At 61.1% G+C, this 56,385-nt stretch carries 51 protein-coding genes and 1 pseudogene (2 of these 52 only partly in view); 28 read left to right on the top strand and 24 right to left on the bottom strand.

Annotation, left to right across the window (positions count from 1 at the left end; all coding sequences use genetic code 11):
• The 6 genes from ACLH0J_RS27050 to ACLH0J_RS27025 all read right to left on the bottom strand — a co-directional run.
• Positions 1-90, bottom strand: partial view of a DUF2282 domain-containing protein gene (locus tag ACLH0J_RS27050; protein WP_411389831.1) — the start only. 216 nt of this gene lie to the left of the window's left edge; only the first 90 of its 306 coding nucleotides appear in the window; it begins with the start codon at positions 88-90; the stop codon falls past the left edge of the window.
• Positions 91-273: 183 nt separating this feature from the next.
• On the bottom strand, positions 274-975 hold the full coding sequence (locus ACLH0J_RS27045; RefSeq protein WP_010563576.1) for an ABC transporter ATP-binding protein: 702 nt from the start codon (positions 973-975) through the stop codon (positions 274-276).
• Between the two features lies 1 nt (position 976).
• Positions 977-1,744 (bottom strand): high-affinity branched-chain amino acid ABC transporter ATP-binding protein LivG, encoded by a 768-nt coding sequence (livG, locus tag ACLH0J_RS27040; protein ID WP_411389830.1) that lies wholly within the window; start codon positions 1,742-1,744, stop codon positions 977-979.
• The gene (locus tag ACLH0J_RS27035) at positions 1,741-2,994 is read right to left on the bottom strand and encodes a high-affinity branched-chain amino acid ABC transporter permease LivM (RefSeq protein WP_411389829.1); all 1,254 of its coding nucleotides are present in this window, start codon (positions 2,992-2,994) and stop codon (positions 1,741-1,743) included. The genes livG and ACLH0J_RS27035 overlap by 4 nt, the downstream gene beginning before the upstream one ends.
• Positions 2,991-3,914 (bottom strand): high-affinity branched-chain amino acid ABC transporter permease LivH, encoded by a 924-nt coding sequence (gene livH / locus ACLH0J_RS27030; protein WP_058425229.1) that lies wholly within the window; start codon positions 3,912-3,914, stop codon positions 2,991-2,993. Before livH ends, ACLH0J_RS27035 begins: the two co-directional genes overlap by 4 nt.
• Positions 3,915-4,140: 226 nt before the next feature.
• Positions 4,141-5,268: a branched-chain amino acid ABC transporter substrate-binding protein gene (locus ACLH0J_RS27025; RefSeq protein WP_411389828.1), complete on the bottom strand. Its 1,128-nt coding sequence runs from the start codon at positions 5,266-5,268 to the stop codon at positions 4,141-4,143.
• A 341-nt stretch (positions 5,269-5,609) separates the two neighbouring features.
• Here ACLH0J_RS27025 and ACLH0J_RS27020 point away from each other — a divergent pair, with 341 nt between their 5' ends.
• Positions 5,610-5,912: a DUF2288 domain-containing protein gene (locus ACLH0J_RS27020; protein WP_411389827.1), complete on the top strand. Its 303-nt coding sequence runs from the start codon at positions 5,610-5,612 to the stop codon at positions 5,910-5,912.
• A gap of 2,009 nt (positions 5,913-7,921) precedes the next feature.
• Positions 7,922-8,140: a DUF5954 family protein gene (locus tag ACLH0J_RS27015; RefSeq protein WP_411392899.1), complete on the top strand. Its 219-nt coding sequence runs from the start codon at positions 7,922-7,924 to the stop codon at positions 8,138-8,140.
• A 497-nt stretch (positions 8,141-8,637) separates the two neighbouring features.
• Here the strand turns inward: ACLH0J_RS27015 and ACLH0J_RS27010 are convergent, their stop codons facing one another.
• Entirely contained in the window at positions 8,638-9,006 is a 369-nt protein-coding gene (locus ACLH0J_RS27010; protein ID WP_411389826.1) for a YkgJ family cysteine cluster protein, read from the bottom strand.
• Positions 9,007-9,259: 253 nt separating this feature from the next.
• Here ACLH0J_RS27010 and ACLH0J_RS27005 point away from each other — a divergent pair, with 253 nt between their 5' ends.
• Positions 9,260-10,606, top strand: a complete 1,347-nt coding sequence (locus ACLH0J_RS27005; RefSeq protein ID WP_411389825.1) for a spinster family MFS transporter — start codon at positions 9,260-9,262, stop codon at positions 10,604-10,606.
• Between the two features lie 61 nt (positions 10,607-10,667).
• Here ACLH0J_RS27005 and rapA read toward each other — a convergent pair whose 3' ends face one another.
• Positions 10,668-13,514 (bottom strand): RNA polymerase-associated protein RapA, encoded by a 2,847-nt coding sequence (gene rapA, locus ACLH0J_RS27000; RefSeq protein ID WP_411389824.1) that lies wholly within the window; start codon positions 13,512-13,514, stop codon positions 10,668-10,670.
• Between the two features lie 218 nt (positions 13,515-13,732).
• Between rapA and ACLH0J_RS26995 the strand changes: the two genes are divergently transcribed.
• The 3 genes from ACLH0J_RS26995 (at position 13,733) to ccoM (ending at position 14,680) form a co-directional block, all read left to right on the top strand.
• Positions 13,733-14,074 (top strand): aspartate-semialdehyde dehydrogenase, encoded by a 342-nt coding sequence (locus tag ACLH0J_RS26995; RefSeq protein ID WP_411389823.1) that lies wholly within the window; start codon positions 13,733-13,735, stop codon positions 14,072-14,074.
• A 187-nt stretch (positions 14,075-14,261) separates the two neighbouring features.
• Positions 14,262-14,420, top strand: coding sequence for a hypothetical protein (locus tag ACLH0J_RS26990; protein WP_321142861.1), 159 nt, complete (start codon positions 14,262-14,264; stop codon positions 14,418-14,420).
• A gap of 143 nt (positions 14,421-14,563) precedes the next feature.
• Positions 14,564-14,680 (top strand): cytochrome c oxidase subunit CcoM, encoded by a 117-nt coding sequence (ccoM, locus tag ACLH0J_RS26985; protein WP_010563588.1) that lies wholly within the window; start codon positions 14,564-14,566, stop codon positions 14,678-14,680.
• A 156-nt stretch (positions 14,681-14,836) separates the two neighbouring features.
• On the opposite strand, the gene ACLH0J_RS26980 is transcribed toward ccoM, so the two are convergent.
• A complete protein-coding gene (locus tag ACLH0J_RS26980; RefSeq protein ID WP_411389822.1) occupies positions 14,837-16,312 on the bottom strand; it encodes an inorganic phosphate transporter in 1,476 nt (491 codons plus the stop codon).
• 313 nt (positions 16,313-16,625) lie between these two features.
• Positions 16,626-16,826, bottom strand: a complete 201-nt coding sequence (locus ACLH0J_RS26975; RefSeq protein ID WP_010563590.1) for a hypothetical protein — start codon at positions 16,824-16,826, stop codon at positions 16,626-16,628.
• A gap of 564 nt (positions 16,827-17,390) precedes the next feature.
• Between ACLH0J_RS26975 and pcaR the strand changes: the two genes are divergently transcribed.
• The 11 genes and pseudogenes from pcaR (at position 17,391) to pcaC (ending at position 27,981) form a co-directional block, all read left to right on the top strand.
• Positions 17,391-18,233, top strand: a complete 843-nt coding sequence (gene pcaR, locus ACLH0J_RS26970) for a pca regulon transcriptional regulator PcaR (RefSeq protein ID WP_012722667.1) — start codon at positions 17,391-17,393, stop codon at positions 18,231-18,233.
• A gap of 141 nt (positions 18,234-18,374) precedes the next feature.
• Positions 18,375-19,715: an MFS transporter gene (locus ACLH0J_RS26965; protein ID WP_411389821.1), complete on the top strand. Its 1,341-nt coding sequence runs from the start codon at positions 18,375-18,377 to the stop codon at positions 19,713-19,715.
• 146 nt (positions 19,716-19,861) lie between these two features.
• Positions 19,862-20,719 (top strand): CoA transferase subunit A, encoded by an 858-nt coding sequence (locus ACLH0J_RS26960; protein WP_411389820.1) that lies wholly within the window; start codon positions 19,862-19,864, stop codon positions 20,717-20,719.
• Positions 20,719-21,498, top strand: a complete 780-nt coding sequence (locus ACLH0J_RS26955; protein WP_411389819.1) for a CoA-transferase subunit beta — start codon at positions 20,719-20,721, stop codon at positions 21,496-21,498. Before ACLH0J_RS26960 ends, ACLH0J_RS26955 begins: the two co-directional genes overlap by 1 nt.
• Positions 21,495-22,699 (top strand): annotated as a pseudogene (gene pcaF, locus ACLH0J_RS26950) (3-oxoadipyl-CoA thiolase). Before ACLH0J_RS26955 ends, pcaF begins: the two are co-directional and overlap by 4 nt.
• Positions 22,700-22,716: 17 nt before the next feature.
• A complete protein-coding gene (gene pcaH / locus ACLH0J_RS26945; RefSeq protein ID WP_411389818.1) occupies positions 22,717-23,421 on the top strand; it encodes a protocatechuate 3,4-dioxygenase subunit beta in 705 nt (234 codons plus the stop codon).
• 1 nt (position 23,422) lies between these two features.
• Positions 23,423-23,989 (top strand): protocatechuate 3,4-dioxygenase subunit alpha, encoded by a 567-nt coding sequence (gene pcaG / locus ACLH0J_RS26940; RefSeq protein WP_411389817.1) that lies wholly within the window; start codon positions 23,423-23,425, stop codon positions 23,987-23,989.
• Positions 23,990-24,105: 116 nt separating this feature from the next.
• Entirely contained in the window at positions 24,106-25,401 is a 1,296-nt protein-coding gene (locus ACLH0J_RS26935; protein WP_411389816.1) for an MFS family transporter, read from the top strand.
• A 10-nt stretch (positions 25,402-25,411) separates the two neighbouring features.
• Entirely contained in the window at positions 25,412-26,776 is a 1,365-nt protein-coding gene (locus ACLH0J_RS26930; protein ID WP_411389815.1) for a 3-carboxy-cis,cis-muconate cycloisomerase, read from the top strand.
• Between the two features lie 10 nt (positions 26,777-26,786).
• Positions 26,787-27,578: a 3-oxoadipate enol-lactonase gene (gene pcaD, locus ACLH0J_RS26925; protein WP_411389814.1), complete on the top strand. Its 792-nt coding sequence runs from the start codon at positions 26,787-26,789 to the stop codon at positions 27,576-27,578.
• A gap of 10 nt (positions 27,579-27,588) precedes the next feature.
• Positions 27,589-27,981 carry a 4-carboxymuconolactone decarboxylase gene (gene pcaC / locus ACLH0J_RS26920; RefSeq protein WP_411389813.1) on the top strand — a complete coding sequence of 131 codons (393 nt, stop codon included), beginning with the start codon at positions 27,589-27,591 and terminating at the stop codon, positions 27,979-27,981.
• A 22-nt stretch (positions 27,982-28,003) separates the two neighbouring features.
• On the opposite strand, the gene ACLH0J_RS26915 is transcribed toward pcaC, so the two are convergent.
• The 3 genes from ACLH0J_RS26915 to ACLH0J_RS26905 all read right to left on the bottom strand — a co-directional run bounded on the left by ACLH0J_RS26915 (position 28,004) and on the right by ACLH0J_RS26905 (position 32,052).
• Positions 28,004-29,608, bottom strand: a complete 1,605-nt coding sequence (locus tag ACLH0J_RS26915) for a M91 family zinc metallopeptidase (protein WP_411389812.1) — start codon at positions 29,606-29,608, stop codon at positions 28,004-28,006.
• A 208-nt stretch (positions 29,609-29,816) separates the two neighbouring features.
• On the bottom strand, positions 29,817-30,716 hold the full coding sequence (locus ACLH0J_RS26910; protein ID WP_411389811.1) for a polysaccharide deacetylase family protein: 900 nt from the start codon (positions 30,714-30,716) through the stop codon (positions 29,817-29,819).
• 85 nt (positions 30,717-30,801) lie between these two features.
• Positions 30,802-32,052, bottom strand: coding sequence for an OprD family porin (locus ACLH0J_RS26905; RefSeq protein ID WP_411389810.1), 1,251 nt, complete (start codon positions 32,050-32,052; stop codon positions 30,802-30,804).
• Between the two features lie 310 nt (positions 32,053-32,362).
• Between ACLH0J_RS26905 and ACLH0J_RS26900 the strand changes: the two genes are divergently transcribed.
• Positions 32,363-32,749, top strand: a complete 387-nt coding sequence (locus tag ACLH0J_RS26900) for a hypothetical protein (RefSeq protein ID WP_411389809.1) — start codon at positions 32,363-32,365, stop codon at positions 32,747-32,749.
• 77 nt (positions 32,750-32,826) lie between these two features.
• On the opposite strand, the gene adeC is transcribed toward ACLH0J_RS26900, so the two are convergent.
• Genes adeC through ACLH0J_RS26885 form a run of 3 tightly spaced genes read right to left on the bottom strand, consistent with a single transcriptional unit; the run spans position 32,827 to position 38,594 of the window.
• A complete protein-coding gene (gene adeC, locus ACLH0J_RS26895) occupies positions 32,827-34,284 on the bottom strand; it encodes an AdeC/AdeK/OprM family multidrug efflux complex outer membrane factor (protein WP_411389808.1) in 1,458 nt (485 codons plus the stop codon).
• On the bottom strand, positions 34,281-37,442 hold the full coding sequence (locus tag ACLH0J_RS26890; RefSeq protein ID WP_411389807.1) for an efflux RND transporter permease subunit: 3,162 nt from the start codon (positions 37,440-37,442) through the stop codon (positions 34,281-34,283). Before ACLH0J_RS26890 ends, adeC begins: the two co-directional genes overlap by 4 nt.
• Positions 37,443-37,445: 3 nt before the next feature.
• Positions 37,446-38,594 (bottom strand): efflux RND transporter periplasmic adaptor subunit, encoded by a 1,149-nt coding sequence (locus tag ACLH0J_RS26885; protein ID WP_411389806.1) that lies wholly within the window; start codon positions 38,592-38,594, stop codon positions 37,446-37,448.
• Positions 38,595-38,880: 286 nt separating this feature from the next.
• On the opposite strand from ACLH0J_RS26885, the gene ACLH0J_RS26880 reads away from it, so the two are divergent.
• A complete protein-coding gene (locus ACLH0J_RS26880; RefSeq protein WP_411389805.1) occupies positions 38,881-39,513 on the top strand; it encodes a TetR family transcriptional regulator in 633 nt (210 codons plus the stop codon).
• A gap of 234 nt (positions 39,514-39,747) precedes the next feature.
• Here the strand turns inward: ACLH0J_RS26880 and ACLH0J_RS26875 are convergent, their stop codons facing one another.
• The 3 genes from ACLH0J_RS26875 to ACLH0J_RS26865 are packed head-to-tail and all read right to left on the bottom strand — an operon-like array spanning position 39,748 to position 42,337.
• Complete coding sequence (locus tag ACLH0J_RS26875) at positions 39,748-40,803, bottom strand: alkene reductase (protein WP_411389804.1); 1,056 nt, start codon at positions 40,801-40,803, stop codon at positions 39,748-39,750.
• Between the two features lie 27 nt (positions 40,804-40,830).
• A complete protein-coding gene (locus ACLH0J_RS26870; RefSeq protein WP_411389803.1) occupies positions 40,831-41,997 on the bottom strand; it encodes an MFS transporter in 1,167 nt (388 codons plus the stop codon).
• Between the two features lie 13 nt (positions 41,998-42,010).
• Positions 42,011-42,337 carry an ArsR/SmtB family transcription factor gene (locus ACLH0J_RS26865; protein WP_411389802.1) on the bottom strand — a complete coding sequence of 109 codons (327 nt, stop codon included), beginning with the start codon at positions 42,335-42,337 and terminating at the stop codon, positions 42,011-42,013.
• Between the two features lie 154 nt (positions 42,338-42,491).
• Between ACLH0J_RS26865 and ACLH0J_RS26860 the strand changes: the two genes are divergently transcribed.
• Positions 42,492-43,076, top strand: coding sequence for an ACP phosphodiesterase (locus tag ACLH0J_RS26860; RefSeq protein WP_411389801.1), 585 nt, complete (start codon positions 42,492-42,494; stop codon positions 43,074-43,076).
• 52 nt (positions 43,077-43,128) lie between these two features.
• Here the strand turns inward: ACLH0J_RS26860 and ACLH0J_RS26855 are convergent, their stop codons facing one another.
• Together ACLH0J_RS26855 and olsB are read right to left on the bottom strand one after the other, a co-directional pair.
• Complete coding sequence (locus tag ACLH0J_RS26855) at positions 43,129-43,920, bottom strand: lysophospholipid acyltransferase family protein (RefSeq protein WP_411389800.1); 792 nt, start codon at positions 43,918-43,920, stop codon at positions 43,129-43,131.
• A complete protein-coding gene (gene olsB / locus ACLH0J_RS26850; protein ID WP_411389799.1) occupies positions 43,920-44,675 on the bottom strand; it encodes an L-ornithine N(alpha)-acyltransferase in 756 nt (251 codons plus the stop codon). The genes ACLH0J_RS26855 and olsB overlap by 1 nt, the downstream gene beginning before the upstream one ends.
• Positions 44,676-44,860: 185 nt before the next feature.
• Between olsB and ACLH0J_RS26845 the strand changes: the two genes are divergently transcribed.
• The 4 genes from ACLH0J_RS26845 to ACLH0J_RS26830 all read left to right on the top strand — a co-directional run bounded on the left by ACLH0J_RS26845 (position 44,861) and on the right by ACLH0J_RS26830 (position 48,073).
• Positions 44,861-45,943, top strand: coding sequence for a serine hydrolase domain-containing protein (locus ACLH0J_RS26845; RefSeq protein WP_411389798.1), 1,083 nt, complete (start codon positions 44,861-44,863; stop codon positions 45,941-45,943).
• A complete protein-coding gene (locus ACLH0J_RS26840) occupies positions 45,940-46,254 on the top strand; it encodes an amidase (RefSeq protein WP_411389797.1) in 315 nt (104 codons plus the stop codon). Before ACLH0J_RS26845 ends, ACLH0J_RS26840 begins: the two co-directional genes overlap by 4 nt.
• A gap of 78 nt (positions 46,255-46,332) precedes the next feature.
• The gene (locus ACLH0J_RS26835) at positions 46,333-46,914 is read left to right on the top strand and encodes a YceI family protein (protein WP_411389796.1); all 582 of its coding nucleotides are present in this window, start codon (positions 46,333-46,335) and stop codon (positions 46,912-46,914) included.
• 1 nt (position 46,915) lies between these two features.
• A complete protein-coding gene (locus ACLH0J_RS26830; protein ID WP_411389795.1) occupies positions 46,916-48,073 on the top strand; it encodes a phospholipase D-like domain-containing protein in 1,158 nt (385 codons plus the stop codon).
• A gap of 73 nt (positions 48,074-48,146) precedes the next feature.
• On the opposite strand, the gene bglX is transcribed toward ACLH0J_RS26830, so the two are convergent.
• Positions 48,147-50,438 (bottom strand): beta-glucosidase BglX, encoded by a 2,292-nt coding sequence (gene bglX / locus ACLH0J_RS26825; RefSeq protein ID WP_411389794.1) that lies wholly within the window; start codon positions 50,436-50,438, stop codon positions 48,147-48,149.
• Positions 50,439-50,679: 241 nt separating this feature from the next.
• Here bglX and ACLH0J_RS26820 point away from each other — a divergent pair, with 241 nt between their 5' ends.
• The 4 genes from ACLH0J_RS26820 (at position 50,680) to ACLH0J_RS26805 (ending at position 54,052) form a co-directional block, all read left to right on the top strand.
• On the top strand, positions 50,680-51,291 hold the full coding sequence (locus ACLH0J_RS26820) for a LemA family protein (RefSeq protein WP_010563619.1): 612 nt from the start codon (positions 50,680-50,682) through the stop codon (positions 51,289-51,291).
• A gap of 18 nt (positions 51,292-51,309) precedes the next feature.
• The gene (locus tag ACLH0J_RS26815; RefSeq protein ID WP_411389793.1) at positions 51,310-52,041 is read left to right on the top strand and encodes a TPM domain-containing protein; all 732 of its coding nucleotides are present in this window, start codon (positions 51,310-51,312) and stop codon (positions 52,039-52,041) included.
• Between the two features lie 31 nt (positions 52,042-52,072).
• Positions 52,073-52,690 (top strand): TPM domain-containing protein, encoded by a 618-nt coding sequence (locus tag ACLH0J_RS26810; protein ID WP_411389792.1) that lies wholly within the window; start codon positions 52,073-52,075, stop codon positions 52,688-52,690.
• A 144-nt stretch (positions 52,691-52,834) separates the two neighbouring features.
• Positions 52,835-54,052: a class I SAM-dependent methyltransferase gene (locus ACLH0J_RS26805; protein WP_411389791.1), complete on the top strand. Its 1,218-nt coding sequence runs from the start codon at positions 52,835-52,837 to the stop codon at positions 54,050-54,052.
• A 98-nt stretch (positions 54,053-54,150) separates the two neighbouring features.
• On the opposite strand, the gene ACLH0J_RS26800 is transcribed toward ACLH0J_RS26805, so the two are convergent.
• Positions 54,151-55,050 (bottom strand): DMT family transporter, encoded by a 900-nt coding sequence (locus tag ACLH0J_RS26800; protein ID WP_411389790.1) that lies wholly within the window; start codon positions 55,048-55,050, stop codon positions 54,151-54,153.
• Between the two features lie 136 nt (positions 55,051-55,186).
• Positions 55,187-56,385, bottom strand: the 3' end of a protein-coding gene (locus tag ACLH0J_RS26795; RefSeq protein ID WP_411389789.1) for a TonB-dependent hemoglobin/transferrin/lactoferrin family receptor. It continues 1,360 nt past the right edge of the window; 1,199 of the gene's 2,559 nt are visible here — the last part of the coding sequence; its start codon lies off the right edge, out of view; it ends in the stop codon at positions 55,187-55,189.

Raw genomic sequence — 56,385 nt, 5'->3', positions numbered from 1 at the left:
GGCGGTGGTGCTCAGGGTGGACAGGCTCAGGGCTGAGCCCAGGGCCAGGACGAGGGTAGCGGCGGACAGTGAACGGGTTTTGGTGGTCATGGTGCAGCTCCAGCAGTGGATTGAGGGGCGGGCTTGAGTGCCTGCTTACACCACTAGAGGCGGTATGGCGAATTTCGTTACAGGCCAGCCGGAAATAATTCTTCAGGTACCACGCAAAACAAATGTGGGAGGGGGCAAGCCCCCTCCCACATTAAGGTCCGGTTCATCCAGCAACCGGTTTTTTTAACCGCCGAGGTAGGCCTCGCGCACCTTCGGATCGGTCAGCAACTGCTCGCCGGAGCCTTGCATCACCACCCGGCCGTTTTCCAGCACGTAGGCACGGTCGGCGATTTTCAGCGCCTGGTTGGCGTTTTGCTCCACCAGGAACACCGTCACCCCGTCCTTGCGCAGTTGTTCGATGATGTCGAAGATCTGCTGGATGATGATCGGGGCCAGTCCCAGGGACGGTTCGTCGAGCAGCAACAGCTTGGGCTTGCTCATCAGTGCGCGACCGATGGCGAGCATCTGCTGTTCGCCGCCGGACATGGTGCCGCCGCGCTGGCTGAAGCGTTCCTTGAGCCGAGGGAACAGGTGCAGCACCTTGTCCATCTGCTCCTGATAGTCGCCCTTGTCGGTAAAGAACCCGCCCATGGCCAGGTTCTCTTCCACGGTCAGGCGCGAGAACACCCGGCGACCTTCCGGTACCACAGCGATGCTTTTGCGCATGATGTGCGATGACTGCTGGCCCACCAGCTCTTCACCCATGTAGCGGATGCTGCCGCTATGGGCCTGCGGCGAACCGCACAGGGTCATCAGCAAGGTCGACTTGCCGGCGCCGTTGGCGCCGATCAGCGTGACGATCTCACCCTGACGCACTTCGACGTTGACGCTGTGCAGGGCCTGGATCTTGCCGTAGAAAGTGGAAACGTTTTCGAATTGCAGCATTTTACGCTTCCCCCAGATAGGCTTTGATCACTTCGGGATTGTCGCGGATCTGCTCCGGCGTCCCGTCCGCGAGCGGCGTGCCCTGGTTGATCACCACGATATGGTCGGAAATGCTCATGACCAGTTTCATGTCGTGTTCGATCAACAGCACGGTGGCGTTGTTTTCCTCACGCAGCACGCTGATCAGCGCCTTGAGGTCTTCGGTTTCCTTGGGGTTCAGGCCGGCGGCCGGTTCGTCGAGCATGAGGATCCGCGGGCGGGTCATCATGCAGCGGGCGATTTCCAGGCGACGTTGCTGCCCATAGGCCAGGGTGCCGGCAGGGCGGTTGGCGAACTCGGTGAGGTTGACCTTGTCCAGCCAATACTCCGCGTATTCCATGGCCTCGCGTTCGCTCTTGCGGAACGCCGGGGTCTTGAAGAGGCCTGCGAAGAAGTTGGTGTTCAGGTGACGGTGCTGGGCGATCAGCAGGTTTTCGACCGCGGTCATGTCCTTGAACAACCGCACGTTCTGGAAGGTCCGCACCACGCCCTTGCGGGCGATTTCGTGACCGGCCAGGCCCTGGATCGGTTGGCCATCGAGAAGGATGGTGCCGCCGGTCGGCTTGTAGAAGCCGGTGAGGCAGTTGAACACCGTGGTCTTGCCGGCACCGTTCGGGCCGATCAATGCCACGACCTGTTTCTCTTTCACGGTCAGGGCCACGCCGTTGACCGCCAGCAAGCCGCCGAAGCGCATGCTCAAGTTTTCGACTTTCAGGATCTCGCGGCTCATTTGCGCAGCTCCATGTGTGGACGTTGCATGGGCAGCAGGCCTTGAGGTCGCCAGATCATCATCAGCACCATCATGGCGCCGAACATCAACATGCGGTATTCGCTGAACTCACGCATCATTTCCGGCAGCAGGATCATCACGATCGCCGCCAGGATCACGCCCAACTGCGAGCCCATGCCACCCAGTACCACGATGGCGAGGATGATCGCCGACTCGATAAAGGTGAACGACTCCGGGGTCACCAGGCCTTGGCGGGCAGCGAAGAAGCTGCCGGCGAAACCGGCGAATGCTGCACCGAGGGTGAAGGCGGAGAGCTTGATGATGGTCGGGTTCAGGCCCAGGGCACGGCAGGCGATCTCATCTTCGCGCAACGCTTCCCAGGCGCGGCCGATCGGCATGCGCAGCAGGCGGTTGATCACGAACAGTGCCGCCAAGGCCAGCAACAGCGCCACCAGGTACAGAAACACCACCTTGCTCACGGGGTTGTAGTCGATCCCGAAGTATTCGTGGAAGGTCTGCAGGCCTTCGGCAGCGGTGCGGTCGAACGACAGCCCGAAGAACGTCGGCTTGGGGATGCTGCTGATGCCGTTGGGGCCACCGGTGATATCGGTCAGGTTGCGCAGGAACAGGCGGATGATTTCACCGAAGCCCAGGGTCACGATGGCCAGGTAGTCACCACGCAAGCGCAGTACCGGGAAGCCCAGCAGGAAGCCGAACGTGGCTGCCGCCATACCGGCCAGCGGCAGGCAGATCCAGAAGCTCCAGCCCAGGTAGTGCGACAGCAGGGCATAGGTGTAGGCACCTACCGCGTAGAAACCCACATAACCCAGGTCGAGCAGGCCGGCGAGGCCCACCACGATGTTCAGGCCCAGGCCCAGCAACACGTAGATCAGGATCAGGGTGGCGATGTCGACCGCACCGCGCGAGCCGAAGAAGGGCCAGATCAGCGCGGCGATGATCAGCCCGATGATGATGTAGCGCTGGGTACGCGGCAGGGTCAGGAATTGACTGACCTTGGGCGAAACCAGTGGGCCACGGTTGCTCTTGAACAAGGCGCCGACCTGCTGGGTGAACAGCACGCGCAGGAACATCAGCACCGAGCACAGGGCGATGATGCTCAAGGTCACGGGGCCGGTGCCATGCACTTCCAGGTTGATGCCGACGATGCTCAGTTTGAGACCGAGTACCGGGAACGCCACGGCCCAAACCAACAGGGCGCTGAAAAGCGCCGATTTAAGATATCTGCTCATACTTTCTCAACCTCCGGACGGCCCAAAATGCCGGTCGGACGGAACAACAGCACCAGAACCAACAGGCCGAATGCCACCACATCCTTGTACTGGTCGCCGAAGATATCGGCGCCAAAGGCTTCGGCCACACCCAACACCAGGCCACCGAGCATCGCGCCCGGAATGCTGCCGATGCCGCCCAGTACCGCCGCGGTAAAGGCCTTCAGGCCCACGAGGAAACCGGCGTTGGGGTTGATCACGCCGTACTGCATGCTCAAAAGCACGGCCGCGACGGCCGCCAGCGCGGCACCGATCACGAAGGTCAGGGCAATGATGTTGTTGGTATTGATGCCCAACAGGTTGGCCATCTTGATGTCTTCGGCGCAGGCCCGGCAGGCGCGGCCCAGACGAGAGCGGGAGATGAACAGGGTCAGGCCGAGCATCGCCACCAGGGTGACGACGAAGACCAGGACCTGCATGTACGAAATCAGCACTTCTTGTGCGCCACCCGGGCCGAAGGAGAAGCTCCCCGGGATCAGGTTGGGAATGGACTTGTCCTTGGAGTCCTGGGACAGCAATACGGTGTTCTGCAGGAAAATCGACATGCCGATGGCGGAAATCAGCGGGATCAAACGGTTGCTGCCACGCAAGGGACGATAGGCAACCCGTTCGATACTGTAGCCATAGGCACTGGTTACGACGATCGACGCAAGGAACGCGGCGGTCATCAGCAGCGGCAGGGAGTGGATACCCAGCATGGCCAGCCCGGCAAGGGCGATAAAGGCCACATAGGAACCAATCATGTACACCTCGCCATGGGCGAAGTTGATCATTCCAATGATGCCGTAAACCATTGTGTAGCCAATGGCTATCAAGGCATAGGTGCTGCCAACGGTCATCCCGTTAACCAGCGTTTGGAAAAAATGATAGATCTCAGGCATTACAGCGCTCCTAAAAACCCGATACGCATTTCACTGGTGGAGTCATTTCCGGCTCGGTGCCCTGTTCTGTGGCCAGGTTGCACGAAGCGTTTGCCAGCGAACCGCTGGTGACGGTTTTAAGATTTTCAGGTGAGCCAGCGCCCGGATCGCGGGTGACAGGCCCATAAACCTCGTAAAACAAAGCCCACTGCTCTCACAGTGGGCTTGTTGACCAGTAACGCCTGGCTTACTGAGGGGTAACTTCGGTTTTCGGCTTGCCGAAGTGCCATTCGTAGACCACGAACTTGAAGTCCTTCAGGTCGCCCTTGGCGTCGAAGCTCAGGTCGCCGGTTGGGGTCTTGAAGGTGCCCGCGTGAATGGCGGCAGCCACTTTGGCGGTGTCTTCGCTTTTCGCAGCAGCAATACCGCCGGCAATCACTTCAACCGCCGAGTAGGCCGGGAACACGAACGGACCGGTAGGGTCCTGCTTGTTCTTGGTGAACTCTTCAACGATGGCTTTGTTGGCCGGATCGGTGTCGAACGACTTTGGCAGGGTGACCAGCAGACCTTCGGAAGCATTCTGGGCGATCTGCGAGATGGAGTCGTTGCCGACGCCTTCTGGGCCCATGAACTTGGCGTTCAGGCCTTTTTCCTTGGACTGGCGCAGGATCAGACCCAGCTCAGGGTGGTAGCCGCCGTAGTAGACGAAGTCGACGTTGGCTTGCTTGAGCTTCTGGATCAGCGAGCCGAAGTCCTTGTCGCCAGCGTTGATGCCTTCAAAGAGGGCAACTTTCACGCCTTTGCTTTCAAGGGTCTTCTTGACGGCGGTGGCGATACCTTCACCGTACTGCTGTTTGTCGTGGATGACGGCAACGACTTTCGGCTTCACGTGGTCGGCGATGTAGTTGCCAGCCGCAGGTCCCTGGGCGCTGTCCAGGCCGATAGTACGGAAGACCAGCTTGTAGCCACGTGCGGTGATTTCCGGGCTGGTGGCGGCCGGGGTAATCATGATCACGCCTTCGTCTTCGTAAATGTCGGACGCAGGCTGGGTGGAGCTGGAACAGAGGTGGCCGACCACGAACTTGACGCCGTCGTTGACCACTTTGTTGGCCACGGCAACGGCTTGTTTCGGATCGCAAGCGTCATCGTATTCCTTGGCTTCGAGCAGCTTGCCGTCGACACCGCCCTTGGCGTTGATATCGGCGATGGCCTGCTTGGCACCCATGAATTGCATGTCGCCATATTGGGTCACCGGGCCGGTCTTGGGGCCGGCGATGCCGATCTTGATGGTGTCGGCTGCGAACGAATGGCCGGCAACCCCAGCCAGGACCATAGCGGCAAACAGTTTGGAAATCTGCTTAGTAGCCTTATTCATAGTGCTCCACTCTTACTGTTGTCTTTTTTATAGTTCTAGCGGCCTTGTGAGCTGTAGAACCGGATCGGATATGTCGGATATCCCCCCGGCAGTGCCCTGGCAACTGTACCGGTACAGTGTAGAGCGCCGGTTGATCGCTTGAAAAGCTGGCTGCTGGGGGCAAAACCGGGGCGTGTCGCTTAAATGAAAGAAAAAGACAGAATTGCGGCGGGGTGATGCCAGAGTTTCAGGCAATCCTTGGCTTTCCTGACACTTTCTATCGATAACTCATTTGCAACTGGGTTTTTCTACCTGACGCACGACGTTATGATTGCGCCGATTTTTTCTTCAGGTAGATGCCCATGACGCAAGAACCTAGCACCCTCTATGCCAAGCTGCTCGGTGAAACCGCCGAAATTTCCTGGAAGGAGCTTGAACCGTTCTTTGCCAAGGGTGCCCTATTGTGGGTCGATGCCAGCCTGGATTTGATCGAGGCCGCCGAGGCAATGGCCGAGGACAATCGTGACAAAGTCGCTGCCTGGCTGGCCGCAGGCAGCCTGGGCGAAGTGTCTGCGACGCGGGCATTGGACTTGGTCGAGCGTGATCCCGGATTGTGGGCGGTGGTGGTTTCGCCGTGGATTTTGATCCAGGAAAGGGCGCTATAAGCAATCGAAGCACTCATATGGTGCGCGCGTTGTGCGAGGCCAAGTGTGTAGCGGAGTAACCGCTGCAACGATGATGGCATGTTGCCGTGGAGAAAGGTCACAGGCGAGGGTGACGTTTACGTCATGGCAACAGTTCTGCGGGACGGGGGCCGTGGGAGGAATTGTTTCTCGTTGTAAGCAGGTTGTGATGGCGAGGGAGCACGCTCCCTCGCCACAAACGCCTAGGCCGTCTTGCCGGTATGGTTATTCAACGAAATGACCTTGGTCTTGCCGATGCGGTGACGGTAGATCTCACGCAGGTACTTGATTGCCTTCTTCACACAATCCCGTGACAGGCGAATGTCATTGATCGACACGAACTTCTCTTTGTCGTTGATCAACTCGCGGTACTTCTTCTCATACATCGGTTTGATCGCGTACCAGTTGGTGTCGAGGATCTTCGCCGGGTTTTCGAACTCGTTGAGCAGCTCGTCGATACGGTCTTCGTCGAATTCCTCGTGGATGATGAAATCCAGGATCGAGTTGTCCAGCGTGTCGTCGAAGCGGTACGGGTTGCGCGCGAAGCAGCGCTTGATAAAGGCCACGATCAGGGTGAGAAAGTCATCCGACAGGCAGGGGCTTTTCGCAATCAGGGTGGTCAGCGACAGGTTCGCCGAAGCGCCGATCACCAGGGCATAGCGCTTGAGGGTGGTGTTGGGGAACAGGCTGTTGAGGTGGGTCTTGAGCCGGTTCAGGTCCATGTAGGATAGCTTGTAGTCCTTGGGCAAGGACACGATCGACACCACCGACGAGCAGTTCTTGAAGAAGTGCAGGTCGTGCAGCGCCGCAGCGTCGTAGCCGGAGTTCTTGTACTGCTCCAGGGAGGCCTTGTAGCGCTTGGACTCGATCGGCAGCAGGCTGATACCTTCGATGGCCTGGGTGACCTTGTTGAAGTGCGGCAGGTCGATGGAGCGGAAGAACAGGTCGTCGATGTTAAGGCGCTGGGGTTCTTTGTCGAACACCTTGAACTTGTCGTTCGACGGTGTAGGGGTTTCCGGGACCACGGACTCGGCGTAGGCAATCGCCACCGGGCCGGCCAGGCTCATAAACAGGTCATTGGCGTCCAGGCGAATGGTTTCGCCGATGTCGATGCCGGCGCGACGGAAATAGTTCTGGTCGTAGTCGGTGGTCACGGCCTGGGCCGTAAGAATGTTGAAGATCTGTTGAGAGATGTACTGGTTGGCGTGTTTTTCCATGGCATTGACGTCAATGTTCTGGATGTTGCCGTCATCGCTCTCTTCGGCATACCGCATGATGTCGTTGGAAATCAGCATCATCGCGTTCCACGGCCGGATGCGGCCTTTCACGCTGGTTTCGCTGCTGTCTTCATTGGCGAAGTTGTATGAGAAATCCCATTCTTCTGACAGGTACTTGCACAGCAGCCGCCCGGCGTTGATGTGCAGCGCCTCGGACATTTCGCTGCGATGATCGGAAATATTCGGCAGCACGCAGATGCCGCTGGTGAAGATCGGCTCGAAGACAAAGGCGTGGCCGCTCTTGCTGTCGTGCTCGTCGGCAGGCTTGGTGTCGAACGTCTTGTTCATGTACGAGTGCTGCTGCGCCAGGCCGAACTCCGAGGCCATGCCGGAACCGGTACCGCCGCCGGCACTGAAGATCGAGAAGTACAGGCGCGACTGGTTGGCCTTGATGCCGCAGGAGTCGATCAGGTACGAGTGGATCATCTTCCAGTCGGGGCTGGAAAAGCGCTGGGTGTCTTTGTTGAGGATGATCTTGGCCAGGTACTGGCCCAGGATCGGCGCGTTACCGGCGCCACCGGCATGGACTTCCGACAAGTCCATGATTTTCATCTTGCTGTAGTCGCGCAGGAAACCGCTTTTTTCGCCCTTGCGCGAGAAGCGGATGCGCCCGGCGATGTCCTTGTCCAGGTCGCCCAGCATCACCAGCGGCTCCACTAGAAACACCGGTTTGCTGGCCTTGCCGCTGCCCAGGCGCAGGTTGTTGCGAATCCACTGGGCCGGGCTGTAGCCCTTGTCCAGCGTCTTGTCTTCGGTACTGAATTCGTTCAGGTAGAACTTGCGCGCGTTGTACACCAGTTCGGCCACGTCCAGCGCGATGTTCGAACCGCAGCGGCCCAGGCCGATCAGGCATACCGAGGGAAACTCCTGCTCGCTGCGCAGTTCGCCGTCGCCTTCCGCGTGGGGCGGGCGTGGGAACACCATGTCGCGTAGGCCGTCCAGGTTATCCAGGATGCGATCGGTGTTGGTTTCGGTGAAATACAGATACTGCTGGGTGGCCAGGGGACGGGCGGTGCTCAATGACTTCGAACCTGAGGGCTTTTCCGCAGGAGCTGGGAGCAACACGTCGGATACCACGGTGGAAGCGTTATTTTTAGGAGTCATTGTGCGCCAAGTGCCTGAGCGGACGGCTAAAAAATATCAAGTGGCCATCACGGAGTGAGAGTTCGCGACTTTACAGTGCGTCCTTGTCCGGGACGATCGGGCTTGACCCTGGTGTGCGCAGAGAAAACCTGGCCGGACTCTGATGAATCGGCCGTTTCTCGGCGTTCTTTAGGCCAAATGATGGCGAAATGCCAAAGATTAGGCGTCAGCGAATTGGCCTGAGGGTCGAGATGGCGTCGGTGTGGCCGTGGGAAGGTTGTTCCGGCGCGGGCTGGGTCCAGTTACGCAGGTCGCGCTCCTTGGGTTGCTGCGTCACTATTTGAGCGTTAAGCGCTGATGGGCAACTCCAGCTCTACGGGCGGTGCTTGCAGCGGTGCCAGGCCGAATGCGGCGCGGGCGGCGTCGCAATCGACGTTCTGCACGCCCTGGCTCCACGATGACTCGAACTCGCGGCAGACACTGGAACGCTGTTCATAGATCGAGCAACGGGTGGCCTGGCCGACCGTGCCCTCCAGGCTGCAGCAGCGTGCGGGTTTTTGGTCGGTGCCGATCATCGCCACACGGGTGGGGTTGATCTGTACCACCAGGTCGTCGGGTACCGTGCCCCCCGAGGAGGCGCACTCACCCCAGAAGAAAGACACACGGAAGTGTGAACAGCAGGCACCGCAATTCAGACACGGACTGGCTTCGGACATGGGCGTCATCGATCAGAAAGGTAAGAGGGGTTGTTACAGGAAGGCCCGCCATTCTAATCGCGTCATGGTCGTTGGGAAGAGGGGCGCTCACTTATATTTTTCGTAGGAAAAGCCGCGTGCTTGCGGCTGAAATCATGCCCTATCAGCTTTACGAATCATTACAGACAACCGCCGCCGGCCTGACTATGTTGCAGGGACCTGAGCAGGATGCATCGAGCATCGCAGCTCTCATAACAATAAAAGAGACGGACCCATGCAGAACTCGACCCAAGCGGCGAATGCCTGGCGCATTCTGTTCCTGCTGTTCCTCGCCAACCTGTTCAACTTCTTCGATCGCACGATCCCGGCGATCATCATCGAGCCAATCCGCATGGAATGGCACCTGAGCGACTTCCAGCTCGGCATCATCGGCACCGCTTTCACCATCGTCTACGCCATTGCCGGTTTGCCCCTCGGGCGCCTGGCCGACACCGGCTCACGCAGCAAACTGATGGGCTGGGGGCTGTTCGCGTGGAGTGGGCTGACGGCGGTCAACGGCCTGGTCGGCAGTTTCTGGACCTTCCTGCTGGTGCGCATGGGCATTGGCATTGGTGAGGCCAGCTATGCGCCGGCGGCCAATTCGCTGATCGGCGACCTGTTCCCGGCGCACCGTCGTGCGCGGGCCATGGGGATTTTCATGCTGGGCCTGCCGTTGGGGCTGTTGCTCGCGTTCTTCACCATTGGCGCGATGGTCAAGGCGTTCGACAGCTGGCGCGCGCCGTTCTTTATTGCCGCCATACCGGGGCTGATCCTCGCGATATTCATGTTCTATATCAAGGAGCCCAAGCGGGGTGCGGCCGAAACCGTGCAAGTCTCCCTGGCGCGCGTCGACCGCCCGATCCGCCGCGTGCTGGCGGTGCCGACCTTCCTCTGGCTGGTGCTGGCCGGGCTGTGCTTCAATTTCGCGACCTACGCGTGCAATTCGTTTCTGGTGCCGATGCTGCAGCGCTACTTCCTGATGCCGTTGCAGGAGGCGGCGGTTGCGACCGGTGTGATTGTGGGTGTCACCGGGCTGGTGGGCCTGACCTTGGGCGGTTGGGTGGCCGATAAAATCCATCAGCGGGTGGCCAACGGTCGCCTGTTGTTCGCGGCGTTCAGTCTGATTATCTCTACCGTCACTACGGCTTGGGCCTTGCATGCCGGGCGTATCGAGATTGGTGTGTTTGTCGCCCTGTTCAGCGTGGGCTGGTTGTTTGCCTACAACTTCTACACCTGCGTGTACACGGCGATCCAGGACGTGGTGGAGCCACGCCTGCGGGCCACGGCCATGGCGCTGTTCTTTGCCGGGTTGTATTTGCTGGGCGGCGGAATGGGGCCGATTGTGGTGGGGGGGTTGTCCGATCACTTCGCCCATTCGGCGATGTCTGCCGCCGGGGCGGAGCAGATGACCGAGGCTTTTAAAGCGGTGGGGTTGCATGACGCCATGTACCTGATTCCGGTGGCGCTGTTCTTGACCCTGCTGTTTCTGTTCCAGGCGTCGCGCAGTTTTGTGCGGGATGCCAAGCGGATGAAAGACGGACTGGTGGCGGTGGAGGTGCCGGCTGCTGCTGCGACGGCTTGAAACCATGAATAAAGAAGGCCCGCATTGCGCGGGCCTTCTTTTTAGCAGGGCAGAGCAGTAATCAACCCGCCACCAGCACCCGAATCGCTTCCAGTCGCAACGCGGCCTTGTCGAGCATGGCCAGGCCTTGCTCGCGTTGTTGGCGCAGGGCGACCAGTTCGCTGTCGCGCACGGTCGGGTTGACCGCTTGCAGCGCGGTCAGGCGTGCCAGTTCTTCGTCGGTGTCGGCAGCCAGGCGGCGCTTCGCCTCGGCCACACGCTCGGCGTGGCGCGGGGTGATCTTCTCTTCGCCAGCGTTGATCCGCGGGGTGAGTTGATCGCGCTGGGCCTGCACGAACTTGTTGGCGCTGGCCCGTGGCACGCTTTCCAACTGGTCGTTGAGGGTTTCAAACGACACGCGGCCGGACAGGTCGTTGCCATTGGCATCCAGCAGGCAGCGCAGCGCGGCCGGTGGCAGGTAGCGGCCCAGTTGCAGTGAACGTGGGGCAACCACTTCGCTGACGTACAGCAGTTCCAGCAACACGGTGCCCGGCTTGAGCGCTTTGTTCTTGATCAGCGCCACGGCGGTGTTGCCCATGGAACCGGACAGCACCAGGTCCATGCCGCCCTGCACCATCGGGTGTTCCCAGGTGATGAACTGCATGTCTTCGCGTGACAGCGCCTGGTGACGGTCGTAGGTGATGGTCACGCCTTCGTCGTCGCCCAGGGGGAAGCTGGCGTCGAGCATTTTTTCGCTGGGCTTGAGGATCAGGGCGTTTTCCGAATGGTCTTCGCTGTCGATGCCAAAGGCGTCGAACAGGGTTTCCATGTAGATCGGCAGGGCGAACTGATCGTCTTGTTCGAGGATCGCCTCGACCAACGCATCGCCTTCACCCGCGCCGCCGGAGTTGAGCTCCAGCAGGCGATCGCGACCGGTGTGCAGTTCCTGTTCCAGACGCTCGCGCTCGGCACGGGCTTCGTCGATCAGGGCTTGCCACTCGTCGTCGTCGGCATTTTCCAGCAGCGGCAGCAGACGCGGGCCGTATTGGTGCTGCAAGGCGTTGCCGGTCGGGCAGGTGTTGAGGAACGCATTCAGCGCCTCGTGGTACCACTGGAACAGGCGCTCTTGCGGGCTGGTTTCCAGGTAAGGCACGTGCAGTTCGATCACATGTTTCTGGCCGATCCGGTCCAGACGACCGATCCGCTGTTCCAGCAGGTCGGGGTGGGACGGCAGGTCGAACAGCACCAGGTGGTGGGAGAACTGGAAGTTGCGGCCTTCACTGCCGATTTCCGAGCAGATCAGTACCTGGGCGCCGAACTCTTCATCGGCGAAGTAGGCGGCGGCGCGGTCACGCTCAAGGATGTTCATGCCTTCATGGAACACCGTGGCCGGGATGCCGGAGCGCACGCGCAGGGCGTCTTCGAGGTCCATGGCGGTTTCGGCGTGGGCGCAGATCACCAAAACCTTGGTGCGCTTGAGCATTTTCAACTGGTCGATCAGCCACTCGACCCGTGGGTCGAAGCGCCACCAGCGGTTTTCTTCGTCGATATCCGGCTGCGACTGGAAACTGACCTCCGGGTACAGCTCGGCGTGTTCGCCCAGCGGCAGCTCGAGGTATTCGTCCGGGTTCGGCAGCGGGTAGGCGTGCAGCTTGCGCTCCGGGAAGCCTTGTACGGCGGCGCGGGTGTTGCGGAACAGCACGCGGCCGGTGCCATGGCGGTCGAGCAGTTCACGCACCAGGCGCGCGCTGGCTTCGGTGTCGCCATCGTTGACGGCGGTGAGCAACGCTTCGCCTTCGTTGCCGAGGAAACCCTGAATGGTTTTGTGCGCTTCAGGCGACAGTCGGCCCTTGTCCAGCAGCTCCTGCACGGCTTCGGCCACCGGGCGATAGTTCTCGCTTTCGGCGCGGAAGGCCTTCAGGTCGTGGAAGCGATTCGGGTCCAGCAGGCGCAGGCGCGCGAAGTGGCTGTCCTGGCCCAGTTGTTCCGGGGTGGCGGTGAGCAGCAGCACGCCAGGGATCACTTCGGCGAGTTGCTCGACCAGCGAATACTCGGGGCTGGCGTTGTCTTCATGCCACACCAGGTGGTGGGCTTCGTCGACCACCAGCAGGTCCCAGCCGGCGGCGAACAGCGCGTCCTGGGCCTTCTCGTCGTCCACCAGCCATTCCAGGGCGACCAGGGCCAACTGAGTGTCTTCGAACGGGTTGGCGGCATCGCTTTCGATGAAGCGTTCTTCGTCGAACAGCGCAACCTGCAGGTTGAAGCGGCGGCGCATTTCCACCAGCCATTGGTGCTGCAGGTTTTCCGGTACCAGGATCAGCACGCGGTTGGCGCGTCCAGACAGCAACTGACGATGGATCACCAGGCCGGCTTCGATGGTCTTGCCCAGGCCCACTTCGTCTGCCAGCAATACCCGCGGCGCGATACGGTCGGCGACTTCACGGGCGATGTGCAGTTGGTGCGCGATCGGTTGCGCACGTACGCCACCCAGGCCCCACAGCGAGGACTGCAACTGACGGCTGGTATGTTCCAGGGTGTGGTAACGCAGTGAGAACCAGGCCAGGGGGTCGATCTGCCCGGCGAACAGGCGGTCACTGGCCAGGCGGAACTGGATGAAGTTGGAGAGTTGGGTTTCCGGCAGGGTGACCTGCTCGTTCTGGCCATTGAGGCCGTGGTACACCAGCAAGCCATCGACATCGTCGACTTCCTGCACGGTCATTTTCCAGCCTTCGAAATGGGTGATGGTGTCACCCGGCGAGAACCTCACGCGGGTGAGGGGCGCATTCCGTAGCGCATACTGGCGCGTGTCGCCAGTGGCCGGATAGAGCACGGTCAACAAGCGGCCGTCCTGTGCCAGAACGGTGCCTAACCCCAGCTCTGCTTCGCTGTCACTAATCCAGCGTTGCCCCGGTTGATACTGCTGCGCCATGCTGCCTGACTCCCGCCGTGAAAAAGCCGACTATGTTAACGGAACAAGGTCCCGCGCCCAAGGACTCTGACAAAACTACTGCGTTGCGGGGGCGCTTCGGCAGTCGATTCGACGGGTGGCGGGCACTTGCGAGTGTGGATTGGGTCACAGGTTGGCGAGCCTGCGCTCAAGTCGCCCTGCAACCCGCCGACAGCCTGTTGATCAGGAGAATAATTATTATGTTTCCACCCATGCTGCCCGTGAGCGTCGTGCCGGTCACCTCTCAGCTCGATCCGGTGCGCCAGAAACCGGATATCCCGCCCGTGGTGCCCGTTCAGGCCAGCTCCAACGAAAGCACGATCGATCTGAAAAACGGTGATGCCGAGCAGTCGACCTTACTGCTGCGCGAAGAACAACGTCGCCAGCAGGAACAACAGAAACGCCGGCGCGAAGCCGATGAAGACCCGCAGGAGCACCTGGCGATTCCTGGCGATGTGCTCAACGCCGACAATACCGTGCCGGTGGTGCCGTTGATCGAAGACGCGCCGCGCCAGGGCCTGTGGGTGGATGTCGAGGTCTAATCGCGCATCCCCAGTCCAATAACGTTCCTGCCTCGTGTTACCCGACCCTGCCTGCAAAGCAACAGACAACTCCCTGGTTCAGCGCTTCGCGCTTTGGCGATGGCTGTGTTGCCGCCGGCTGATTTGCCGTGGAGTGGGGGACGTTGCATTATTGAGCCATTCCCGCCACGACGTAGTAAGCCAAGCCATGAGCGACGACAAGCTGATCGACCTGAATGCCGAACGTGCCAAACGTGTGCATGACCTCAATGACAAACGCCTGAATGAAGTGCGCCAGGCATTTGAGCAGGCGATGCCGTTGGGTAAAGTTAAGAAAAAGTCGAAAAACAAACCCAAAAAGCGTTGAAACAGCCTGCATCTATTGATGCAGGTCAGTTATTGCCCTTCTTTACGCCACGTTGCTGGCGACATTGATCCGCGTCAATTTTCCATTCCGCCTTCTCCATTAACTTAGCCCTATCGCAACAAGGCAAGTCCAGGAGGCCGGTCATGTTTATCGACAATGTGGTGTTCGCCGGAGTGCTGACTGTAGGCCTCATGGTGTTGTTTTTTGTAGGGTTTGGATTTTTTATCTGGAAAGACGCGAACAAGCGTAAAAAGCCGTAGGTCTTTCCGGGTTACATGAGCACGCAAGGCATTTTGGGCGACTTCGGTCGCCCTTTTTTTTGCCTGCTATTTAACGACGCTCATTAATACAGGCGCATAAAAAAAGGTGCGGTCTTCATCGAAGCCGCACCTTTTTTATTATTCAGCCGTAGTTTGTCAGTTGCCCAGCGCCGTGGACGCCAACCAGAACAGCCCGGCCGACAGGCCCACGGTTGCCGGCAGGGTCAGCACCCAGGCCATCAGGATGGTCTTGACGGTGCCGCTCTGCAGGCCGCTTTTGTTCGCGACCATGGTCCCGGCCACACCCGATGAGAGTACGTGGGTGGTCGATACCGGCAGGCTGAAGATATTGGCCAGGCCGATCATGCTGGCCGTGGTGATCTGGGCCGACATGCCTTGGGCATAGGTCATGCCCTGCTTGCCGATTTTCTCACCGATGGTCAGTACCACACGTTTCCAGCCCACCATGGTGCCCAGGCCCAGGGCCATGGCGACTGCGAGGATCACCCAGAACGGTGCGTACTCGGTGGTGGCGGTCAGGTCTTTGCGCAGTTTGTCGAGGTCGGACTTCTCACGCGGATCCAGGCCAGGCAACTTGCCGACTTTTTTCGCGGTGTCGTCCAGGCAGAGCAGGTAGCGGCGCACTTCAATGCGCTGATCGGCATTCAGCGAGTGGTAGTCGGAAACACCTTTCAAGGTGTCAACCAGTGCATTGATGGTGGGCTCGGTCTGCTGCGGGTTGCAGCGGAACTTGCCCGGCAGGTCATCCTTTACGCTTTTGCCCAGGGACAGGAACTCGCCCAGGGTTTCGTGATTGCGCTGGTAGAACTGGTTCAAGTGCACCGTGGCATCGCGGGTACGTTCGATCTGGTAAGTGGTGCTGCCCAGGTCGAGGACGAACTGTGCCGGCACGATACCGATCAGCACCAGCATGATCAGGCCGATACCCTTCTGACCATCGTTGGAGCCGTGTACGAAACTCACGGCCATGGCCGAAATCACCAGCACCAGGCGGTTCCAGAATGGCGGACGTTTCTTGTCGTCGACCTTGCGGCGCTGGTCCGGGGTCTTGTGCATCTTCGACAGTGGGCGCCACCATTTCAGAGCCATCAGCACCAGGGCTGCGACCAGGAAGCCGGCCATCGGCGAGAACACCAGGGAGGCGCCGATATCGATAGCTTTCTGCCAGTTCACACCGTCAGCCAGGGGAATGTCGTTGATCAGCGCATTGGCCAGGCCGACACCGAGGATCGAACCGATCAGGGTGTGGGAGCTGGAGGCGGGAATACCGAAGTACCAAGTGCCCAGGTTCCAGGTGATCGCCGCGGCCAATAGAGAGAAGACCATGGCCAGACCATGGCCGGTGTTCACATTGATCAGCAACTCCACCGGCAGCAAGTGCACGATGGCATAGGCGACACCGACACCACCGAGCAACACGCCGAGGAAGTTGAATACCCCGGAGAAGAACACGGCCAGGTGCGGCGGCATGGCTTTGGTATAGATGACTGTGGCCACCGCGTTAGCGGTGTCATGAAAGCCATTGATGAACTCGAAGGCAAGGACAAAGGCCAGGGCGAGCAACAGGCTCACTAGAACCCAAGCATCCAGTCCGCTGAATAAATCGATCATGAAGGTTTTCTGACCCGGTCGTAAGGGGGCGCGATTATGCCAGAAAACCTTGGTAATCGATGCACTAGCTGCTCATCGGTAACATTCTTCAATGAAAAAACAGCTAGGAAAGGCGTGCATCCCAGGGTTTTTGGGGGGTTGGCAAGTCTTTGATTTATAGGGCTGAGGGCGTGCAGGACGCGGATTTGTCACTCAAACGTCATGTCGGAAACATTTGTATGAGATTTCACTGAGGGCAGTGAGGTGCAAGGTTGCCGGTTGCTAGCTATGGGCTAGCAACCGAGGCCGAACCATGAGGCTCTAACCGAATCGCTTATGACTCTTCGGTTTTGAGTTCCTGTTCAATCTTTTGGATTTCCTGGGCAAATGCCTGGTCGAGCAGGCTGGCTCGCTTGCGCCATGGTTTGCGCTCAGGTTCAGGCTGGGCGGCGTAGGTGGTGACTTCCCCGCCGTAAACTTCCTTGTAACGTTGCTCCTGGCGCTCAAGTTCCGCGCGCAGTTCATCTTTCGTCACATTGCTACCTAATTGAGTTGAGTAATTACATTGCAGTGTTATGCCCGAATGCCGCCCTCGGGCTATTCAAAGTTGAATCCTTGCGGTGTTCAAGTTTGAACTAGGTGCGAGCGAGCACGTTTGAGTGCTGTCATTCGAAGCCGGTTGTTTTTATCGGCAATGCACGGCCTGTGCGTCACCGGGCGGGCTCCGGTGCCGATGATGAAATCCGGCGGACCCACACACAGGGTGCATTATAGCGGCGCATTTGAATAACACTATCAGCATAAAGTTAAAAAGCGTCAACGTTGTGTGAGGGTTTTGTTACTCGGGATCGTCGGTATGGGTGGAAAATTTGACGTCATAAGTTCCACATAACTATCGGCGTTATAAAACCTCGCTGAAACTTTGCAGGGCGCGCGCGGGTTGGCTTGCCGGTCGCTGAGATTGCCAAATTGCGATTATCGAATGATCGTCCGATAATCGCCCAATGTTGCCGGGCTTGCCTTGTGCATTCCGACCGACGCGGCTTGTAATAGCGGCCAAACCTCCCTTGCGGTTGACAATAAGAGAAAGGAACCCGACATGAACGATCAATTGCGCAACTCTTTTGCGTCAGCGGCGCCGCCGATCGTTGCCTCACCGGCCAAGCGTATCCAGGCATTCACCGGTGATCCGGACTTCATGACTTCCCTGGCCCGTGGCCTGGCCGTGGTGCAGGCATTCCAGGAGCGCAAGCGCCACCTCACCATCGCCCAGATCAGCCACCGCACGGAAATCCCCCGCGCCGCCGTGCGCCGTTGCCTGCACACCCTGATCAAACTCGGCTACGCCACCACCGACGGGCGCACTTATTCGCTGTTGCCCAAAGTCCTGACCCTGGGCCATGCCTATTTGTCGTCCACGCCGCTGGCGGTCTCGGCGCAACCGTATCTGGACCGCATGAGCGAGCAACTGCACGAAGCCTGCAACATGGCCACCCTCGAAGGTGACGACATCCTCTATATCGCCCGTTCGGCCACCACCCAACGCCTGATTTCCGTGGACTTGTCCGTGGGCGGACGCTTGCCGGCGTATTGCACCTCCATGGGCCGCATCCTGCTCGCGGCGTTGGACGACGCGTCGCTGCAGGATTACCTCGACCACGCCGACCTGCAAACCAAGACCAGCCGTACGCTGACCACCCCCGAAGCGTTGTTCGAATGCCTGCAACAAGTGCGGCAGCAGGGCTGGTGCATCGTCGACCAGGAGCTGGAACAGGGCCTGCGTTCCATCGCCGTGCCGGTGTATGACGCGTCGGGCCAGGTGCTGGCCGCGCTCAACGTCAGCACCCATGCCGGGAGGGTCAGCCGCAGCGAGCTGGAGCAGCGTTTCCTGCCGAGCATGCTCAGTGCCAGTCGTGAGCTGAGCGCGCAGCTGTTTGCCTAAGCTGTTCGGTGATCGCACAGATACGGGTGGGATGAATTGACGCTGTTTCCCCTGGCTCATTAAGGTGCGGCAGCGCTCTGGCGCTCCAATAATAATGACGACCCCAGGTCGTTGGCCCGCCATCGGTGTGGAATAAAAATAATGAATCAGCCTTCTGTCGGTTCCATCCTGGACGTGCAGTCCTTCATCAATGCCCAACCGCTGTCACGCTACCAGTGGCGTGTGGTGATCCTGTGTTTCCTGATTGTCTTCCTCGACGGCCTCGACACCGCCGCCATGGGTTTTATCGCGCCGGCGCTGTCCCAGGACTGGGGCATCGACCGCGCCAGCCTGGGCCCGGTGATGAGCGCCGCGCTGATCGGCATGGTGTTCGGCGCCCTGGGTTCCGGCCCGCTGGCTGACCGCTTCGGGCGTAAAGTCGTGCTGGTCGGTGCGGTGCTGGTGTTTGGTGCCTTCAGCCTGGCTTCGGCCTACAGCAGCAACGTCGACCAATTGCTGGTGCTGCGCTTTCTCACCGGCCTGGGCCTGGGCGCCGGCATGCCGAACGCCACCACCTTGCTCTCCGAATACACCCCCGAACGCCACAAGTCGCTGCTGGTGACCAGCATGTTCTGCGGCTTCAACCTGGGTATGGCGGGCGGCGGGTTTATCTCGGCCAAGCTGATCCCGGCGTTCGGCTGGCATGCCTTGTTGATGATCGGCGGTATCCTGCCGTTGATTCTGGCGGTGGTGCTGCTGGTGTGGCTGCCGGAGTCGGCGCGCTTTCTGGTGGTGCGCAACCGCGGGACCGACAAGGTGCGCAAAACCCTGTCGCCCATCGACCCCGGGATCGTCGCCCGGGCCACGGGCTTCAGTGTGCCCGAGCAAAAAACCGTCAAGGCGCGCAACGTATTGGCAGTGATCTTCTCCGGCACCTACAGCGCTGGCACTTTGCTGCTGTGGCTCACTTACTTCATGGGCCTGGTGATCGTGTACCTGCTCACCAGTTGGCTGCCGACGTTGATGCGCGACAGCGGTGCCAGCATGGAACAGGCTGCGTTCATCGGTGCGTTGTTCCAGTTTGGTGGGGTGCTGAGCGCGGTCGGTGTGGGATGGGCGATGGACCGGTTCAATCCCCACAAGGTCATCGGCACCTTCTACCTGCTGGCCGGGGTGTTTGCCTACGCGGTAGGGCAGAGTCTGGGCAACATCACCGTGTTGGCGACCCTGGTGCTGATCGCCGGGATGTGCGTCAACGGTGCGCAATCGGCCATGCCGTCCCTGGCTGCCCGTTTCTACCCCACCCAAGGTCGCGCCACCGGTGTGTCGTGGATGCTCGGCATCGGCCGCTTCGGGGCGATCCTCGGCGCCTGGATGGGCGCCACATTGCTGGGCCTGGGCTGGAACTTCGAGCAGGTGCTCACGGCGTTGGTGATTCCGGCCGCCTTGGCCACGGCCGCCGTGGTGATCAAAGGCATGGTCAGCCATGCCGACGCCACCTGAGGCGACCATTAGCTAGACAACAATTCGTTCGATAATCGAACGCTGAGTCGATTATCGGATTGTTTGGCCCATGCCCCCAGCTTAACCTTCAAGCACTTCGGCGCGATCTCAGCGCCTCTTTCGATCGAAACCGGGAGCCTAACCCCATGGCTGAAATTCTTGCGTTGCGTGACGCGGTGAAGCAATTCGTGAACGACGGCGATACCGTCGCACTGGAAGGTTTCACCCATCTGATCCCTACGGCTGCAGGTCATGAAATCATTCGTCAGGGCAAGAAAGACCTGACGCTGGTGCGTATGACGCCTGACTTGGTCTACGACCAGTTGATCGGTGCCGGCTGCGCGCGCAAATTGATTTTCTCCTGGGGCGGCAACCCCGGTGTGGGCTCCTTGCATCGCCTGCGCGATGCGGTCGAGAAGCAATGGCCGCAACCGCTGGAGATCGAAGAACACAGCCACGCCGACCTGGCCAATGCCTACGTCGCCGGTGCCTCGGGCCTGCCCTTTGCGGTACTGCGGGCCTACGCCGGTTCCGATCTGCCCAAGGTCAACCCGCTGATCAAGACCGTCACCTGCCCATTCACGGGCGAAGTGCTGGCAGCGGTGCCGTCGGTGCGTCCGGACGTCAGCGTGATCCATGCACAAAAGGCCGACCGCAAGGGCAACGTGCTGCTCTGGGGCATTCTCGGGGTGCAGAAGGAAGCGGCCCTGGCGGCCAAGCGTTGCATCGTCACCGTCGAGGAAATCGTCGATGACCTCGATGCGCCGATGAACAGCTGCGTGCTGCCGACCTGGGCGCTGACGGCGGTGTGTCATGTGCCCGGTGGCGCGCATCCGTCCTACGCCCATGGCTACAACGAGCGGGATAACCGCTTCTACCAGGCCTGGGACCCAATCGCCCGCGACCGTGGGACGTTTACCGCCTGGATTGACGAATACATCCACGGCACCGCCGATTTCAGTGAATTCCAGGCCAAGCTGGCCAGCGCGCAGGAGGCCAAGTAATGACCTACTCGACCAATGAAATGATGACCGTCGCCGCCGCGCGCCGCCTCAAGAACGGCTCGGTTTGCTTTGTGGGCATCGGCCTGCCGTCCAAGGCCGCCAACCTGGCGCGCCTGACCTCGTCGCCGGACGTGGTGCTGATCTACGAATCCGGCCCGATTGGCGCCAAGCCCAGCGTACTGCCGCTGTCCATCGGTGACGGTGAGCTGGCGGAAACCGCCGACACCGTAGTACCGACCGGTGAGATTTTTCGCTACTGGCTGCAGGGCGGGCGCATCGACGTCGGCTTTCTCGGCGCGGCCCAGGTCGACCGTTTCGGCAACATCAACACCACCGTGGTCGGTGACTATCACCAGCCCAAAGTGCGCCTGCCGGGTGCCGGTGGCGCACCGGAAATCGCCGGTTCCGCCAAGAGCGTGCTGATCATCCTCAAGCAGTCGTCGCGCTCGTTCGTCGACAAGCTGGACTTCATCACGTCGGTCGGCCACGGCGAAGGCGGCGATTCACGCAAGCGCCTGGGTCTGCCGGGGGCCGGTCCTGTCGGAATTATTACCGACCTGTGCATCATGGAGCCCGAGGAGGGCACCCATGAGTTCGTGGTCACCGCGCTGCACCCCGGCGTGACCCGCGAGCAAGTGGTGGCCGCCACCGGTTGGGCGATCCGCTTCGCCGACCAGGTGAGCACCACCGAGGCACCTACCGAGGTCGAACTGACGGCCTTGCGTGATCTTGAAGCACGCACCGCCGCCGCCCATGGCCAAGCACCGGGAGAAGCCTGATGCGCGAAGTATTTATCTGTGATGCCATTCGCACCCCCATCGGCCGTTTTGGCGGTGGCCTGTCCAGCGTGCGCGCCGATGACCTGGCGGCGCTGCCGATCAAGACGCTGATCGAACGTAACCCGTCGGTGGACTGGACAGCGGTCGACGAAGTGTTCCTCGGCTGTGCCAACCAGGCCGGTGAAGACAACCGCAACGTGGCGCGCATGGCGCTGTTGCTGGCGGGCCTGCCGGAAAGCATTCCCGGCGTGACCCTCAACCGCCTGTGCGCCTCGGGCATGGACGCGATCGGCACGGCGTTTCGTGCGATCGCCAGCGGTGAGATGGAGCTGGCGATTGCCGGCGGCGTCGAGTCAATGTCCCGCGCGCCGTTCGTGATGGGCAAGGCTGACGCGGCGTTTTCACGCAACATGAAACTCGAAGACACCACCATCGGCTGGCGCTTTATCAACCCGTTGATGAAGGCCCAATACGGCGTGGACGCGATGCCGCAGACCGCCGATAACGTCGCCGACGACTACAACGTATCCCGTGCCGACCAGGACGCCTTCGCCCTGCGCAGCCAGCAACGCACGGCTGCCGCACAAGCCGCCGGTTTCTTCGCCGAAGAGATCGTGCCGGTGCGCGTCGCGCATAAAAAAGGCGAAACCGTGGTGGATCAGGATGAGCATCCACGGGCCGACACCACCCTGGAAACCCTGGCCAGACTCAAACCGGTCAATGGCCCGGACAAGACCGTCACCGCCGGCAATGCCTCGGGCGTGAACGACGGGGCGGCGGCGCTGATTCTTGCTTCTGCCGACGCGGTGAAAAAACACGGCCTGACCGCCCGTGCCCGCGTATTGGGCATGGCCAGTGCCGGTGTGGCGCCACGGGTGATGGGCATCGGCCCGGTGCCGGCGGTGCGCAAACTGGTGGAGCGCCTGGGCCTGGCTGTCAGCGACTTTGACGTGATCGAACTCAACGAAGCCTTCGCCAGCCAAGGCCTGGCGGTGCTGCGTGAACTGGGTATCGCTGACGATGCACCGCAGGTCAACCCGAACGGCGGCGCCATCGCCCTCGGCCATCCCCTGGGCATGAGCGGTGCGCGGCTGGTGTTGACGGCCCTGCATCAACTGGAAAGACCGGCGGTCGCAGAGGCCTGGCGACCATGTGCGTGGGCGTTGGCCAAGGCTTGGCCCTGGCGATTGAACGCATCTAATAAGAGAGGACCGCTTCATGAGTGACAAGCCCGGTTACCGGCGTCCGCAAGCGGGTACTCAACCTGATTACCTGCACCCGGCGTACCAGTCGACGAACCTGCGTTCGCCATCCAAACCGCTGGTGTTCCTGCCCCATTCCCTGTCGGAAATCACCGGCCCGACCGTCGGTGCCGAGCGGGTCAATGAGAAGGACAACGACCTCACCGTCCAGCACGATGGCGAGCCCCAGGGCGAGCGCATCATCATCCATGGCCGGGTGCTGGATGAAAACGGCCTGCCGGTACCGGGCATTCTCGTGGAGATCTGGCAGGCCAACGCCGCCGGTCGCTACAACCACCCGCGCGACCTGCACGACGCGCCGCTGGACCCGAATTTCACCGGCACCGGGCGCACCGTCACCGACGCCGATGGCTGGTACCAGTTCCAGACCATCAAACCCGGCGCCTACCCATGGGGCAACCACCACAATGCGTGGCGCCCGGCGCATATCCACTTTTCGCTGTTCGGGCCCAGCGTGCTGACGCGGCTGGTGACGCAGATGTACTTCCCTGGCGATCCGTTGCTGGAATACGACCCGATTTATAACTGCGTACCGGACACCCGCGCCAAGGAACGCCTGATCGCACGTTTCGACCTGGAAAAAACCATTCCTTTCTATGCCCTCGGCTACCGCTGGGACATCGTCCTGCGCGGCCGCGACGCCACGCCGATGGAGAAATGAGATGACACTCAATGCGACCACGTCCCACACCGTCGGGCCGTATTACCACATCGGCCTGACCTGGTTGAACCGCGAAGACCTGACGGTTGCCGCCACCCGCGGCGAGCGTGTGGCGATCAGCGGGCAAGTGCTGGACGGCAATGGTGATGTCGTCAACGACGCGATGCTGGAAGTCTGGCAGGCCAATGCCGCCGGCAAGTACGACCATCCTGAAGATGAACAGGACAAAGCCGTCGACCCGAACTTCGAAGGGTTCGGCCGTGTGCCGGTGGATGGCGAAGGGCGCTTCCGCTTCACCACCATCAAGCCGGGCAGCGTGCCCGGGCTTGGCGGCACGACCCAGGCGCCGCACCTGGTGGTGCTGGTGTTTGCCCGTGGTTTGGTCAAGCACCTGCTGACGCGGATTTATTTTGACGGTGAGGCGTTGAATGCGGACGACCCGTTGCTCGCCTGTGTGCCCGCAGAGCGGCGCAGCACCTTGATTGCCAAGCCGGATGCAGACGGTGTGCATCAGTGGAATGTGATTTTGCAGGGCACAGACAAGGAAACGGTGTTCTTCGATTACTGACGCGCTCCTACAAGGAATGGGGGGCAGGTGATATCTCTGTAAATGTCTGCTTGCGGAACATGGTTGTTGCAAAGTATGTCTAGGCTAATAACCGTTCCCACTGAGTGAAAAAAAACATGACGACCACGACCAGTCACTACACCGGAGAAGAACGCAGCAAACGGATCTTTGCGATCGTCGGTGCCTCCTCCGGCAACCTCGTCGAATGGTTCGACTTCTACGTCTATGCCTTCTGCGCCATTTACTTCGCCCCGGCGTTTTTTCCGTCGGATGACCCCACGGTCCAACTGCTCAACACCGCTGGCGTGTTCGCCGCCGGTTTCCTGATGCGGCCCATCGGCGGCTGGCTGTTTGGCCGGGTGGCCGACAAGCACGGTCGCAAGAATTCCATGATGATCTCGGTGCTGATGATGTGCGCCGGTTCCCTGGTCATCGCCTTCCTGCCCACCTACAAGGACATCGGCGCCTGGGCCCCGGCGTTGCTGTTGGTGGCGCGGCTGTTCCAGGGCCTGTCGGTGGGCGGCGAATACGGCACCACCGCGACCTACATGAGTGAAGTGGCGCTCAAGGGCCAGCGTGGCTTCTTTGCATCGTTCCAGTACGTGACCCTGATCGGCGGGCAATTGCTGGCCGTGCTGGTGGTGGTGATCCTGCAACAGATCCTCACCGAAGATGAACTGCGCGCCTGGGGCTGGCGGATTCCGTTCGTGATCGGCGCCATCGCGGCGGTGATCTCCCTGCTGCTGCGTCGCACCCTCAAGGAAACCACCAGCAAGGAAATGCGCGAAGACAAGGACGCCGGCAGCATCGCCGCGCTGTTCCGTGACCACAAGGCCGCGTTCATCACCGTGCTCGGCTACACCGCCGGCGGTTCGTTGATTTTCTACACCTTTACCACCTACATGCAGAAGTACCTGGTGAACACCGCCGGGATGCACGCCAAGACCGCCAGCTACATCATGACCGGCGCCCTGTTCCTGTACATGTGCATGCAACCGCTGTTCGGCATGCTCGCGGACAAGATCGGCCGCCGTAACTCGATGCTCTGGTTCGGCGCGCTGGGAACCCTGTGCACAATGCCGATCCTGCTCAGCCTGAAAACCGTCAGCAGCCCGTTCCTGGCCTTTGTGTTGATTACCCTGGCCCTGGCCATCGTGAGTTTCTACACCTCGATCAGCGGCCTGGTGAAAGCCGAAATGTTCCCGCCGCAGGTGCGCGCCCTGGGCGTAGGCCTGGCCTATGCGGTGGCCAACGCGATCTTCGGCGGTTCGGCCGAATATGTGGCGTTGGGCCTCAAATCCCTGGGCATGGAAAACACCTTTTATTGGTACGTCACCGGCATGATGGCGGTGGCTTTCCTGTTCAGCCTGCGCCTGCCCAAGCAGGCAGCGTACTTGCATCACGATCTATAAGAGGTGAGTTATGACACTGCGCACGAGCAATCAGCTGTTCGACGCTTACTTCACCGCTGACAACATGGCCGAGGTGTTCTGCGACCAGGGACGCCTGCAGGGCATGCTGGATTTCGAAGCCGGCTTGGCCCGGGCCGAGGCTCAGGTGGGGTTGATCCCCCAGGCGGCCGTCGCACCGATTGCCCAGGCGTGCCTGGCGTCGCTGTACGACGTGGATGCCCTCGGCGTGGCGATTGCCACTGCGGGGAATTCGGCGATTCCGCTGGTGAAGGCGTTGGGCAAGTTGATTGCCGCTGACGATGCCGGCGCCGAACGCTACGTACACCTGGGCGCAACCAGTCAGGATGTGATGGACACCGGCCTGGTCCTGCAACTGCGGCGGGCCGTGGCGTTGATCGAAACCGACCTGGCGCGTTTGGGCGACATCCTGGCCTTCCAGGCACAGCGTTATGCCGACGTGCCGATGGCGGGACGCACCTGGTTGCAGCATGCGACGCCGGTCACTCTGGGCATGAAAATCGCCGGTTGGCTGGGCGCGGTGACGCGCAGTCGCCAGCGTCTGGCCGAGCTCAAGCCGCGCCTTCTGGTGCTGCAATTCGGCGGCGCGTCCGGCACGTTGGCGGCACTCGGCGAACACGCCATGCCGGTGGCCGAAGCCCTGGCCGCTGAGCTGCAACTGAGCCTGCCCGAACAACCCTGGCACACCCAGCGTGATCGCCTGGTGGAGTTCGCCAGCGTACTCGGCCTGATCGCCGGCAGCCTCGGTAAGCTGGGGCGCGATATTAGCTTGTTGATGCAGACCGAAGCGGCGGAAGTGTTCGAACCGTCGGCGCCGGGCAAGGGCGGTTCATCCACCATGCCCCATAAGCGCAACCCGGTGGGCGCCGCCGTGCTGATCAGCGCGGCGACCCGTGTGCCAGGGTTGGTGGCGACGATGTTCAGCGCCATGCCCCAGGAGCACGAGCGCAGCCTGGGCCTGTGGCATGCCGAATGGGAAACCTTGCCCGAGATTTGCCGGTTGGTGTCCGGGGCCTTGCAACAGGCGCTGCTGGTGAGCGACGGGTTGGAAGTCGATCCTGAGCGCATGGCCTACAACCTTGATCTGACCCAGGGCCTGGTGCTGGCCGAAGCCGTCAGCATCGTGCTCGCCCAACGCCTGGGCCGGGAGACCGCCCACCATCTGTTGGAACACTGCTGCAAACGCGCGGTTGCCGAAGGGCGCCACTTGCGGGCGGTACTGGCGGACGAACCGCAGATCACCGCCGAACTCTCTGCGGCCGAACTGGACCGCCTGCTCGACCCGGCCCACTACCTGGGCCAGGCCTGCACCTGGGTCACTCGCGCTGTGACCGAACACTTTGCACTGAACGCTTGAGGAGATTGCTGTGGCTTTTGTACAACTCGCCGAGGGCGAACTGCATTACCAACTGGAAGGGCCCGCGGGCGCGCCCGTGCTGGTGCTGTCCAACTCCCTGGGCACCGACCTGCAGATGTGGGATCTCCAGATCCCAGCCTTCACCGAGCATTTTCGCGTGCTGCGGTTCGACACCCGTGGCCACGGTGAATCCCTGGTGACCGAGGGCCCCTACAGCATCGAACAACTGGGCCGCGACGTGATCGCGCTGCTCGACGCGCTGGATATCCCGCGTGCGCATTTCTGCGGGTTGTCCATGGGCGGCCTGATCGGCCAATGGCTCGGCATCAACGCCGGGGAGCGTCTGCAACGCCTGGTGGTATGCAACACCGCCGCCAGGATCGGCACGCCGGAGATCTGGAACCCGCGTATCGAGATGGTCCTGCGCGACGGTGCGGCAGCGATGATCGCGCTACGCGATGCCTCGATTGCACGCTGGTTCACCGCCGATTTCGCGGCAGCCCACCCGCATCAGGCCAAGCGGATCACCGACATGCTCGCGGCCACATCGCCCCAGGGTTACACAGCCAACTGCGCCGCGGTGCGCGATGCCGATTTCCGTGAGCAATTGGCCGCGATCAAGGTGCCGACCCTGGTGATTGCCGGCACCCAAGATGCGGTCACACCGCCGGCCGACAGCCACTTTATCCAGGATCATGTGCAGCACGCCGAGTACGCCGAGTTCTATGCCGCGCACCTGTCCAATGTCCAGGCCGGCGCTGCGTTCAGCGACCGGGTGATTCAATTTCTGCTGGCCCGCTGAGGAGTCTTTTGTGGACGAGAAACAACGTTACACCGATGGCCTGAAAGTGCGCCGCGAAGTGCTCGGCGATGCCCACGTCGACCGCAGCCTCAATGCCCTGACCGAGTTCAACAGCGAGTTCCAGGAAATGATCACCCGCCACGCCTGGGGTGACATCTGGACCCGTCCCGGCCTGCCGCGGCATACCCGCAGCCTGATCACCATCGCCATGCTGATCGGCATGAACCGCAACGACGAACTCAAGCTGCACCTGCGTGCCGCCGCCAGCAACGGCGTGACCCGTGCCGAGATCAAGGAAGTGTTGATGCAGAGCGCGATCTACTGCGGGATTCCGGCGGCGAACGCGACGTTTCATATGGCCGAGTCGGTGTGGGATGAGTTGGGGGTCGAGTCCCGTGAATGATCGGCGCTCTACGTGGGGTCGATCAATGCTGTGAGTGACTCTTCACTGTGTAGGTGTTACGCCGAGCGTAGCCCATTTCCTTACGTATGGCGTTTTCCGTGAGTGCTTCGGGGTTGGTTGAGGTCGGCGGGGTCAACGGGTCGTTGTCAAAGTCGAACGGATCGGCAGTGGTAGGCAGTCCGACAGCCTGGCGTTCGGCGTTCGGCGTATCTTCGGCGGGCCCGTCACCGACTTGCTCCGGGGTGCTTCCGGGGAGAAAAGAGCCGGTTGCACCGTTATAGGCGTGAGCCATTTCGTGGTAAAAATTTGTTACCGGAGCGGATTTGAGGGCGTGGTAGTCGTACCGGCTTGAGGGGTCATAGAAGATCGTTCCATCCGTATTGGCGATCCCACGCACTCCATTGCGAACAAAGCCATTCTTTGGCGACTCGTTATCTTCTTGAGTCGGTGGCGTTGAGTTGTCATCCGTCGTGGTGTTTGTGAATGTGTAGCGTGTTTTCTCTCTATGCTCTTGGTCCATATCAAACAGTTCTTTCTCTCCGGATTTGATGTGTACGGGGGCGCCATTTTTTACCGCTGCGTCGTCCAATGCCGCCAGCATTTTTTGCCCGACGGGTGAGCTACGCAGGAGTTCAAAGTCATCCTCGACACGTTGTTTGAAGTCAGGTGTGCCTTGGATGTTCAATCCTTTTTTACCTGATTCATCGGGTGTAATCGGCACCCACGTTGCTCCCGCAGGGCTGATGATCCTGTCGGTGGTTTTCGCATAGATACGGTCATTCCGGTTGTTGGATCTGACAATGTCCCAGCCCTTTCCGCTATAGAAGGTGGTGGAGTCGTGGCCCACCATCAGGTCGTCATTCTTACCGCCATTCATAACGGTGTGACCATTGCCCGCGTACATTTGATCATTCCCGTTGCCGCCGTCCAGATGGCTCCTTTTGGTGGCGGGACCCGCCCCTGCATACATTCGGTCGTTGCCGTTGTTGCCGTACATGATGGCGTTACCGGTGCCTCCCACCATCGTGTCATCGTCGTCATTGCCTTCGGCATACCCCGGGCCGCTGCCGAGTTGAAGATAGTCTTTGCCTTTGCCACCGAACAGACGGCTTGGCCCGCCACCCGCCTTGACGTAATCATCGCCATCACCGGCTTCAACTTTTACCGGAAGCATGACGTCGGCATCGATTGTTATATGGTCGTCACCGGCCTTGCTTTTGATGTAGAGCTGGGTGGGTTTGCCATCCTTCTCGTTTCTGACATTGAAGAGGTACGACTTGCCATTGACCTCGACCTTGAGTCGTCCGTCGGTGTGGTTTCTGACATGAATATTGTCTGCGTGGTCGCCGGTTTCAAGCGTCAGGCTATCGTCTATCAGGACCTGGTTTTTAGCGTCGAACTGAATGGTCAAGGACGTATTGTATGCAGTGAGATTGCCGTCATCGACCAGTCTTGTCTCTTTGACTTTTGGCACAAGATCACTGCCTTCAAGTGAGGCGGGAAGTCCTCGTGCCTCACCCAACGCTGGAGTGGGTGGACGTTGTGTCGATTGGTTGGATGCCGCAGGCGGTGAGGCGTTGTGGGGAGGCAGGAACGGTGTAGGGGCGCGTGGAGCGATAGTATTCATAGATGGACTTCTATTCGAATGCTGTTTCAACAGAACCGGAGTTCTGCTCCCTGCACTTAGATCGTTGTCGGTGCGGGTCGTGAGTGGAACACTCGAGTGAAAGAGTTCCGCAATGGCTACGAATGTGTAGCTGCGGCTTGAGGAAAGTGTGATCGGCCGGGGTACGAATAATGTGTAAGAGGTGGGCCGTCTCTCTGCCAAGGCGAGGTCAGTAGGTGTCGGCCGCCCACACCCAGTTCCACACTCCCGGCAGATGCACCGGTTCGTTCACATCCTTTATCGTGCGTGCCAGCGCCGCGCGTTCCAGCGTGGCGTGGTCGGTGTAGAACGGCTCGGCGGCGGTCTTCACGCCGTTGATCCGGGCGCTGTCCATCAGGATCTGCAGATACTCCTGCAGGTGCCGCGCGGTGTAGCGGTTGATGTCATGGAAAGTCACCACCACCGGGATCACGCCGTCCACCGTAGGCAACTCTCCCAATGCAATGCGCTCGCGGACCACCGACAGTTGTCGATAGAGGTTGGCGCGCCGCCGTGGGCTGGCGTTGAACCCCCAGATCTTGCCGTCATTGGCACTCAGGTCAGTCAGTAATACGTGCATGCCATGGCGCTGGTAGGCGGCGAAAGTGCGGCGGTCGTAGTTCCAGAACGGCGGGCGTACCAGCGCCGGTGGGGCGCCGGTGATTGTGGCGATATCGGCAGCGCCCTGGGTGAGGGTGCTTTCCAGTTCGGCGTCATTGAGCCAGCGATGGTTGGTATGAAAGGCCGTGGCGGTGTGGAAGGCCAGGACATGGCCGCCGGCAAACTCACGTTCCATGGTCTTGCGCCCGCGTGAACTGCCACCGGAGCGGGCCGCTTCGGTCTGCAGGAAGAACACCGCCTTGATCCCCGGCAGCACTGGGTTGTGCGCCAGGTCGGTGAGTACCGAGCGGCTGGGGTTGTTGTAGCCCGACGCGCTGGGGCCATCGTCGAAGGTCAGCAGAAACCGGATCGGTGCCTGGGTTTGCAGGCGTTGTTCGGTCTGCGGCGTCAGGGCGATGGGCGCGCCGATGCAGCCGCCAAGGCTTAAGGTCAAGCTCAGCAGGATAGAGGCAAGGGCAAAGGATTTCATGGTGTGGGTCGGGCTCGTCTGGAGGCCGCCACTGAGTCAGCTCAGTGGCGGCAGGCGCGCACCATACCGTAAGTGCGGCGCCGGTTTACAGCAGACTTATCGGATAGCTGACGATCAACCGGTTTTCGTCGAACTCATTGTTGCTGTAGTCGCGGCGCATGCTCGAGTTGCGCCAGCGTACGTTGAGGTTTTTCAGGCTGCCGCTTTGCACGGTGTAGCCCAGTTCACTCTCGCGGCCCCATTCCTTGCCGTCCGTCACGGTGCCGGTGTGCACGTTGCTACCGCTGATATAGCGGTTCATCACGGTCAGGCCCGGTACCCCGAGGGCGGCGAAGTTGTAGTCGTGGCGCACTTGCCAGGATTTTTCCTGTGCGTTGTCGTAGCTCGAGTTGTAGCTGTCGTTGGCCAACGTGCCGCCGCTGGTGCCGTTGACGCGCATCCACGCGCTGTTGCCGGTGAGTTTTTGCACGCCGACGTAGAAGGTGTTGCCGCCGTATTTGGCCGAGAACAGGCCGGACCAGGTCTTGTTGTCCAGGCTGCCTGCACGTGCGCTGCCGTCGTCCTTGCCGTAGAAGAACCCGAGGTTGGCGCCCAGGGTCCAGTCGCCCAGGGGCTGGGTGTGGATCAGGTTGACGAACTGCTGGCGGTAGATGTCCTTGAGCTGGGCGTTCCACAGGCCGACCTGGGTGCGCTTGTCATTGAATGCGTATTCGCCGCCCTGGAAGTTGAAACGGTCGGAGGTGAACGCGGCTTTACCGGTCATCGACATGTCGTTCATGCTGCCGTCGTCCCGCGGGCTGTTGGCGCGGAACTGGCCGCCGTAAAGAGTCAGCCCGTCTATTTCCTTCGAGGTGATCTGCCCGCCGCGCAAGGTTTGCGGCAAGGAGCGGCCATCGTCCGAACGCAGGATCGGCAGCACCGGCATCCATTCGCCGACCTTCAATTCGGTCTTTGAAATCCGCGTCTTGAATGCCACACCGAGCCGTCCGAAGTTATCCGCCGGGTGGCCATCGCTATCCAGCGGCAACAACTGCGTACCTCCGGTACCGCGGCCGCCGTCTAGTTTGAGCGAGTACAAGCCCAGCACATCCACACCGAAGCCGACGGTGCCCTGGGTGAAGCCGGATTTGGCATCGAGGATGAAGCTTTGCGTCCACTCCTGCGCACCGCCCTGGGTTTTGGTCGGGTTGGTGAAGTTACGGTTGATGAAGAAGTTGCGCAGGTTGAGGTTGACGCTGGCGTCTTCGAGAAAACCGTGTTCTTCGGCGACGACGGGCAGGGCAAGACTGGCGATAGCGGTAGCCAGCAAGAGCCGGCGCGGGTGAAAAGTGCTCATGGTGTCGGACCTGTTGTTATTGAGTTTATGCAGGTGGCGGCCATGGTGCGTGGTGGTCCGGGGGGCTTCAATCGGGGGAGGGCGGGTTGTGGGCGATGATCGAACGTAATTGTGCGGGGCGAACTCGTCAGCTTCCGGCGGGCTGGGGGCGCTGTCTACTGTCAGGTTTCACAGTAGATTCACGGGTTTCAAACGCCTATTTTCTTAGTGATGGCAGTGTCTTTTTTAGGCATTCAAGGGAGACGATCTCATGGGCTTTAGATCAGATATGGGTAACTTTTTATCGTCCGACGATGGATTTAGCGGGTACTTGATCAGTAACGACGACGACAAGAAGGAAGTCGTGGATTTCGATGCCTTGGAGTTGATCATAGACGGCAGTTACTGTTGTATTCGCCTGGGTCTGGAGCACAGGCCAGGCCCCAAAAATGAATTGACCCTTAAAGTCGAACCGCTTCAGCTAACGCCGGGCATGACGTACCAGTTAGGTCCGAAACCATGCCCGGTACAGGTGACTTTTGCATGTGAGGGCTACCTCGAATCTCTGCCGTCGGATTATTCGGGGAGCATGACCATCGACCAAATCTCCAAGACCGATGACAAGACTGTTTTGGGTGGCAGCTTCTCTATTTATTTCACTGCACCGAATCAGGAGGATATGGAACTCAGGTGTACCCGTTTCCAGATCCGTGAATGATTTGGCCCTCATTGGCCAAAATACGCGCATAAAAAAACGCCTCCCTTGCAGGAGGCGCTTTTTTTACAGCGCAGTTATCAGAACAACTTCAACGGCGGTGCTTCTTCTTTCAACGGCTCGGTCTTTCCTGTCTGCTCATTCCAGCCGCCACCGAGGGCCTTGTACAGGTTGACCTCGCTGGTCAACTGCGCCAGGCGGTCGGTGATCAGCGATTGCTGGGCACTGAACAGTTGGCGCTGGGCGTCGAGGAAGGTCAGGTTGCTGTCGACACCAATGCGGTAGCGACGCTCGGCCAGGCGGTAGTAATCCTGGTTGGCGGCGACGAAACCACGTTGGGCCTCCAGTTGTTGCTTGTAGGTTTCGCGCGCGGCAAGACCGTCAGACACTTCCTGGAAGCCGGTCTGGATCGCCTTCTCGTAGTTCGCCACGTTGATCTCTTTCTGGATCTTCGAGTAGTCCAGGCTGGCGCGCAGGCTGCCGGCGTTGAAGATCGGGATGTTGATCTGCGGGGCGAACGACCAGGTACCCGAGCCGCCTTTGAACAGGCCGCCCAGGTCCGGGCTCATGGTACCGGCGTTGGCGGTCAGGCTGATGCTCGGGAAGAACGCCGCGCGGGCCGCGCCGATGTTGGCGTTGGCCGCTTTGAGGTTGTACTCGGCCTGCAGAATGTCGGGGCGACGTTGCAGCAAGTCCGATGGCAACCCGGCCGGCACTTCGCTGAGCAGGTTATCCGATAGCGGCTTGCTGACGAGATTCGCCGGCAGACCGGTGCCGAGCAGCAGGGTCAGACTGTTTTCGTCCTGGGCCACCTGACGGGTATAACGTGCCAGTGCCACCCGGGCGTTTTCCACCGAGGTGCGCGCCTGGCTCAGGTCGAGGGCCGAGGACACACCGACTTCATTGCTGCGTGAGGTGAGCTTGTAGCTCTGCTCGTAGGCGTCGAGGGTTTCCTGGGTCAGCTTGAGCAGTTCCTTGTCGGCCTGCCAGGTCAGGTAGGCGGTGGCCACACTGGCCACCAGGCTGATCTGGGTGCTGCGACGAGCTTCTTCGGTAGCGAAGTATTTCTGCAGCGCTTCCTCGCTCAGACTGCGTACACGGCCGAACAGGTCCAGCTCATAGGAGCTGATACCCAGGGTGGCCGAGTACGAGCTGCTGATGCCCTCTTTACCGGTTTGCGACGAGCGTGCCGGTACGCGCTGGCGGCTACCGCTGCCGGTGGCCGACACGGCGGGGAACAGGTCGGCGCGCTGGATCTGGTACTGCGCGGCGTAGGCGTCGATGTTCAGGGCCGCCACACGCAGGTCACGGTTGTTCACCAGCGCGGTCTGGATCAGCTGTTGCAGGGCAGGGTCATGGAAAAACTGCTTCCAGCCCTGCTCGGCGGCGGCCTGGTTCGGCGCCTGGGCCGACGAATACGCCGGCCCCTGCGGGAACTGTGCGGCCACCGGCGCTTCGGGGCGCTGATAGTCAGGTATCAGCGAGCAGCCACTGAGCACGAATGCCGTGACGGCTAAGGAAAGTAGCGACTTGCTCATTGGCCAGCCTCTTTAGGAGTTTGCTTGGGTTCAGTCGTTTTGCGCTCGCCCATGGCGGACACGGTTGCAAAGAACAGTGGCACCCAGAAGATTGCCAGCACAGTGGCGGTGATCATACCGCCAATCACGCCGGTACCGATCGCATGCTGGCTGCCTGAGCCGGCGCCCGAGGAGATCGCCAGCGGCAGTACGCCGAGGATGAACGCCATGGACGTCATGATGATCGGTCGCAGACGCATGCGCGACGCTTCGATGGCCGATTCGACGATGCCTTTGCCTTGTTCGTGAAGCTCTTTGGCGAACTCCACGATCAGGATGGCGTTTTTCGCCGCCAGGCCCACCGTCACCAGCAAGCCCACCTGGAAGAACACGTCGTTGGACAAGCCGCGCAGGCTGGTGGCGATCAACGCACCCACCACACCCAGCGGTACGACGAGTACCACCGCGATCGGAATCGACCAGCTTTCGTACAGCGCCGCGAGGCAGAGGAACACCACCAGCAGCGACAAGGCGTACAGCGCAGGCGCCTGGGAGCCGGACAGACGTTCTTCATACGACAGGCCCGTCCAGGCGTAGCCGACACCCGCCGGCAATTGCTTGGCGATGCGTTCGACTTCGGCCATGGCTTCACCGGTGCTGTAGCCCGGTGCCGGGGTACCGAGGATTTCCATCGCTGCCACACCGTTATAGCGTGAGAGTTTCGGCGAGCCGTAGATCCACTTGCCCGAGGCGATGGCCGACAACGGCACCATCTGCCCGGAGTCGCTGCGCACGTACCACTTGTTCAGGTCTTCCGGGGACATCCGGCTGGCGGCTTCACCTTGCACGTACACCTTTTTCACTCGACCACGGTCGATGAAGTCGTTGACGTAACTGCCACCCAGGGCGATGGCCAGGGTCTGGTTGATGTTCGACAGCGTGATGCCTTGGGCGCTGGCTTTTTCGTCGTCGACGGTGAGCTCGTACTGCGGCTCATCGTTCACGCCGTTGGGGCGCACACCCGCGAGGATTTTGCTCTGGGCAGCCATGCCCAGGAACTGGTTGCGCGCGGCCATCAACTTATCGTGGCCGACGCCGCCCTGGTCCTGCAGGAACACGTCGAAACCGGTCGCGTTACCCAATTCCAGTACGGACGGTGGCACGATGGCGAACACCATGGCGTCCTGGAACGTCTGCATGAAGTAACCTTGGGCGCGCTTGGCGATTTCGAACACCGATGTGGACGCGTCACGCTCATCCCACGGTTTGAGCATCACGAATGCCAGGCCCGAGCTTTGACCACGACCCGCGAAGTTGAAGCCGTTCACGGTAAAGACCGATTTCACGCCCTTGCCTTCGCCCGGTTCGCCTTCCTTGTCGTTGAGCAGGAAGATACGCATGTCGTCGATGACTTTTTGCGTGCGTTCGGCCGTCGAGCCAACCGGCGTCTGTACCTGGGCAAAGATCACGCCCTGGTCTTCGTCGGGCAGGAATGCGGCAGGGATGCGCATGAACAGCCAGATCATGCCGGCAAAGATCAGCGCGTAAACGAGGAACGCCGGAATCTTGTGCCTGAGCATGTTACCCACGCCGCGCTCGTAGCTCAGTACGCTACGGTCGAAGGTGCGGTTGAACCAGCCGAAGAAACCACGCTTGGGTTGGCCGTGCTTCTCGGGGTCGATCGGCTTGAGCATGGTGGCGCACAAGGCCGGGGTGAAGATCAGCGCAACCAGTACCGACAATGCCATGGCCGAAACGATGGTGATGGAGAACTGTTTGTAGATCACACCCGTGGAGCCGCCGAAGAACGCCATCGGCAACAGTACCGCCGACAGCACCAGGGCAATACCCACCAGGGCGCCCTGGATCTGGCCCATGGACTTGACCGTCGCTTCTTTGGGCGACAGGTGCTCCTCGGCCATGACCCGTTCGACGTTTTCCACCACGACGATGGCGTCGTCCACCAGCAAGCCGATGGCCAGAATCATGCCGAACATGGTCAGGGTGTTGATGGTGAAACCGAACGCGGCCAGGATCCCGAAAGTACCCAACAACACCACCGGTACGGTCATGGTGGTGATGATGGTGGCGCGGAAGTTCTGCAGGAACAGGAACATCACCAGGAACACCAGCACAATCGCTTCGACCAGGGTGTGTACCACGCCGGAGATCGATTCGGTCACAACCGGGGTGGTGTCATACGGCACCACCGCCTTCATGCCTGGCGGGAAGAACGGTTCCAGGGACGCGACCGTGGCACGGATGGCCTTGGCGGTGTCCAGGGCGTTGGCGCCAGCGGCCAGCTTGATCGCCATACCCGAAGCCGGGTTGCCGTTGAACTGTGCGCTGATGCTGTAGGTCTGGCCGCCCAGCTCGATACGCGCGACGTCCTTCAGGCGAACCTGCGAGCCGTCGGTGTTGACCTTCATCAGAATGTTGCCGAACTGCTCAGTGGTCTGCAGGCGGGTCTTGCCGATGATGGTCGCGTTCAATTGGGTGCCGGGCAGGGCAGGCAGTCCGCCCAACTGGCCGGTGGCCACCTGTACGTTCTGTGCCGAGATCGCGGTGCTGACGTCTACCGGGGTCAACTGGTAGTTGTTCAGCTTGGCCGGGTCGAGCCAGATACGCATGGCGTACTGCGAACCGAATACCTGGAAGTCACCGACACCCGCCGTCCGCGAAATCGGGTCCTGGATGTTGGACACGATGTAGTTGGACAGGTCGTCCTTGGTCATGCTGCCGTCTTCGGACACCAGACCGATCACCATCAGGAAGTTCTTCACCGACTTGGTCACGCGGATACCCTGCTGCTGCACTTCTTGCGGCAGCAGCGGGGTCGCCAGGTTCAGCTTGTTCTGAACCTGGACCTGGGCGATGTCCGGGTTGGTACCCTGGTTGAACGTCACGGTGATGGTCATGCTGCCGTCGGAGTTACTGTCCGATGACACATAACGCAGGTTGTCGATACCGTTGAGCTGTTGTTCGATCACCTGCACCACGGTGTCCTGCACGGTCTGTGCCGATGCGCCTGGGTAGGTCACCTGGATATCGATGGCGGTCGGCGCAATCGCCGGGTACTGGTTGATGGGCAATTTCAGGATCGACAGAGCCCCGACCAGCATGATCACCAGGGCAATTACCCAGGCGAAAATGGGACGGTCGATAAAAAATTTCGACATGGGTTACTCCCCTTTGCCAGCAGCAGCGGCAGCAGGAGCGGCGGTACCGGCAGGCTGGGCGTTGTCGGCGTCCTTGACCTTGACCTCGACGCCCGGCTTGACGTACTGCAAGCCTTCGGTGATCACACGGTCACCAGCGTTCAAGCCTTTTTCCACCAGCCAGTAAGCGCCGGCGGTGCGGTTGGCGACCAGAACACGCTGCTCAACTTTGTTGTCCGCGTTGACCACCAACGCCGTCGGGATACCCTTGAGGTCTCGGGTCACACCTTGCTGCGGTGCCAGGATCGCCTTGCTGTTCACACCGGCTTGCAACTGGGCGTGTACGAACATGCCGGGCAGCAGGGTGTGGTCAGGGTTGGGGAACACGGCGCGCAGAGTGACCGAACCGGTGGTCTGGTCAACCGACACTTCGGAGAATTCCAGTTTGCCGTCCAGGCCATAGCTGCTGCCGTCTTCCAGGGTCAGCTTGACCTTGGCGGCGTTGGCGCCGGCTTTCTCCAGTTGGCCGCTTTCCAGGTCGTGGCGCAGTTTCAGCATTTCAGCCGAAGACTGCGTGACGTCGACGTAGATCGGGTCCAGTTGTTGGATCACGGCCATGGCATCGGTCTGGCCATTGCTGACCAGCGCGCCTTCGGTGACCGAGGAACGCCCGATACGTCCGGAGATCGGCGCGAACACCTTGGTGTAGCGCACGTTGATCTGGGCGGTTTGAACGTTTGCTTCGGAAGTCATGCGGTTGGCGACGGCGGTGTCGTATTCCTGGCGGCTGACGGCCTGCTCGTCGACCAACTGCTTGTAGCGGTCGGCGATCGACTTGGTCTGGGACAGGCTGGCCTGGGCGCTTTTCAGGGTGGCCTCATAGACCGACGGATCGATCTGATAGAGCTGCTGGCCTTCTTTTACATCCGCGCCTTCCTTGAACAGGCGCTTGAGGATGATGCCATTGACCTGAGGACGGACTTCCGCGATGCGGTAGGCGGTGGTGCGGCCTGGCAGCTCGGACGTCAGGGTAAAGGCTTGCGGTTGAAGGGTGACCACGCCGACCAGAGGAGCTTGAGCGGGCGGAGCCGCCTCTTCCTTTTTGCATCCGCTGAGCAGCGATGCCAGGGCGACGGCAGTGACCAGAGCGGTAACAGCTGGCTTAAGTTGCATGAAGATCCTCGGGTCAGGCGCGCAGAGTACGCACAAGAAGTGTGGAAGGGTAAAAAACAAGCTGTGAGTAGATAAGTAGCTTGCTACGCAATATACTTACGTTCATGGTTGTTTGTAAACTCTTGACAGGCTCCGCTACTTGTTGACAAAGCAACGCGCCAAGCCTCGATTTTAGTCCGTTCGGCGCCCATGACGGTGTCGTCCCACAATGATGCAGATGATCGTTACCGTCTATTAAAGCTGCGTTACCGATAGTCCCACGTGTTCTGATTGAGGTTTTACTGCCATGGTTCGTCGCACCAAAGAGGAAGCTCAGGAAACGCGAAGCCAAATTCTCGAAGCTGCCGAGCACGCCTTTTATGAGCGCGGTGTCGCGCGGACCACGCTGGCGGACATCGCCACGCTGGCGGGCGTAACCCGTGGTGCTATTTACTGGCACTTCAGCAATAAGTCCGACCTGTTGCGAGCGTTGCTTGACACCCTGCACGAACCCCTGGATGAACTGGCCAGGGCCAGTGAAAGCGAGGATGAAGTCGACCCGCTGGGGTGCATGCGCAAGCTGTTGATTCATCTTTTTCATCAGGTGGTCCTGGACCCGAAAACCCGGCGCATCAACGAAATCCTGTTTCATAAGTGCGAGTTCACCGATGAGATGTGCGACATGCGCCGCCAACGCCAGACTCATAGCCAGGAGTGCGACCTGCGGATCAGCCTGACTTTGCGTAATGCGGTCCATCGCGGGCAACTCCCCGAAAACCTCGACACCCTGCGCGCAGCGGTGTGCATTCATGCCTACATCAATGGCTTGCTGGGCCAGTGGCTGTTGGTACCTGACAGTTTTGATCTGCATCAGGAAGCCGAGCGTTGGGTCGATGGAGGGCTGGACATGCTGCGCTTGAGCCCTAGCCTGCGCAATTAAGTCAAAATGTGTAATTGCTTCAAATTATGTCAACAGTAAAGCCCAAGGATCTGCAACCGTCCTTCTGACTTATTGGTGGGATGACTTTATATACGGGCGGGCGGGGAGTTGGTAGGTAACCGCCTACGTATTTTGTAGAGATTTTGTTGCAAGGCTGTGAAGGAATGTTTCCTTGCCTCGACGAAAAAGCCCCGGCTCCTGTGAGTCGGGGCTTTTTCGTTTCAGCGCATTACATCACAGCGCCAGCGTTGGGTAATCGATGTAACCGACCGGGCCTTGACCATAGAACGTTTCCGGGTGCGCTTCATTCAGCGGCGCATCGGCCTTCAGCCGCGCCGGCAGGTCCGGGTTGGCAATGAACGGTATGCCGAACGCCACCGCATCCGCCTTGCCCGCGGCGAGCCAGGCATTGGCGCTGTCCTTGGTGAAACGCTCGTTGGCGATGTACGGGCCGCCGAAGGCTTTTTTCAATTGTGGGCCGAGGCTGTCCGCGCCTTCCTTTTCGCGGGAGCAGATGAATGCGATGCCCCGCTTGCCCAATTCGCTGGCGACATAGGTGAAGGTTTCCGCCAGGTTGTCATCGCCCATGTCGTGGGCGTCGGCGCGTGGTGCCAAGTGTACGCCTACGCGACCGGCGCCCCAGACTTCGATGGCCGCGTCGGTCACTTCCAGCAGCAGGCGCGCACGGTTTTCCAGCGAACCGCCGTATTGGTCGGTGCGCTTGTTGGTGCTGCTTTGCAGGAACTGGTCGAGCAGGTAGCCGTTGGCCCCGTGGATTTCCACGCCGTCGAAGCCGGCGGCCTTGGCGTTCTCGGCACCGGTGCGGTAAGCGTCGACGATGTCGGCGATTTCAGCGGTTTCCAGAGCGCGTGGGGTTGGGTACTCGGCGAGCGGGCGGACCAGGCTGACGTGGCCTTTAGGCTGGATCGCGCTGGGTGCCACCGGCGTTTCGCCGTTCAGGTACGACGGGTGGGAGATGCGGCCCACATGCCAGAGTTGCAGGAAGATCTTGCCGCCCGCGCCATGAACGGCCTTGGTGACATTGGCCCAGCCGCGTACCTGGTCGTTGGACCAGATCCCCGGCGTGTCCGGGTAGCCCACGCCCATCGACGTCACCGAGGTGGCTTCACTGAGGATCAGCCCGGCGGAGGCGCGTTGCACGTAGTACTCGGCCATCAGCGCGTTGGGCACGCGGCCGGCGTCGGCACGGCAGCGGGTCAGCGGCGCCATGATGATGCGGTTCGACAGTTCCAGGTCGCCCAGTGTGATCGGATCGAAAATAGTCGTCATGGGATAACACCCTTCTCTTTAAGTTGATCAGTTGGTCGCAGGGGCCAGGTCGGCATCGCCGCTCTGGCGGAAAGTAATCAAGGTCACCAGCAGCGCGAGGATCGCCAGGGCCGCCGCGGCCAGTGGCACGCTGGTCAGGCCGAAACCGTGGGCGATCACGCTGCCGCCGACCCAGGCACCGAGGGCGTTGCCGATATTGAAGGCGCCGATGTTCAGGGTGGACACCAGGTTCGGTGCGGCCTTGCCGAAGGTCACTACGTTGATCTGCAGCGCGGGGACTGCGGCGAACGAGGCGGTGGCCCACAGGAACAGGGTGATTTCGGTCGGGATCACCGCGATGCTGGTCCAAGTCAGCGCCGTGGACACCACCGCCATGCTGATGAACACGCCGATCAGGGTGGCGGCCAGGCGTTTGTCCGCCAGCTTGCCGCCGATGATGTTGCCCACGGTGAGGCCCAGGCCGATCAGCAGCAGGGTCCAGGTCACGCCTTTGGGCGACACGCCGGTGACGTCGCCGAGCAGCGGTGCGACATAAGTGAACAGGGTGAACATCGAAGCGGCGAACAGCGCGGTCATGGTCAGCGACAACCAGATGCCGGCGCCCTTGAGGGCCGCCAGTTCGGCGCGCATGTCGAGTTTTTCTTCGTCACGCTTGGCCGGCAGGAAGCGGATCAGGCCGATCAACGCGATCACACCGATCACGGTCACCGCCCAGAAGGTCGAGCGCCAGCCGGCTTGCTGGCCCAGGGCGGTTCCCAGCGGTACGCCGAGCACGTTGGCCAGGGTCAGACCGGTGAACATCAACGCCACGGCGGAAGCACGTTTGTTGGCCGGCACCAGGTTGGCGGCGACCACCGAACCGATCCCGAAGAACGCACCGTGGCACAGCGCAGTGACCACGCGGGCAACCATCAGCACGTTGTAGTCGCTGGCCAGGGCGCAAAGCAGGTTGCCAATAATGAAGATGCCCATCAACACGACCAGGGCGGCCTTGCGTGGCAGCCGGGCGGTGGCCAGTGCCATGAAGGGGGCGCCGATCGCCACGCCCAGGGCGTAACCGGTCACCAGCCAGCCGGCGCCGGGAATCGACACGCCCAGGTCCGCCGCCACATCCGGCAGCAAGCCCATGATCACGAACTCGGTGGTGCCGATGGCGAAGGCGCTCAGGGCCAGGATGAGGAGCGAGAGGGGCATTTGCGTGTCCTTGTTACAGTGGTGCGCGGATTTCAGAACTGAGCTCAGTGATGAGCGCAGCGAGGAAGGCTTGGATGGTTTCCTCGTTACGTTTGAAAAAGTGCCACTGCCCGGCCTTTTGGCTGCTGATCAATCCCGCCCGTTGCAAGGTGGCCAGGTGGGCCGACACGGTCGACTGGGACAAGCCGCAGCGTTGGTCGATCTGCCCGGCGCAGATGCCGTATTCGTGGTTGTGCAGTTGTTCGGGGAATTGCACTTTCGGGTCTTTCAGCCAGTTGAGGATGTCTCGTCGTACTGGGTGCGCCAGGGCTTTTATTATTTCGTCGAGGTCGATGGACATGGCAGGTGCTCGGTGTTGTAAAACGTTATATCGCGATGAGGCGAACTTTAAATCGGTATATACCGATATACAAATATGATTTTGCTCTGAGGCCAGGCCAAATCGGTATATCGAGTTATAACGATACGTTGAGGGCAGTGATAAACTGCGCGCCATGAATTATCTCGCACATCTCCACCTGGGCGGCCAACTTCCTGCGCAACTGCTGGGCAGTCTTTATGGCGACTTCGTCAAAGGCCGCCTGCAGGGCCAGTTCGGTCCGTCCATCGAAGCGGCGATCCAGCTGCATCGTTCCATCGACCGTTTCACCGACAGCCATCCGTTGGTCGGCGAGGCGTTGTCGCGCTTCAGCCTGACCCGCAGGCGCTATGCCGGGATTGTCCTCGATGTGTTCTTCGATCACTGCCTGGCACGGGATTGGGTGCTGTATGCCGAGCAGCCCCTGGAGCATTTCACCTCGCAGGTGTACCGCGTGCTGGCGGCCGAGCCGCAATTGCCGGGGCGGCTGGCGCAGATCGCGCCCTACATGGCAGCGGATGATTGGCTGGGGTCGTACCGCGAGTTCGCGGTGATGGAGCAGGTGTTGCGGGGGATCTCGCGGCGCCTGACACGGCCTGAGGAATTGGGCCATGCCATGCAGGAGTTGCGGATGCTATACGAGCCGCTGAGTGAAGACTTCCGGCTGTTTTATCCTGAGTTGCAAAAATTTGCACACGCTCAACTGACCACTGAAAGCTAAATGTGGGAGGGGGTAAGCCCCCTCCCACATTTTGTACTGTGTCCAGTTCCTGTCAGGCGGCGAATGCAGGTCGCGCAGCCACTTGCTCAGTCTCCGGCAGCGGCCCGAACAACGCCTTCTGCACCGCCTGCTGCGCCTGGAACGCCAGCGCCGCACGTTCCTGCCCGGCGCAGGCAATCGGCGTGAGCACGTGGACTTCCACATCGCCCTGGTCGTTGGCAAACAGGCGCATCAGGTGCGAGAGCAAATCGTCATCGCCAATGAACGGTGCCAACGGGTCCACCTCGCCATTGCGCAGATAACGGATCGCCACCGGTTGCAGCGACACGTCCGCGTCGATCGCACTGGCCAGCAAGCGCCCGTGAAAGGTGCGCAGGCTGCGTCCGTCGGTGGTGGTGCCTTCGGGGAACATCAGCAGCGGGTGCTGTTGTTCCAGATGGCGGGTCATCTGCTTGCGGATCAACTGGCTGTCGCCTGCACCGCGACGAATGAACAGACTGCCGGCCTTGGCCGCCAACCAGCCGGCCACCGGCCAGGTGCGCACTTCGGCCTTGGACAGAAACGACATCGGTGCCACCGCGCCCAGCAGCGGAATATCGGTCCAGGACACGTGATTGCTCACCCACAGCATCGGCTGCGTCGGCACTTCACCGTGCACCGTCACCCGGAAGGGCAGGGCATTGGTCAGCCGCGCCATAAAGAACCGCGACCAGCGTTGACGACGCACCATCGAGTTGGCCACGCCCATCCGCTCGAACACGCCAAACACAGTGGCCATGCTCAAGCCCAGCGCCACCACCAGCAACACGCGGGCGATGCGCCCGTACACGCGCAGGCGGCCCATCACATGGCCGCCTTGAAGTGGCGGGCGTAACGCGGGCACAACTCATCGCGCTTGAGCAGGATGAACACGTCGGCCACCTGGAAATCTTCATCCCAGCACGGCTCGCCGCAGATCTTTGCGCCCAGGCGCATATAGGCCTTGAGCAGCGGCGGCATTTCCGCGATCACGTTGGACGGCAGGTCCAGGGCCGGCAGCGGTTTTTTCGGTTCGGCGCGCAGGTGTTCGTTGCACAGGTAGCGTTCGCGCAGGCGCTGCATGATCGCGTGGGCCTGGATGCCGCCGTCGTGCATCGGGATGCTCGCGCAGCCCATCAAGTAGCTGTAGCTGCCCTGGTTGAGCACTTCGGCCAACTCGCCCCACAGCACCGCGATGGTGCCGCCGTTGCGGTAGGCCGGGTCGACGCAGGTGCGGCCGATTTCCAGGATCGGGCCCTGCAAGTGCAGCAAACCATGCAGGCTGAATTCTTCTTCGCTGTAGAACCGACCCAGGGTGCTGGCGGCCTGGTGATCGAGTAAACGGGTGGTGGCCACCAGTCGACCGCTGTTCAAATCCCGCACGCCGATGTGGCTGCAGTGAACATCATAGTCATCCATGTCCAGGCCCAGTTCCGCGCCTTTCAGCTTGGCGTTGAACTCGCCGCTGAACACGTTGAACCGCAGGGCTTGGGCTTCTTGCAAGGCCTGGGCGCCGATCAGGCGTTCGGCTTGCAGACGGCGTTCATTGCCGGTGTCGCTGATGCGGGCGATCTGAGTCATGGCGAATCTCCGAGTGCCAGCCACGTTTCGGCCGGTCGACTTGTTTGTCCAAACTCAGGCTATGTAGGCTCGGTGTCATCTCCATGAAGTTACGGTGACGCTTGGATGACAGGCGCCGATGTCGCCAATCTGTCATCGGCCTCGGCTAGGCTCGCGGGCTTGAATGCCCCCTTGAGTCTGTGTCCATGGTCAGAGGCCTGTTGTGTGCTGCGCTGCTGTTCGTCACCGTCACCACCCGCGCCGAAACCTGGCCTGACCAGGACTGGGCCAAGGGCACGCCGATCGAAGGTCCCGCTGTCGACGCCCTCAACACCTATGCTTTCCCAACGCGTGACGACGCCACCCGCCAGGGCATCCGCACCGATGCGCTGCTGGTGATTCGTGATGGTGAGATCATCTATGAACGCTACGCCGCACCGACCACCGCCCGCACGCCGCACCTGACCTGGTCCATCAGCAAAAGCCTGATGGCCTGCGTGCTCGGCGTGGCCTACGGCGACAATCGTTTCAAATTGTCGGACCCGGCGGCGCGCTTCTACCCGCCCATGAAGCAGCACCCCACGGTGACCCTGGCTGACCTGTTGCATTGGGCGTCGGGCCTGGACTGGCAGGAAGACTACGAATACGCGCCGTTGAAATCCTCGGTCGTCGCGATGCTGTACACCCGTGGCCGTCAGGATATGGCTGAGTTTGCGGCTGACACCGAGAGCTTCAGTGCGCCGGGCAAGGCCTTTCGTTATTCCAGCGGCGACAGCAATCTTTTGTCCGCCGCCCTCAAAGGCATGCTCGGCCACAAGGCCTACATGAGTTACCCGTGGGACGCGCTGTTTACGCCGCTGGGTATTCACGACGCCACCTGGGAAACCGACGCCGACGAAACCTTCGTCGCTTCGTCCTACGCCTACCTCACCGCCCGCGATTTGGCGCGGGTCGGCCTGTTGATGGCGCGCGATGGTCGCTGGGGCGCGCAACAGTTGCTGCCCAAAGCCTGGATCGACTTCAATCGCCAACCCTTCGACCGATATAAAGCCGGCCAGGACGAAGCCGTGCCCGGCGGCCACTGGTGGCTCAACCGCGAAGTGCAGGGCGCTGCGCGACCTTGGCCGGACGCCCCCGCCGACACCTTCGCCGCCCTCGGCCACTGGGGCCAGGCGCTGTACGTGCTGCCCGACGAACACCTGGTGATTGTGCGCTATGGCGACGACCGCGACGGCAGCTACCGCCATAACGAACTGCTCAAGCGCGTGCTCGCGGCGGTGCAGCCATGATCCGTCGTCGGCCGTTGACCAGCCTGTTGCTCTTACTGTTGCTCGCCCTGATTGGCTGGGTGTGGCACGAGCGCGTCAATCTGCAGGCCTTCCCGGACATCATCGCGGCGTATACGGCCAAGGAATATTGCTCGTGTCGGTATGTGGCGAATAACCCGGCGGAGTATTGCCGGGGGTACGTGAAGCAGTACGTGCCGGTTCGCGCGTTTACCGATAACCCGGAGCGCAGTGAAGTGACGGCGAGCGGGTTGGGGCGTACGCACACGGCGCGGTGGCTGGGGGATCGCCAGGGCTGTCGCCTCATCCCCTGACACCCCCCACATTGGATTTGCGCCGTTTGTGACATTGCGCTTAAGGTTCGTGCAGGTTTTTTTGCCCCATGAGTCGTTATGTTCAATGTCAAACCGCTGATCTTCACGCTGCTGACCTGTGCCGCCTTGCCCGCCCACGCCGACTGGTACCTGGACAATGAGTCCTCGCGCTTGTCGTTCGTCACCACCAAAAACACCGAGATTGCCGAGGTGCACCGCTTCCTGGTGTTGCACGGCAAGGTCGACAGCCAGGGTGCGGCAACGGTGCAAGTGGAGCTGGAGTCGGTCAACAGTGGCATCCCGCTGCGCGATGAGCGCATGCGCAATGCACTGTTCGAGATCAAGACGTTCCCCGAAGCACTGATCAGCGCGCAGATCAACCTGCAGCCCATCAACGACCTGGCCCCCGGTGCGCAGCTGGAATTGCGCCTGCCGCTGAGTGTGACCTTGCACGGCAAGACCCAGACCTACAGCGCCGAGCTGTTGGCCACGCGCCTGGATGACCGGCGTTTCCAGGTGGTGACCCTGGAACCGCTGGTGCTGCATGCCGAGGATTTCGACCTGGCGCCGGGGGTGGCGACGTTGCGCGAAGCGGCGGGGCTCACGTCGATCAGTTTGTCGGTGCCGGTGGGTGCGGTGCTGATCTTTACGGCGCGCTGACGTGAGCGGCGCGGTGTTCCCGTGGCGCAGCGCCAACCGGTTCGAGTTGCTGATCGACGGCCCGGATTTTTTCCCCCGGATGCTGGCAGGCATTACCCGTGCAGAGCGGCAGGTGGATCTGGAGTTGTACCTGGTGGAAGCCGGAGCCTGTGCCGAAGCCATGGTGCAGGCGCTGGTGCTGGCGGCCGAGCGTGGCGCGCGGGTGCGTTGTCTGTTCGATGATTACGGCAGCCTGGCGTTCACCCTCGGGCTGCGCAAGCGCTTGACCGACGCCGGGGTGCAACTGCGTTTTTACAATCGTCTGAACTGGCGCCGTTGGATGCGCAACCTGTATCGCGACCACCGCAAGCTGTTGCTGATCGACCAGGACATCGCCGTGGTCGGGGGGACTGGCGTCACCGATGAGTTCTGGACGCCGGGACAGGACACCGCCGACTGGCATGAAGTGATGGTGCAGATCGACGGCCCGCTGGTGCTGGATTGGCAAGCGCTGTTCGACCGTCAATGGTTGGCCAACGACGACCGGCGTGCCTGGAAACCGGCCACCCATTTCGGCCTGCCGCGCTTGCCCAAAGTGCCGGCGAACGGGCCCGGTCTTGGCCGCGTCGCCTATGCCGACGCCCGCCAGCACCGCGATATTCTGCACTCGCTGATCCGCGCGCTGAGCAGCGGCCATCGGCGCATCTGGTTGGCGACCCCGTATTTCCTGCCCACCTGGGGCGTGCGCCGAGCCTTGCGCCGGGCGGCGGGGCGCGGGGTGGATGTGCGTTTGCTGCTGACCGGCCCGCGCACCGATCACCCGTCCGTGCGCTACGCCGGGCACCGCTATTACCCGCGCTTGCTGCGCTCGGGTGTGAAGATCTTTGAATACCAGCCGTGCTTCCTGCACCTGAAGATGGTGCTGGTGGACGATTGGGTCAGCATCGGCTCGTGCAACTTCGACCACTGGAACCTGCGTTTCAACCTGGAAGCCAACCTGGAAGCATTGGACCCTGAGCTGACGCTGGCAGTGGCGGGCAGTTTCGAACGGGATTTTGCCCAGAGCCAGGCGGTGAGCCTGGAGGCGTGGAAGTCGCGGCCGTTGTGGCGGCGGGTGAAGCAGCGGGTGTGGGGCTGGATTGATCGGTTGGTGGTGAACCTGCTCAACCGACGCGGCTGACGCGCCCAACGCGCTTAATTCGCTTAACGGTAGGAGCGAGCTTGCTCGCTCCTACAGAGGACGGGGGCGGGCGTTAGAGCAGTTCGAAGGTCTGCTGCTGCACATCCTGGGAATCCAGCCCGATCTGCACATTGAACTGGCCCGGTTCGGCTGCGTACTTGAGTTGGGTGTTATAGAACTTCAAGTCGTCCTCGGTGATGGTGAAGTGCAAGGTGCGTTCTTCGCCGGCCTTGAGCATGACCTTCTGGAAGTTCTTCAGCTCCTTGATCGGGCGGATCATCGAGCCGGCCACGTCCTGGATATACAGCTGCACCACGGTTTCACCGTCCACCTTGCCGGTGTTTTTCACGGTGACGCTGGCGTCGAGCTTGCCGGTCTTGTTCAGGGTGGTGGACGACAGCGCCATGTCCGACAGGCTGAACGTGGTGTAGCTCAGGCCATAACCAAACGGGAACAGCGGCCCGGTGATGTCATCGAAGTACTGCGAGGTGTAGTTGCCCGGCTTGCCTGGGGTGAACGGCCGGCCGATGGTCAGGTGGTTGTAGTAGGTCGGAATCTGCCCCACCGAACGTGGGAAGGTGATCGGCAGCTTGCCCGACGGGTTGTAGTCACCGAACAGTACGTCGGCGATGGCGTTGCCGCCTTCGGTACCGGCGAACCAGGTTTCCAGGATCGCATCGGCCTGTTGGTTCTCGTCCAGGATCGACAGCGGACGGCCGTTCATCAGCACCAGCACCAGCGGTTTGCCGGTGGCTTTGAGGGCCTTGATCAGGTCGCGCTGGCTTTGCGGGATGTTCAGGTCGGTGCGGCTGGACGATTCGTGGGACATGCCACGGGACTCGCCCACGGCGGCGACCACCACGTCGGCAGCCTTGGCGGCCTTGACGGCCTCGTCGATCATTTCCTGGGCCGGGCGGGTGTCATCCACCACTTCCGGGGCATCGAAATTGAGGAAGTTGAGGTAATCGACCACGGCCTTGTCGTTGGTGATGTTGGCGCCACGGGCGTAGATGATCTTGCCTTTGTCGCCGATGACCGCGTTGAGGCCGTCGAGCAGCGTGACCGATTGCGCCGGCTGACCGGCGGCGGCCCAACTGCCCATCATGTCGATCGGCGCCTTGGCCAGCGGGCCCACGAGCGCGATGGTGGCGGATTTTTTCAGCGGCAGGGTGTCGTTCTGGTTCTTCAGCAGGACCAGGCTGCGGCGGGCGATGTCACGTGCGTCGGCGCGATGCAGGCGGCTTTCGGCGTAGGTGTCGGCCGGGTCGTCCTCGGCCTTGCCGATGCGCAGGTACGGGTCTTTGAACAGGCCCATGTCGTACTTGGCGCCGAGCACTTCGCGCACGGCGTTGTCGATGTCGCTCTGCTCGATCTCGCCGGACTTGAGCAGCCCCGGCAACTCCTTGTCATACAGCGAGTCGTTCATGCTCATGTCGATGCCGGCCTTGATCGCCAGCTTGGCGGCTTCACGCCCGTCCTTGGCCACGCCGTGCTTGATCAGCTCGAAGATCGCACCGTGGTCACTGACGGCCAGGCCCTTGAAGCCCCAGTCCTTGCGCAGCAGGTCGTTCATCAACCAGGTGTTGGCGGTGGCGGGCACGCCGTTGATCGAGTTGAGCGCCACCATCACACCGCCGGAACCGGCCTTGATCGCCGCGTGGTAGGGCGGCAGGTAGTCCTGGTACATCTTGACCGGGCTCATATCGACCACGTTGTAGTCGCGACCGCCTTCCACCGCGCCGTACAGGGCGAAGTGCTTGACGCTGGCCATGATGCTGTCGGCATTCGCGGGGCTGCTGCCCTGGAAAGCCTTGACCATCACTTCGGCGATGCGCGACACCAGGTAGGTGTCTTCGCCGAAGCCTTCGGAAGTCCGGCCCCAGCGTGGGTCGCGGGAGATATCGACCATCGGCGCGAAGGTGATGTCGAGGCTGTCGGCGGCGGCTTCCTGGGCGGCAATGCGCCCGGAGCGGCCGATGGCGTCCATGTCCCAGCTGGAGGCCAGGGCCAGGCTGATCGGGAAGATCGTGCGGTGGCCGTGGATCACGTCATAGGCGAAGAACATCGGGATCTTCAGGCGGCTGCGCATGGCCGCGTCCTGCATCGGACGGTTTTCCGGGCGGGTGATGGAGTTGAACGTGCCACCGATGCGGCCGGCGGCGATTTCCTTGCGGATCAGCTCGCGGGGCATTTCCGGGCCGATGCTGATCAGGCGCAATTGGCCGATCTTTTCATCGAGGGTCATCTGCCCGAGCAGGTCGCTGACGAAGGCGTCCTTGTCGTTAAGCGCAGCAGGCTTTGTTTCTGCCCAGACGGGGTGGGTGGCCAGAGTGGCAACAAGGCCGAGCAAACACAGCTTTTTCATGAATATCCTTTTTCGGCGCACTGCACAGCGGTTAGGCTGACCGGCCAAAATGTGGGGAGCGTCTATTGTTGTTCGGGTGTCGTTCAGATAAATGCAGCACACTCTGAACTCTTTATCGCGCTGGGCATCTTTTTAGCTGATTGGCTCGATGCATTCCAGTAGTGGGGGCGGATTATGCCCCATGCGCGCGGTTTATAGGGCGAGTCGTCACATTCCATCAAAGTTGGGCAGGAGAAACACCATGCAAGCAGCACAAGGTTACCGCTGGGGCTTGAAAGCCGCGGCTTTGCTATTGATCAGCACGGTGCTGAGCGGTTGTGGCATCAACACCATTCCGACCCTGGATGAACAGGCCAAGGCGGCCTGGGGCCAGGTGCAGAATCAGTACCAACGTCGGGCCGACCTGATCCCCAACCTGGTGGAAGTGGTCAAGGGCTACGCGGCCCATGAGCAGGACACCCTCACCGCCGTGATCGAGGCGCGGGCCAAGGCGACGTCGATCCAGGTCGATGCCAGTACCCTCGACAACCCGGAAAAACTCAAGCAGTACCAGCAAGCCCAGGATGGTTTGAGCGGTGCCCTGAGCCGCTTGATGGTGGTGTCCGAGCGCTACCCGGACCTGAAGGCCAATCAGAATTTCCTGGCCCTGCAATCACAGCTTGAAGGCACGGAAAACCGCATCGCCGTGGCCCGTCGCGATTTCATCCAGGCTGTGCAGGCCTACAACACCGAGATCCGCACGTTCCCCGGCCGCCTGTGGCACAGCGTGATGTACAGCGATCTGCCGATCCGCGCCACGTTTGAAGCCACCAGCGCCGATGCCGATAAAGCGCCGCAAGTGAAGTTCAAATAAGGCTTCATTGAGGTGTCGATGCGTTTATTAAGGATAAGCCTGGCGCTGTGGCTGCTGGCTTGCGTGGGCCTGGCCCAGGCAGCGTTGACGTTCCCGGCGTTGACCGGACGGGTGGTGGACACCGCCCAGATGATCGACCCGGCGGTACGCGAGCACATCACCCAGCAGTTGCAGGCACTGGAGCAAAGCCGTGGCGACCAGATCGTGGTGGTCACCGTGCCCGACCTGCAGGGCGTGCCCATTGAAGACTACGGTTATCAATTGGGCCGCCACTGGGGCATCGGCCAGAAGGGCAAGGACAACGGCGCGCTGTTGATCGTCGCCCGCGATGAGCGCAAGTTGCGCATCGAAGTCGGCTATGGCCTGGAAGGCACGCTCACCGATGCGCAGTCGTGGGTGATCATCAACCAGGTGATCACGCCCAAGTTCAAGGCCGGCAATTTCAGCCAGGGCATCAGCGATGGCGTGGCGGCGATGATCCAGGTGGTGGGCGGCGAGCCGTTGGCGGTGCCGGCCCATGTGGCGGATGCCAACTTCGCCAAGGATAATCCGGGGTTTTCCATCGGCTTGTTCATCCTGCTGATCGGCGTGTTGTGGCTGTGCAATCGCATGGGCCTGCCGGTGTGGGCGATCCTGTTGGCGATTCTCAGCAGCAGTGGCCGCGGCGGCAATGGCGGGGGGGGGGGCGGCGGTGGTTTCCGGGGCGGCGGTGGCGGCTTTGGCGGCGGCGGGGCGTCGGGCGGCTGGTAATGACAATAACGAGAAAAGAGCATCTACAACCATGGCATTACTGAGTGAACACGAGCAGCGCCAGGTCGCCGAGGCGATCGCCCGGGTCGAGCAACAGACCGACGCCGAACTGGTGACGGTGCTGGCCGCCCGTGCGGATGACTACGCCTACATCCCCCTGCTGTGGGCCAGCCTGATCGCCTTGGTGGTGCCCGGTGTGGTGCATTACTTGTCGGGCTACCTGACCATGTACACCTTGCTGCTGGCGCAATGGGCGACGTTCATTGTGCTGTGCCTGGTGTTTCGTCTGCCCAAGGTCACTACGCGGTTGATCCCGCGTTCGGTGCGCCATTGGCGCGCGTCGAACCTGGCGCGCCGACAGTTCCTGGAGCAGAACCTGCACCACACCGTGGGCAGCACCGGGGTGCTGATTTTCGTCAGCGAGGCGGAGCGCTATGTGGAGATTCTGGTGGATGACGGGATTTCCAAGCGCCTGGACGACAGCCATTGGGATGGCATCGTCAAGGTGTTCACCCAGCAAGTGAAGCAGGGGCAGACCCTGGCCGGGTTCATTGCCTGTATCGAGGCGTGTGGCGAGTTGCTCAAGGTGCATGTGCCGGTGACGCAGGCGCGTAATGAGTTGCCCAATCGCTTGGTGGTGCTCGAATAGTCGAAGCCCCCTTGGGCAAAAAATGTGGGAGAGGGTTTACTCCCACATTTGAGCCAGCGGTGACCACTGGTCAAATAACTCCGTGCCCTGGTGGGCTATCCCCCCTAAAATGCCCGGCATTCCCAGCCCGAGGCGTTTTTGTTCATGTCCGTCATCGCTCAACCTGCCAGCCTAGCGCCGGATCATCACGCCCAGTTCATCGAGCTGCTGAACACCAGCCTCGCCCACAGTGCCTTCATCAAATTGGTGCTGGCCAAGTACGTGGGCGAAGAAGCCGAGCTGCAACGGCTGATCATCAAGCCGGTGACGGTCAAGGAGCAGGCGTGCCTGTCCTTCGTCTACCGCTACAAGACCCGCGACATCACCAAGAACCTGCCCGTGGCCGATGGCGTGGCGGCGATTGCCGAGCTGCTGCCGGCTTCGTTCAAGAACGCGCACTTGCTGGCGCTGACCGACGAAGCCCAGCTGGAATACAGCAAGAAGAACAAAAGCTCGCTGTTCAAAAGCAAGCCGCAGCAACTGCGCGAGGCGCCCTCGGCGGAGCATAACCGCGAGAAGCATCGCTTCCTCGACCTGAGCCGACCGTTCCTGGTCGACCTGGGTGTGACCGATGCCAAGCACGCGCTGATCCCGTCGATGTCGCGCAAATGGAAGCAGATCAACAAGTTCATCGAAGTGTTCAGCCATGCGCTGATCGCGTCGCCGTTGAGGCTGGACCTGCCGATGCGCGTCGCCGATTTCGGTTCGGGCAAGGGCTACCTGACGTTCGCCATCCACGACTACCTGCGCAACACCCTCAATGTCGAGGCTGAAGTCACTGGCGTGGAACTGCGCGAAGACATGGTGACCCTGTGCAACGCCGCCGCCGCGCGCCTGGAACACCCGGGGCTGACATTCAAATGCGGCGACGTGCGCAGCGTGGCGCCGAGCGAGCTGGACGTGATGATCGCGCTGCATGCCTGCGACGTGGCCACCGATTATGCGATTCACACCGGTATCCGCTCCGGCGCGTCGATCATCATGTGCTCGCCGTGCTGCCACAAACAGATTCGCCTGCAGATCCAGAGCCCGCTGCTGCTGAAACCGATGCTGCAATACGGCCTGCACCTGGGCCAGCAGGCGGAAATGGTCACCGACAGCCTGCGCGCCTTGTTCCTCGAGGCCTGCGGCTATGAAACCAAGGTGTTCGAGTTCATCTCCCTGGAACACACCAACAAGAACAAGATGATCCTCGCGGTCAAACGTGCGGAGCCGCTGGACAACGCGCCGTTACTGGACAAGATCCAGCAACTCAAGGACTTCTATCACATCACCGAGCACTGCCTGGAAACCCTGCTGCGCGAGGATGACTACCTCGGCTGAACACGAAGCCAATGTGGGGGCTTGCTCCCGATTGCGGCGGTTCAGTCATATATGCATCGACTGATAAGCCGCTATCGGGAGCAAGCCCCCTCCCACCGTTAAATCGCACTGGCCTTCGAGATGGGCGCAGCCTGCACCGCAGTCTTGCGCCCCAGCATCACCGTGACGATCACCCCGCACGCAAACAGCCAGGTGATCGGCTCGATATGTTCGCCAAAGAACAACGCCGAAAACGCGATGGTGAAGAAGATCTGCAATAGCTGAATCTGGCTGACCCGCGCGATGCCGCCCATGGCCAAGCCGGCGTACCAGGCAAAGAACCCCAGGAACTGCGAGAACAGCGACACATAGCCGAACGCCCACCAGGTGCGCATGGAAATCGCGCCTTGATGCTGCGCCGCCAGGTACCACACCGGCCCGATCAACACCGGCGTGGACAGCACCAGCGCCCAGCAGATCACTTGCCAGCCGCCCATCTCCTTGGCCAGTCGGCCGCCTTCGGCATACCCCAGGCCACCGACGGCAATCGCACCAAGCATCAACAGATCGCCGGCCTGAATACTGCCGGCGCCAGTGATCAATGCATAACCGAGCACCAACCCACTGCCCAGTGCGGCGCAGGCCCAGAAGGCTTTGGACGGCCGTTCATGGGACAACCACGCCGCATACAGCGCCACACACAGCGGTTGCAGGCCGTTGACCAGCGCGCCATGGGACGCCGGCAAGGTTTGCATGGCCCAGGCCGACAGCACCGGAAAACCGAGGATCACCCCGGCGATCACCAGGCACAGCCCGCGCACCTGGCGCCAGGTGGGCCAGCGTTCGCGGCGCCACAGCAACAGCGCCGCCGCCGGGATCGCCGCGAACAACGCGCGGCCCAGGCCGTTGAGCAACGGGTGGATTTCCTGCACCACGATACGGGTGAAGGGCAGGGTCAGGCTGAAGATGATGACGCCCAGCAGGCCGAGGGCCATGCCGGTGTTTTCGCGCGAACTCATAATGGGGACCGACAACTAGAGGGCTTCAAGGGAAGCCCATCTAGCCACAACCCCCGCCAAACGCGGGCCTACAGCTGAGTGCGGATTTATCCGTACAGTTTTGTAGGCGCGAGCTCGCTCCTGCAGGGGGTGGGGGTTAGAAGAAGCGTGTGATGCTGATCTTTGCGTCGCGCCCTTTGGTGTAGGCACGGTCGCCGCTGAGGGCCGGACGGAAGTTGTTGTTGAACATATTGTCCAGGGTGAAGTTGACCTCGGTGCCTTTCAGGTAAGCCTGTTGCGGTTTCCATTTGGCGAACAGGCCCTGGGTGTTGTAGCGCTTGTTGCCGTACTGGTCGTAGAACAAGTCGCCGACGCTGGAGCCCGGGCCGCCGGAGTATTTGTCGCTGGGCAGGCGATCGGTGGCGCCGACGTACTGCGCCGTCCAACCCACCTGGGCATTCCACGCCGGAATATGGGTCCCCAGCACCAGCACCCATTTGGTCGGCGGAATATCGCGCGCCGAGACATTGGGGCCCCATGGGTTGGTGTAGGCGCCTTCGTGTTCGCCTCTGGCATAGGCGTACGACACCGAGCCGAACAGGTAGGTGGAGTCATAGAACGATTCGACCTCGAAGCCCTTGATGGTCACGCCGCCGATATTGCGGTAGTTGGACATCGGCCCGGCCGGGCACGCGGTGGAAATCGTGCCGCCGTTGACGGCCTGGTTCTCGCAGCCCACGCCGGTGGCCTTGAAGATTTCGTCTTCGACTTTGTTGTGGAACAGCGTGGTACGTACCTGCAGGTTGTCGTCGTGGGTGATCAGGTGATCGAAGCGGGTGATGTTCCCCACGGTGATCGACGTGATGCGTTCCGGGTCCAGGTCGACGCTGGTCGCGGTGCGGCTACCCAGGCCCTGGACTTCGTACTGCTCGTCGATCACCGGTGCCCGCCAGGTCTTGCTCCAGTTGGCGAACAGGCCAACGTTCGGGGTCACGGTCCAGAACAGCGCCAGGCGCGGTGACCAACCGGTGTAGGTGCGGTCGCTGTAGTCGTGGCCGACGGCCGGATCGGGGTTGCTGTAGTACGGCGCGTCGTTGGCCTCGCCTCGGTTGCGCACATGGTCGTAGCGCAGGGACGGGGTGATGGTCACGTCGCCCAGGGTCACGGCATCCTGGATAAAGAAGCTGTTGGTATCGACCTTGCCGTGGGGCATGAAGCCCGGTTGAAAATGCCCGTAGTTGTAGCGCGCGGTGTTGTAGGTGGCGCCGGGCATCCACATTTCGGTTTCACGTGTGTGCTTGCGGATCTGCGTGCCAATGGTCAGCGCGTGCTGCAAGGGACCGCTGTCAAACAGGC

The organism is Pseudomonas sp. MPB23, assembly GCF_046605395.1.
Classification (GTDB): Bacteria; Pseudomonadota; Gammaproteobacteria; order Pseudomonadales; family Pseudomonadaceae; genus Aquipseudomonas.
Note: the sequence above shows the minus strand (reverse complement) of the source record. Positions and strands in the feature narration are given on the sequence as shown.

Bases quoted from the DNA above. Each gene is read 5' to 3' on its own strand.
- ACLH0J_RS27045 (WP_010563576.1), bottom strand. From the start codon at position 975: ATGCTGCAATTCGAAAACGTTTCCACTTTCTACGGCAAGATCCAGGCC.
- livG (WP_411389830.1), bottom strand. From the start codon at position 1,744: ATGAGCCGCGAGATCCTGAAAGTCGAAAACTTGAGCATGCGCTTCGGC.
- ACLH0J_RS27035 (WP_411389829.1), bottom strand. From the start codon at position 2,994: ATGAGCAGATATCTTAAATCGGCGCTTTTCAGCGCCCTGTTGGTTTGG.
- livH (WP_058425229.1), bottom strand. From the start codon at position 3,914: ATGCCTGAGATCTATCATTTTTTCCAAACGCTGGTTAACGGGATGACC.
- ACLH0J_RS27025 (WP_411389828.1), bottom strand. From the start codon at position 5,268: ATGAATAAGGCTACTAAGCAGATTTCCAAACTGTTTGCCGCTATGGTC.
- ACLH0J_RS27020 (WP_411389827.1), top strand. From the start codon at position 5,610: ATGACGCAAGAACCTAGCACCCTCTATGCCAAGCTGCTCGGTGAAACC.
- ACLH0J_RS27010 (WP_411389826.1), bottom strand. From the start codon at position 9,006: ATGTCCGAAGCCAGTCCGTGTCTGAATTGCGGTGCCTGCTGTTCACAC.
- ACLH0J_RS27005 (WP_411389825.1), top strand. From the start codon at position 9,260: ATGCAGAACTCGACCCAAGCGGCGAATGCCTGGCGCATTCTGTTCCTG.
- rapA (WP_411389824.1), bottom strand. From the start codon at position 13,514: ATGGCGCAGCAGTATCAACCGGGGCAACGCTGGATTAGTGACAGCGAA.
- ACLH0J_RS26995 (WP_411389823.1), top strand. From the start codon at position 13,733: ATGTTTCCACCCATGCTGCCCGTGAGCGTCGTGCCGGTCACCTCTCAG.
- ACLH0J_RS26990 (WP_321142861.1), top strand. From the start codon at position 14,262: ATGAGCGACGACAAGCTGATCGACCTGAATGCCGAACGTGCCAAACGT.
- ccoM (WP_010563588.1), top strand. From the start codon at position 14,564: ATGTTTATCGACAATGTGGTGTTCGCCGGAGTGCTGACTGTAGGCCTC.
- ACLH0J_RS26980 (WP_411389822.1), bottom strand. From the start codon at position 16,312: ATGATCGATTTATTCAGCGGACTGGATGCTTGGGTTCTAGTGAGCCTG.
- pcaR (WP_012722667.1), top strand. From the start codon at position 17,391: ATGAACGATCAATTGCGCAACTCTTTTGCGTCAGCGGCGCCGCCGATC.
- ACLH0J_RS26965 (WP_411389821.1), top strand. From the start codon at position 18,375: ATGAATCAGCCTTCTGTCGGTTCCATCCTGGACGTGCAGTCCTTCATC.
- ACLH0J_RS26960 (WP_411389820.1), top strand. From the start codon at position 19,862: ATGGCTGAAATTCTTGCGTTGCGTGACGCGGTGAAGCAATTCGTGAAC.
- ACLH0J_RS26955 (WP_411389819.1), top strand. From the start codon at position 20,719: ATGACCTACTCGACCAATGAAATGATGACCGTCGCCGCCGCGCGCCGC.
- pcaH (WP_411389818.1), top strand. From the start codon at position 22,717: ATGAGTGACAAGCCCGGTTACCGGCGTCCGCAAGCGGGTACTCAACCT.
- pcaG (WP_411389817.1), top strand. From the start codon at position 23,423: ATGACACTCAATGCGACCACGTCCCACACCGTCGGGCCGTATTACCAC.
- ACLH0J_RS26935 (WP_411389816.1), top strand. From the start codon at position 24,106: ATGACGACCACGACCAGTCACTACACCGGAGAAGAACGCAGCAAACGG.
- ACLH0J_RS26930 (WP_411389815.1), top strand. From the start codon at position 25,412: ATGACACTGCGCACGAGCAATCAGCTGTTCGACGCTTACTTCACCGCT.
- ACLH0J_RS26915 (WP_411389812.1), bottom strand. From the start codon at position 29,608: ATGAATACTATCGCTCCACGCGCCCCTACACCGTTCCTGCCTCCCCAC.
- ACLH0J_RS26910 (WP_411389811.1), bottom strand. From the start codon at position 30,716: ATGAAATCCTTTGCCCTTGCCTCTATCCTGCTGAGCTTGACCTTAAGC.
- ACLH0J_RS26905 (WP_411389810.1), bottom strand. From the start codon at position 32,052: ATGAGCACTTTTCACCCGCGCCGGCTCTTGCTGGCTACCGCTATCGCC.
- adeC (WP_411389808.1), bottom strand. From the start codon at position 34,284: ATGAGCAAGTCGCTACTTTCCTTAGCCGTCACGGCATTCGTGCTCAGT.
- ACLH0J_RS26890 (WP_411389807.1), bottom strand. From the start codon at position 37,442: ATGTCGAAATTTTTTATCGACCGTCCCATTTTCGCCTGGGTAATTGCC.
- ACLH0J_RS26885 (WP_411389806.1), bottom strand. From the start codon at position 38,594: ATGCAACTTAAGCCAGCTGTTACCGCTCTGGTCACTGCCGTCGCCCTG.
- ACLH0J_RS26880 (WP_411389805.1), top strand. From the start codon at position 38,881: ATGGTTCGTCGCACCAAAGAGGAAGCTCAGGAAACGCGAAGCCAAATT.
- ACLH0J_RS26875 (WP_411389804.1), bottom strand. From the start codon at position 40,803: ATGACGACTATTTTCGATCCGATCACACTGGGCGACCTGGAACTGTCG.
- ACLH0J_RS26870 (WP_411389803.1), bottom strand. From the start codon at position 41,997: ATGCCCCTCTCGCTCCTCATCCTGGCCCTGAGCGCCTTCGCCATCGGC.
- ACLH0J_RS26865 (WP_411389802.1), bottom strand. From the start codon at position 42,337: ATGTCCATCGACCTCGACGAAATAATAAAAGCCCTGGCGCACCCAGTA.
- ACLH0J_RS26860 (WP_411389801.1), top strand. From the start codon at position 42,492: ATGAATTATCTCGCACATCTCCACCTGGGCGGCCAACTTCCTGCGCAA.
- ACLH0J_RS26855 (WP_411389800.1), bottom strand. From the start codon at position 43,920: ATGGGCCGCCTGCGCGTGTACGGGCGCATCGCCCGCGTGTTGCTGGTG.
- olsB (WP_411389799.1), bottom strand. From the start codon at position 44,675: ATGACTCAGATCGCCCGCATCAGCGACACCGGCAATGAACGCCGTCTG.
- ACLH0J_RS26845 (WP_411389798.1), top strand. From the start codon at position 44,861: ATGGTCAGAGGCCTGTTGTGTGCTGCGCTGCTGTTCGTCACCGTCACC.
- ACLH0J_RS26840 (WP_411389797.1), top strand. From the start codon at position 45,940: ATGATCCGTCGTCGGCCGTTGACCAGCCTGTTGCTCTTACTGTTGCTC.
- ACLH0J_RS26835 (WP_411389796.1), top strand. From the start codon at position 46,333: ATGTTCAATGTCAAACCGCTGATCTTCACGCTGCTGACCTGTGCCGCC.
- bglX (WP_411389794.1), bottom strand. From the start codon at position 50,438: ATGAAAAAGCTGTGTTTGCTCGGCCTTGTTGCCACTCTGGCCACCCAC.
- ACLH0J_RS26820 (WP_010563619.1), top strand. From the start codon at position 50,680: ATGCAAGCAGCACAAGGTTACCGCTGGGGCTTGAAAGCCGCGGCTTTG.
- ACLH0J_RS26815 (WP_411389793.1), top strand. From the start codon at position 51,310: ATGCGTTTATTAAGGATAAGCCTGGCGCTGTGGCTGCTGGCTTGCGTG.
- ACLH0J_RS26810 (WP_411389792.1), top strand. From the start codon at position 52,073: ATGGCATTACTGAGTGAACACGAGCAGCGCCAGGTCGCCGAGGCGATC.
- ACLH0J_RS26805 (WP_411389791.1), top strand. From the start codon at position 52,835: ATGTCCGTCATCGCTCAACCTGCCAGCCTAGCGCCGGATCATCACGCC.
- ACLH0J_RS26800 (WP_411389790.1), bottom strand. From the start codon at position 55,050: ATGAGTTCGCGCGAAAACACCGGCATGGCCCTCGGCCTGCTGGGCGTC.